Source organism: Lishizhenia tianjinensis (assembly GCF_900116425.1).
GTDB classification, from domain to species: domain Bacteria; phylum Bacteroidota; class Bacteroidia; order Flavobacteriales_D; family Crocinitomicaceae; genus Lishizhenia; species Lishizhenia tianjinensis.
This window is the reverse complement of the sequence record NZ_FPAS01000002.1, coordinates 253,551-311,221: the sequence shown is the minus strand read 5'-3', so window position 1 is coordinate 311,221 and position 57,671 is coordinate 253,551. Positions and strand designations below refer to the sequence as shown.

At 37.2% G+C, this 57,671-nt stretch carries 42 protein-coding genes and 1 riboswitch (2 of these 43 cut by a window edge); of the genes, 19 read left to right on the top strand and 23 right to left on the bottom strand.

Features of this window, described 5'->3' with window-relative positions; all coding sequences use genetic code 11:
• On the bottom strand, positions 1–473 hold the start of the coding sequence (gene lysS / locus BM327_RS08010; RefSeq protein WP_244526203.1) for a lysine--tRNA ligase. The gene continues 1,240 nt to the left of window position 1, outside the view; 473 of the gene's 1,713 nt are visible here — the first part of the coding sequence; its start codon is at positions 471–473; its stop codon lies beyond the left edge, outside the window.
• A gap of 254 nt (positions 474–727) precedes the next feature.
• On the opposite strand from lysS, the gene BM327_RS08005 reads away from it, so the two are divergent.
• Both BM327_RS08005 and asnB read left to right on the top strand, forming a co-directional pair.
• Positions 728–1,591 (top strand): hypothetical protein, encoded by an 864-nt coding sequence (locus BM327_RS08005; RefSeq protein WP_090248054.1) that lies wholly within the window; start codon positions 728–730, stop codon positions 1,589–1,591.
• Positions 1,592–1,657: 66 nt separating this feature from the next.
• Positions 1,658–3,568 carry an asparagine synthase (glutamine-hydrolyzing) gene (gene asnB / locus BM327_RS08000; protein WP_090248052.1) on the top strand — a complete coding sequence of 637 codons (1,911 nt, stop codon included), beginning with the start codon at positions 1,658–1,660 and terminating at the stop codon, positions 3,566–3,568.
• 155 nt (positions 3,569–3,723) lie between these two features.
• Here the strand turns inward: asnB and dusB are convergent, their stop codons facing one another.
• Positions 3,724–4,719: a tRNA dihydrouridine synthase DusB gene (dusB, locus tag BM327_RS07995; RefSeq protein WP_090248904.1), complete on the bottom strand. Its 996-nt coding sequence runs from the start codon at positions 4,717–4,719 to the stop codon at positions 3,724–3,726.
• 374 nt (positions 4,720–5,093) lie between these two features.
• Positions 5,094–5,199, top strand: a riboswitch (TPP riboswitch).
• A gap of 65 nt (positions 5,200–5,264) precedes the next feature.
• Between dusB and BM327_RS07990 the strand changes: the two genes are divergently transcribed.
• From BM327_RS07990 to BM327_RS07975, 4 genes are all read left to right on the top strand, one after another.
• Positions 5,265–5,954, top strand: a complete 690-nt coding sequence (locus BM327_RS07990) for a thiamine phosphate synthase (protein WP_090248050.1) — start codon at positions 5,265–5,267, stop codon at positions 5,952–5,954.
• A gap of 5 nt (positions 5,955–5,959) precedes the next feature.
• Positions 5,960–6,721, top strand: coding sequence for a thiazole synthase (locus tag BM327_RS07985; protein ID WP_090248047.1), 762 nt, complete (start codon positions 5,960–5,962; stop codon positions 6,719–6,721).
• Positions 6,722–6,739: 18 nt separating this feature from the next.
• Positions 6,740–7,846 (top strand): 2-iminoacetate synthase ThiH, encoded by a 1,107-nt coding sequence (gene thiH / locus BM327_RS07980; protein ID WP_090248045.1) that lies wholly within the window; start codon positions 6,740–6,742, stop codon positions 7,844–7,846.
• 682 nt (positions 7,847–8,528) lie between these two features.
• Positions 8,529–9,734 (top strand): TlpA family protein disulfide reductase, encoded by a 1,206-nt coding sequence (locus BM327_RS07975; RefSeq protein ID WP_139230306.1) that lies wholly within the window; start codon positions 8,529–8,531, stop codon positions 9,732–9,734.
• 56 nt (positions 9,735–9,790) lie between these two features.
• Here the strand turns inward: BM327_RS07975 and BM327_RS07970 are convergent, their stop codons facing one another.
• The 5 genes from BM327_RS07970 to leuS all read right to left on the bottom strand — a co-directional run bounded on the left by BM327_RS07970 (position 9,791) and on the right by leuS (position 22,420).
• On the bottom strand, positions 9,791–12,712 hold the full coding sequence (locus tag BM327_RS07970; RefSeq protein ID WP_139230305.1) for a T9SS type A sorting domain-containing protein: 2,922 nt from the start codon (positions 12,710–12,712) through the stop codon (positions 9,791–9,793).
• 8 nt (positions 12,713–12,720) lie between these two features.
• A complete protein-coding gene (locus BM327_RS07965) occupies positions 12,721–17,238 on the bottom strand; it encodes a hypothetical protein (protein ID WP_139230304.1) in 4,518 nt (1,505 codons plus the stop codon).
• A gap of 35 nt (positions 17,239–17,273) precedes the next feature.
• Positions 17,274–18,278 (bottom strand): IPT/TIG domain-containing protein, encoded by a 1,005-nt coding sequence (locus BM327_RS07960; RefSeq protein WP_090248034.1) that lies wholly within the window; start codon positions 18,276–18,278, stop codon positions 17,274–17,276.
• Positions 18,279–18,387: 109 nt separating this feature from the next.
• Positions 18,388–19,446 carry an AI-2E family transporter gene (locus BM327_RS07955; protein WP_090248032.1) on the bottom strand — a complete coding sequence of 353 codons (1,059 nt, stop codon included), beginning with the start codon at positions 19,444–19,446 and terminating at the stop codon, positions 18,388–18,390.
• A 160-nt stretch (positions 19,447–19,606) separates the two neighbouring features.
• Positions 19,607–22,420, bottom strand: a complete 2,814-nt coding sequence (gene leuS, locus BM327_RS07950; RefSeq protein ID WP_090248030.1) for a leucine--tRNA ligase — start codon at positions 22,418–22,420, stop codon at positions 19,607–19,609.
• Between the two features lie 607 nt (positions 22,421–23,027).
• Here leuS and BM327_RS07945 point away from each other — a divergent pair.
• Both BM327_RS07945 and BM327_RS07940 read left to right on the top strand, forming a co-directional pair.
• Positions 23,028–25,091 (top strand): DUF8202 domain-containing protein, encoded by a 2,064-nt coding sequence (locus tag BM327_RS07945; RefSeq protein WP_170853715.1) that lies wholly within the window; start codon positions 23,028–23,030, stop codon positions 25,089–25,091.
• Between the two features lie 6 nt (positions 25,092–25,097).
• The gene (locus tag BM327_RS07940) at positions 25,098–25,607 is read left to right on the top strand and encodes a PH domain-containing protein (protein ID WP_090248025.1); all 510 of its coding nucleotides are present in this window, start codon (positions 25,098–25,100) and stop codon (positions 25,605–25,607) included.
• Here BM327_RS07940 and BM327_RS07935 read toward each other — a convergent pair.
• Both BM327_RS07935 and BM327_RS07930 read right to left on the bottom strand, forming a co-directional pair.
• Positions 25,600–27,765, bottom strand: a complete 2,166-nt coding sequence (locus BM327_RS07935; RefSeq protein ID WP_139230303.1) for a PKD domain-containing protein — start codon at positions 27,763–27,765, stop codon at positions 25,600–25,602. The two genes, BM327_RS07940 and BM327_RS07935, sit on opposite strands and share 8 nt — an antisense overlap.
• 114 nt (positions 27,766–27,879) lie before the next feature.
• Positions 27,880–28,707 (bottom strand): Rossmann-fold NAD(P)-binding domain-containing protein, encoded by an 828-nt coding sequence (locus tag BM327_RS07930; protein ID WP_090248019.1) that lies wholly within the window; start codon positions 28,705–28,707, stop codon positions 27,880–27,882.
• A gap of 130 nt (positions 28,708–28,837) precedes the next feature.
• Here BM327_RS07930 and BM327_RS07925 point away from each other — a divergent pair, with 130 nt between their 5' ends.
• From BM327_RS07925 to BM327_RS07910, 4 genes are all read left to right on the top strand, one after another.
• Complete coding sequence (locus tag BM327_RS07925; protein WP_090248016.1) at positions 28,838–29,872, top strand: COX15/CtaA family protein; 1,035 nt, start codon at positions 28,838–28,840, stop codon at positions 29,870–29,872.
• A complete protein-coding gene (locus tag BM327_RS07920; protein WP_090248014.1) occupies positions 29,872–30,678 on the top strand; it encodes a sulfite exporter TauE/SafE family protein in 807 nt (268 codons plus the stop codon). The genes BM327_RS07925 and BM327_RS07920 overlap by 1 nt, the downstream gene beginning before the upstream one ends.
• Positions 30,679–30,686: 8 nt before the next feature.
• A complete protein-coding gene (locus BM327_RS07915) occupies positions 30,687–32,084 on the top strand; it encodes a type III PLP-dependent enzyme domain-containing protein (RefSeq protein WP_090248011.1) in 1,398 nt (465 codons plus the stop codon).
• A 114-nt stretch (positions 32,085–32,198) separates the two neighbouring features.
• Entirely contained in the window at positions 32,199–32,573 is a 375-nt protein-coding gene (locus BM327_RS07910) for a hypothetical protein (RefSeq protein WP_139230302.1), read from the top strand.
• On the opposite strand, the gene BM327_RS07905 is transcribed toward BM327_RS07910, so the two are convergent.
• From BM327_RS07905 to BM327_RS07890, 4 genes are all read right to left on the bottom strand, one after another.
• Positions 32,562–32,804: a hypothetical protein gene (locus BM327_RS07905; protein WP_090248007.1), complete on the bottom strand. Its 243-nt coding sequence runs from the start codon at positions 32,802–32,804 to the stop codon at positions 32,562–32,564. The two genes, BM327_RS07910 and BM327_RS07905, sit on opposite strands and share 12 nt — an antisense overlap.
• 9 nt (positions 32,805–32,813) lie before the next feature.
• Positions 32,814–33,224, bottom strand: coding sequence for a SufE family protein (locus tag BM327_RS07900; RefSeq protein ID WP_090248004.1), 411 nt, complete (start codon positions 33,222–33,224; stop codon positions 32,814–32,816).
• 153 nt (positions 33,225–33,377) lie between these two features.
• The gene (locus BM327_RS07895) at positions 33,378–34,616 is read right to left on the bottom strand and encodes an aminotransferase class V-fold PLP-dependent enzyme (RefSeq protein WP_090248001.1); all 1,239 of its coding nucleotides are present in this window, start codon (positions 34,614–34,616) and stop codon (positions 33,378–33,380) included.
• 151 nt (positions 34,617–34,767) lie between these two features.
• Positions 34,768–35,502 carry a TlyA family RNA methyltransferase gene (locus BM327_RS07890; protein WP_090248902.1) on the bottom strand — a complete coding sequence of 245 codons (735 nt, stop codon included), beginning with the start codon at positions 35,500–35,502 and terminating at the stop codon, positions 34,768–34,770.
• Positions 35,503–35,835: 333 nt separating this feature from the next.
• On the opposite strand from BM327_RS07890, the gene BM327_RS07885 reads away from it, so the two are divergent.
• Positions 35,836–36,618, top strand: a complete 783-nt coding sequence (locus BM327_RS07885) for a DUF3108 domain-containing protein (RefSeq protein ID WP_090247999.1) — start codon at positions 35,836–35,838, stop codon at positions 36,616–36,618.
• 249 nt (positions 36,619–36,867) lie between these two features.
• Here the strand turns inward: BM327_RS07885 and BM327_RS07880 are convergent, their stop codons facing one another.
• The 10 genes from BM327_RS07880 to BM327_RS07835 all read right to left on the bottom strand — a co-directional run bounded on the left by BM327_RS07880 (position 36,868) and on the right by BM327_RS07835 (position 50,846).
• On the bottom strand, positions 36,868–41,367 hold the full coding sequence (locus tag BM327_RS07880) for a VPS10 domain-containing protein (RefSeq protein WP_090247996.1): 4,500 nt from the start codon (positions 41,365–41,367) through the stop codon (positions 36,868–36,870).
• 112 nt (positions 41,368–41,479) lie between these two features.
• Positions 41,480–41,896: a lipocalin family protein gene (locus BM327_RS07875; protein ID WP_090247993.1), complete on the bottom strand. Its 417-nt coding sequence runs from the start codon at positions 41,894–41,896 to the stop codon at positions 41,480–41,482.
• A 163-nt stretch (positions 41,897–42,059) separates the two neighbouring features.
• Positions 42,060–45,527: an efflux RND transporter permease subunit gene (locus BM327_RS07870; protein ID WP_090247987.1), complete on the bottom strand. Its 3,468-nt coding sequence runs from the start codon at positions 45,525–45,527 to the stop codon at positions 42,060–42,062.
• A gap of 4 nt (positions 45,528–45,531) precedes the next feature.
• Positions 45,532–46,659, bottom strand: coding sequence for an efflux RND transporter periplasmic adaptor subunit (locus BM327_RS07865; protein WP_090247984.1), 1,128 nt, complete (start codon positions 46,657–46,659; stop codon positions 45,532–45,534).
• Positions 46,660–46,685: 26 nt separating this feature from the next.
• Positions 46,686–48,020 (bottom strand): TolC family protein, encoded by a 1,335-nt coding sequence (locus tag BM327_RS07860; RefSeq protein WP_090247982.1) that lies wholly within the window; start codon positions 48,018–48,020, stop codon positions 46,686–46,688.
• A complete protein-coding gene (locus tag BM327_RS07855) occupies positions 48,013–48,630 on the bottom strand; it encodes a TetR/AcrR family transcriptional regulator (protein ID WP_090247980.1) in 618 nt (205 codons plus the stop codon). The genes BM327_RS07860 and BM327_RS07855 overlap by 8 nt, the downstream gene beginning before the upstream one ends.
• A gap of 111 nt (positions 48,631–48,741) precedes the next feature.
• Positions 48,742–49,440 carry a CTP synthase gene (locus BM327_RS07850; protein WP_139230301.1) on the bottom strand — a complete coding sequence of 233 codons (699 nt, stop codon included), beginning with the start codon at positions 49,438–49,440 and terminating at the stop codon, positions 48,742–48,744.
• Positions 49,441–49,521: 81 nt separating this feature from the next.
• The gene (locus BM327_RS07845) at positions 49,522–50,157 is read right to left on the bottom strand and encodes a hypothetical protein (protein ID WP_139230300.1); all 636 of its coding nucleotides are present in this window, start codon (positions 50,155–50,157) and stop codon (positions 49,522–49,524) included.
• Between the two features lie 84 nt (positions 50,158–50,241).
• Positions 50,242–50,529 (bottom strand): hypothetical protein, encoded by a 288-nt coding sequence (locus BM327_RS07840; protein WP_090247974.1) that lies wholly within the window; start codon positions 50,527–50,529, stop codon positions 50,242–50,244.
• Complete coding sequence (locus tag BM327_RS07835; protein WP_090247971.1) at positions 50,529–50,846, bottom strand: hypothetical protein; 318 nt, start codon at positions 50,844–50,846, stop codon at positions 50,529–50,531. Before BM327_RS07835 ends, BM327_RS07840 begins: the two co-directional genes overlap by 1 nt.
• A 113-nt stretch (positions 50,847–50,959) precedes the next feature.
• Between BM327_RS07835 and BM327_RS07830 the strand changes: the two genes are divergently transcribed.
• The 6 genes from BM327_RS07830 to BM327_RS07805 all read left to right on the top strand — a co-directional run.
• The gene (locus tag BM327_RS07830) at positions 50,960–52,252 is read left to right on the top strand and encodes an aminopeptidase P family protein (RefSeq protein ID WP_090247969.1); all 1,293 of its coding nucleotides are present in this window, start codon (positions 50,960–50,962) and stop codon (positions 52,250–52,252) included.
• 2 nt (positions 52,253–52,254) lie between these two features.
• Positions 52,255–53,037, top strand: a complete 783-nt coding sequence (locus BM327_RS07825; protein WP_090247966.1) for an alpha/beta fold hydrolase — start codon at positions 52,255–52,257, stop codon at positions 53,035–53,037.
• Between the two features lie 278 nt (positions 53,038–53,315).
• Positions 53,316–54,098, top strand: a complete 783-nt coding sequence (locus BM327_RS07820; RefSeq protein ID WP_090247964.1) for a LytR/AlgR family response regulator transcription factor — start codon at positions 53,316–53,318, stop codon at positions 54,096–54,098.
• Complete coding sequence (locus BM327_RS07815) at positions 54,098–57,043, top strand: sensor histidine kinase (protein ID WP_090247961.1); 2,946 nt, start codon at positions 54,098–54,100, stop codon at positions 57,041–57,043. Before BM327_RS07820 ends, BM327_RS07815 begins: the two co-directional genes overlap by 1 nt.
• Before the next feature lie 80 nt (positions 57,044–57,123).
• Entirely contained in the window at positions 57,124–57,330 is a 207-nt protein-coding gene (locus BM327_RS07810; protein ID WP_139230299.1) for a hypothetical protein, read from the top strand.
• Positions 57,331–57,533: 203 nt separating this feature from the next.
• A protein-coding gene (locus BM327_RS07805) for a hypothetical protein (protein WP_090247956.1) crosses the window boundary here: on the top strand, positions 57,534–57,671 show its beginning. It continues 1,419 nt past the right edge of the window; 138 of the gene's 1,557 nt are visible here — the first part of the coding sequence; its start codon is at positions 57,534–57,536; its stop codon lies beyond the right edge, outside the window.

Sequence of the window (57,671 nt, the reverse complement as noted above, 5' to 3'; positions counted from 1 at the left end):
GTAAAAGCGTCGTGTACCTTACCTTCTGCATCCGTTTTTGGAAGTGGCAGTGGTTTCAAAGACTTACTTAACAAAGTAAAGTTTTTAACAGAAACTGTTGTCTCTCCCACTTGTGTTTTAAATACTTCTCCCTCAACACCAACGAAATCACCTAAATCCAACAACTTTTTAAAAACATCGTTGTACAAGCTTTTATCTTCTCCCGGACAAATTTCATCACGGTTAAAGTACACTTGAATTCTTCCGTCAGCATCTTGCAACTCACCAAAAGAGGCCTTACCTTGAACCTTTCGACGCATTAATCTACCCGCGATTACAACCTTTTCACCTTCCTTGTAATTGTTCTTTATCTCAGAAGATTTGTGCGTCACAGGGTACAGTGCTGCAGGATATGGGTCAATTCCCAAATCCCTCAATTTTTTCAACGTTTCTCTACGCTGAATCTCTTGGTCTGAAAGTTCAATAAGACTCATTTGATAACTCTTTTAAATACAATTATGTACTACTTGTTTTAACAATTTGCAAAGATAAGTCATAAAAATGAGGTGATGGTAGTGGAAGGGTTGATAAATGCGGAAAGAGAATGAATTTTAACGGAATGTGGAGTTGGAAGTCAAAGAAATTTCAAGATTGTAGGAATATTTACTGACTACCCGCAATTCTATCCCTTTTTTATATATGGCTAAAAAGTCGTAACTTTTATACTATCAACCTAACACTAAAAATCATGAATCAATCAGAATTTTACGGTCGCTATAACCGCGAAGAAAATGCAGTACTTTTTTTCAAAGAAATCTTTCAGTACAGAGTTAAATGTTGTCCAAAATGCAAGCACCATTCACTTAAATTCTACATGCACCTTAAATCATGGAGGTGTCCGAAGTGTAAGAAAATCATCAGTATAAAATCTGTTTCTTTCATGAGAGACAGTAACCTTCAATTAAGAGATTGGCTAGAAATTATCTACCTAATAACACAAGGAAAAAAGACAGATTCTGTATTGAACCTTCTACGAAAATCGAGACAAACTCGCTACGATACGCTTGCTTATGCTGTAAAAAAATTACGTCTTGAAATGGGACAGATAAACAAACAGTTATTAGACCAACCTAAAACACTTCTACACTTTGAAAAACGTGAAACAGAGAGCATAATTGATCTCCCGGGAATTCCACAAAATATTGATTTGCAAATCCTAAAACAACCCTTTAAAAATTATGACAGAATCCGGTTAACACTTTCGTCAAATGATGTCAAAGAAGTATTTAAATTGAAGTCCCATAGACTTCTCAATCCAAATTATAGGTATAAAAAACTTTTTGCTGAAAACGTTTCAAAACCCACTACTTTAAACAAGGAATTTATAGTTCTAAACGGAGCGAAAATTAAGAAAACATGGGAGCAAAAATTAAAAACCAACTTCATTAAAGAACTTAGGGGGATTTATCATAATGTCTCTATCGTTTTCATGCAAGGAGTCATGGATGAATATTGTTTCAAGTACAACAATAGGCACTCATTGACACCCAAATTCAAAGTTTTCGTTTATCAGTTATTAATGACAAAGGATAGAATTGCGGGTAGTCAGTAAATTTTGATCGAAAAAGTTTAATACCACCCATCAATTCTCCCCCTCATCCCCTATATTTACCCTCATATGTGTGGTATCGCTGCTTTTCTTGATTACACCAAAACTTCTTCCTTGAACACCCTTCAAGCCATGACCCGTACCCTCCACCACCGTGGACCAGACGGTGAAGGGTTTGAGTTAGTTCAAAAAGAAGCGTTTTGTTTGGGACTGGGTCATAAACGACTTTCCATTCTGGATCTCTCAGATGCAGGGAAACAACCTATGAAATTTGGTCATCTCACACTCATCTTTAACGGAGAAATCTACAATTTCGAGGAGATCAACAAAGAGTTAATAAGGCTGGGACATTTGTTCAACACTCATTCCGACACAGAAACTTTACTTCACGCCTACCAGCAATGGGGTGAAAAATGCTTGGATAAGTTCATTGGTATGTTTGCCTTCGTAATCTATGATGAAAACAAGCAACACATCTTTGCTGCTCGCGATAGAGCTGGAGTAAAACCATTTTTCATTTACCAAAAAGAAAACCTATTCCTCTTTGCTTCAGAGCTTAAAGTGTTTCACAAACACCCCGATTTTGAAAAGGAAATTGACCTGAACAGTTTGGCTGCTTATATGCAGTACGGAAACATTCCATCCCCACATTCTATCTTTAAAAATATTAGAAAACTAGGAGCCGGGGAGTATTTCATGCTCGATATTAATACAAAAAAACTGATTCAGAGAAAGTATTGGAACATTTACGATTACTACAACAAACCCAAGAAGAATATTTCTTTTGAACAAGCCAAAGAGGAGACGAAAAGTTTATTGACTTCTGCCTTTCATTATAGAATGCGCTCTGATGTTCCTGTAGGAATTTTCTTAAGTGGAGGTTATGACTCGGCGGCTGTCACTTCTATTTTACAAGCCAATAATACGCAGCAACTTAAGACTTTTACCATAGGCGTTCCCGATATAGGACTCAACGAAGCGCCTTTTGCAAACGAGGTAGCAAATTATTTAGGCACGGATCATCACGAATTTCAATGTACAGCGAATGAAGCCTTAGCTTTAATTCAAAAAATACCTTATCATTATGATGAACCTTTTGCGGATAGCAGTGCTTTACCAACAATGTTGGTCAGTAAAATGGCAAGTGAAAAAGTTACCGTAGCCCTGAGCGCAGACGGTGGCGACGAGATATTTGCGGGTTATAACCGTTACGACTATCTGCTCAAAATGCTGCCCAAATTGGAAAAACTTCCTCAAATAGCAGGTAAAGCTATGGCTGGTGTAATGGATCTCATCCCCTCCAACGCTCTCCCTTACTTCAAGCATAAATACAACTTCCACAATCGTTATGAGAAAATGAAGGGTATACTTCGCAATCCAAATGCCGAAGCTATCATGCTAAGTTTGAGTCAGCAGTTTACAGATGCTCAGGTAAGCAAATTGATGAAAACCCATATAAAACCTTTGGATACTTTGTACACGAGCAACGAGTTGTCAAAAATTCATTTTTCTCCTTTGGCCTACATGCAGGCTATCGATTTCCAAACCTATTTGGTTGACGACATCCTTACAAAAGTAGATAGAGCTACCATGTTTGCCAGCATAGAAGGCAGAGAACCGCTGTTAGATCATCGTATTGCGGAATATGCAGCCCAGTTACCAGACGAATTTAAATACCATAAGGGAACCAAAAAGCACATTTTAAAAGAAATTGTACACGACTATCTTCCAAAAGAAATGATGGAAAGACCCAAACAAGGTTTTGCTATTCCTATTGCCGAATGGATGTGGAAAGAGCTAAAAGAACACGTCAATCATTATATATCCGAAGAAAAAATTAGTCAGCAAGGCTACTTTAATTGGAAAGTAGTAGAGAAAATGAAACGCGACTTTTACGCAGGTAAAAAAGAACTCGATTTCAAGATGTGGTACCTTTTGATGTTTCAAATGTGGTACGAAGAGTGGATGGTGGCAAAATAAAAAACTCCGTTTTTCACCGGGCTTTCCGCTGTAGCTTTCAACCTAAAAAGCCATTCAACTAAAATACAAAAGGGCTACCTCTGGGCGCCCTTCTCTATTAAGTTTCATATGTCTTTCTACGTCAAAAACTGCCGCTCCTATCCCTTTTTGAGAAGCTAAACTAAAGTCTCTACACCAGAAAACTTCACTTCAACTTCTTCCAAAATGGCTCTAATTTCTTCCAAATTAAAAGAAGTCACCAACTTAGTTCTGTAATCTTTAAAGTGAGGTATACCTTTGAAATAATTCGTATAGTGACGTTTCATTTCTGCGATACCTAATGTTTCACCTTTCCATTTGATACTCATCTCTAAGTGCTCACGTGTAACAGCTACTCTTTCTTTAATCGTCGGTTTTGGCAAGTGTTGTCCGGTCTTCTGGTAGTGCTTAATTTCATTAAATATCCATGGATATCCTATACTTGCTCTACCTATCATTATACCATCAACACCAAACTTGTTTTTGTATTCTACAGCCTTTTCTGGTGAATCTATATCTCCGTTTCCGAAAACAGGAATGTGCATTCTTGAGTTATTTTTCACCTCTGCAATCAAACTCCAGTCTGCCTCACCCTTGTACATTTGCTTACGCGTTCTTCCGTGTATAGAAATTGCTTCTATTCCTACATCTTGCAAACGCTCAGCTACTTCAACAATGTGCTTAGAGTTGTCATCCCATCCCAAACGGGTTTTAACGGTTACAGGAAGTTTGGTTGTTTTCACAATTTCCTCCGTCATTCTAACCATCTTAGGAATGTCTTGCAAAATACCTGCTCCAGCTCCTTTACACGCCACCTTCTTTACCGGACATCCGTAGTTGATATCGATAATATCTGGGTTGGTTTGCTCTGTAATTTCTGTCGCACGCTTCATACTTTCTATGTCGTACCCAAAAATCTGTATCCCAACCGGACGTTCGTATTCAAAAATATCCAGTTTCTTTACACTTTTCACCGCATCACGAATCAATCCTTCAGAAGAAATAAATTCTGTGTACATCAAATCAGCCCCATTCTTTTTACATAAAGCTCTAAAGGGCGGATCACTCACGTCCTCCATGGGTGCCAATAACAAAGGAAAATCTCCTAAATCTATGTCGCGTATTTTTGCCAAAGTCTTTGTATTTGAGGGGGCAAAGTTACAGATTTTATTAGGAACCAAGAAAAAGAATTGAAAACGAGTTGTTTAAACGACAACTTTCTAAAAATCAAACTAATTTCATTGACTACCCGCAATTCTATCCCAGTGAGAATTCAAAGTTCAAAAAATAAAATTCAAAATTGGAGAATTCCAGCATTTATAGTTAACATATGAGTATCACTTAATTTCAAATCTCCAATTTCCAATATCAAATTTCTATTTGGGATAGAATTGCGGGTAGTCAGAAAAAGGCATGCCCCTTTCCGACAAAAATTCAATTTCTCAAATCTTTATTTTTTTGAATCCCTCAACCCTTTGCTATCTCCAAAACAACTCCTACCTTTGTATCAAACTTTTAGGGGTGTCTTTTACTAATTTTTAGTGAAATTCTGAGAAATACTCTTCGAACCTGAGGCAGTTAAGGCTGACGTAGGGAAAAAGTTCACAGTCACTTGGTACCCCAAGGTTTTCTGCGGCACTTTTTCTAGAAGAATCCCCCTTATTATTTGTAGGAAATTATGTTACCGCGCATTCAATACATTACACATCCCGATGAGAATTTCAGCGATTTAAGCTGGATAGACAGATTGGCTAAAGGCGGAATCAAATGGGTACAACTTCGCATTAAGAAAAATCATTTCGAAGCGCGTCATCCTGGATCAGATTATACTTCATTTTTTACAGAGACGTTAATTCGCATAGCCGAAAAATGTAAATCCCTTGGAGTTTTACTTACGGTTAATGATCACTACAGTTTTGCCATCAAAGCCAATGTAGATGGAGCCCATATAGGTAAAGAAGATGAAGCTCATGAGGTGGTGCGTAATTTCTTGGGGGATCAAAAAATAGTTGGCGCAACTGCCAATGCTTACGATGACATTTTAGCTTATAACACGGCTATTTTAGACTACATCGGTTTAGGTCCTTATACCTTTACGACTACCAAAGATAAAGACAAATTGAGTCCAGCTTTGGGACTACGAGGCTATGCTTCTTGCATCGAACGTTTAAAAACTCAACATATAGATACACCAATTTTCGCTATAGGTGGAATAGAAAAAGAAGATGTAAAAGGTATTATGCAAACAGGAGTGTACGGAATTGCTTTATCGGGACTCATACACAAGGCCAATTTTGACCTTGAATCTATAGAAGAAATTGTAGATCTTGTTGAACAAAATGCCAAAGAAACATCACCAATAATTTAAGGAATATGAAATTAGGAGATATAGAAATTCAGTCGCGCTTATTTACTGGAACAGGTAAATTCAGTAGTAACCAATTGATGGAAGAAGCACTTTTGGCAAGTGGTTCTGAATTGGTAACAGTTGCTTTAAAAAGAGTGGATGTTCAAAACGAAAACGACGGAATTTTACGTCATTTGAACCATAAACAATTTAATTTACTACCGAATACATCGGGAGTAAGAAATGCGAAAGAAGCAGTCTTTGCAGCAGAATTGGCCAGAGAAGCTTTGGAAACGAACTTGGTGAAATTGGAAATTCACCCTGATCCAAAATATTTAATGCCAGATCCTATTGAAACTTTAAAAGCTACAGAAGAATTGGCCAAAAAAGGTTTCATCGTTCTACCTTACATACATGCAGACCCAGTTTTGTGTAAGCATTTAGAAGATGCAGGTACTGCAGCTGTCATGCCTTTGGGAGCACCTATTGGTTCAAACAAAGGGGTGAGAACACGTGATTTCATTGAGATCATTGTGGATCAATCAAGGGTTCCCATTATTGTTGATGCAGGTTTGGGTGCACCGTCTCATGCAGCTGAGGCTATGGAACTTGGAGCTGACGCTGTTTTGGTGAATACGGCAATTGCTGTTGCAGGTGATCCTGTTAAAATGGCCATTGCTTTTAAACAAGCAGTAGAGGCAGGAAGAATGGCATACGAAGCAAAACTAGGTGGAATACAAAACACAGCTGTAGCAAGTAGTCCATTGACTAGTTTTTTAGCGGATTAATTAAAAAGAAAGGGAGCTATGTTCAAAGAAGAAGTTAACAAGATAGATTGGGACAGCACAAAGGCGAGTATTTATAACAAAACCGCACAGGATGTTGAACGTGCTTTAAGCAAACCAAAGCGTGATTTAGAAGATTTCAAAGCCTTGATTTCTCCTGCTGCCGCACCTTATCTAGAGCAAATGGCAGCTTTGAGTCAGAAGCTTACCCAAGAGCGTTTTGGGAAAACCATTCAAATGTACATCCCTATGTACCTTTCGAATGAATGCCAGAACATTTGTACCTACTGTGGGTTTAGTTTAGATGTAAAAATCGACAGAAAAACCTTAACAGATGAAGAGATTTTAGCTGAAGTTAAAATCATCAAATCCATGGGGTACGATCACATTCTTATTGTTACTGGTGAAGCCAACAAAACAGTGGGGGTGGATTATTTCTTAAATGCAATTGAACTGATCAAACCTTACTTTTCTCATATTGCCATGGAAGTGCAACCGCTCGACCAAGAAGATTATGAAAAGTTAATTGCTGCAGGTCTTAATACGGTATTGGTTTATCAAGAAACTTACCACAAGGACGATTATAAAATCCATCACCCTAAAGGGAAAAAGTCGAATTTTGATTACCGTGTGGATACCCACGATAGATTAGGAAAAGCAGGCATCCACAAAATGGGACTCGGAGTACTTTTCGGTTTAGAAGATTGGAGAACAGATACTTTCTATTGCGCCGCTCATTTAGATTACTTAGAACGTACTTATTGGAAAACTAAATATTCCATTTCCTTCCCGCGTTTAAGACCATGTGCAGGAGGAATTGAGTTGAAATCGGTTATGACAGATAGAGAATTAGTACAACTCATATGTGCCTACAGAATATTTAATCAAGAGGTAGAGTTAAGTATGTCAACCCGAGAGTCGGAAACCTTTAGAAACAATATTATAAAGTTGGGAATCACGAGTATCTCTGCCGATTCTAAAACAGACCCTGGAGGATATGCCAACCCAGAGGTAAACCTAGAACAATTCGAAATTGATGATAAACGTTCAACGGAAACCTTCATAGAAGTCATAAAACAACAAGGCTACGAACCGGTCTTTAAAGACTGGGACTTGAGTCTACAATAAAAATCTAAGAAAGTGATGCGCAAAGAAGTGTATCACTTTTTTTATTGAATTCACACCCTTTAAATTCGAAAACTTCGAGCGACCTTATATCTAAACTGGAATTTCAAATATCCAATTTCTAATTTCTAATCTACTTGGGATAGAATTGCGGGTAGTCAGTGAATTTGAAAGATTTGAGGGACCTTTACGTGACTTCTTGGTGAATTGCTACGAATTTTAGTAAGCTCTTTAGTTTTTGAATATTGACTTTTAATCTTTGAATCCTCGACGGGATAGAATAGCGGGTAGTCAGTAAAACTCTCTACTAACCATCTTTTATTTTGAATTTTGACTTAATAATTTTGAATTGTTTAGGATAGAATTGCGGGTAGTCAGTAAAATTCTCAAGCTTGGGTACCGAGCGACAAGCAAAATCCCTTATAAAATCTCCAATTTCCATTTTCCAATCTACACCCCAAACAGGGACAGCAATGGCTGCGCCCCTTAAAAAGTAACTAGCAAGAATTGGGCAAGGGAGTACGACCAGCGGAAGTGCTACCTGGCCTTAGTCTTGTTTGGTAATTTTTAGGGGGACTAAAATGGATGGCCCGGCCGTTTGCACCTTAATAGCTTTACAAGTCTTTCTGATTTTACGCCAGCTTCTCAAGCCTACAAAACTTACATTTTTCGCATCTTTGCGGCCATGAAAAAATTGCTAGGAATATTAGGTTTTTGCTTTGCATTGAGTGCAAATGCACAATTAGAAATAGGAGCAGTTGCCCCTGAGGTTCATGTAGATCACGTATTTAATAAAGCCGATAAGGTGAACCCAACATTAGAGAGTTTAAAGGGGAAATACGTAGTGCTTGACTTCTGGGCTACTTGGTGTTCTCCTTGTGTAGCTTCCTTTCCAAAAATGGACAAGTTATATACAGAATTCAAAGATCAAAACGTACAGTTTTTAGCAATCAGCACTGAGAAGTTGGTAAAGGTTGAAAATTTTGTAAAGCATACCAATTACAACTTTTGGATAGGTGTAAATGAAAGCAGAGAAGATTTTAAAAACTACAAAATAACTGCTATTCCTCAGGTCTACGTTATCAATCCTGAAGGAAAGGTAGTGCACCAAACCCACCACTTAACCAAAGAAGATTTGGTTGAAATTTTGGCCAAAGGAAAATTAGAACAAGCCCAAAAAGAAAACACCTCTGAAAAAGAAGCTTTACCCTACAGAGGTTATTTAGCGGGAGAAGATCCATTGTACAGAACGGCCTACTTTTTAGCGCATGGAGACAACAAAGACATGCCAACAGCTTTGCAACAACAAGTGTTAAGACCTTCTTTAGCGCCTGGGTACTACGGAAACAAAATGCTGTTTAAGGGAGATACAGCTAAAGTTACTTTTCACGGTGCAACCTTGAAGACCATCATATCTGAAATCTACAACTTACCGTCGGAGGTTTATGTAAACGATCTTTCGGGCGATACCACTGCCTATGATTTAGTTTTCAACGCTACTTCTACCAATCAGAAAGAGGCTACTGCAGCTATTATTTCTCAATTAGAAAAGAACTTAGGAGTACAAGTAAAATGGGAAAAGTACACTGCGGTACAAAACGAACTTTCCATTGATAGCTTACCGCATACAGCAATTCACAACGACAGTGTGATGGAAGGCACCTATTATTTATACACGCCTTTTAGCGTATTCTTAAAGCACTTAGAAAATAAAAGTGGAGAAGTGTATACCATGAAAGATGAATACTTGAATTACACACTTTTAAACAAAGGGATAGATAGAGGTAAACTCTATGATATGACAGCCAAGGAAATCGAAGATTATTTAATTGCCGCTGGATTTAAAGTAACGAGAGGGGAAACAAAGATCAAACGTGTTGCTATTCAATAGGAATGCAAATCAGAATAAAAAAGCCCCTCAAATTTAGTTTGAGGGGCTTTTTTTATTTATTCAAATTTAATAATCTTTCGTCGTACGACTTCGTCTTCCACATCAAGTACAAAGTTGTAAACACCCGGTGCTAACGATGTGAGATCTATAACTCTTTTATTCCCTGCTTCAATTACTAGACTGCCTCTACTATCATATACTTTTGTATTCAATTCGATATCATCCCTTCCTTCAATACGGACCATTCCTTGAGTTGGATTTGGAATTAATTGAAGAGAGGGGAAATCATCTTTATCAATACCCAAATCGCATAGAAGAGGATCAAGAACTGGACTAACACCTGTTGCTCCTCCTGCACATATATTACAACTGTCAACAAAGGCCGTTCCTCCCCATAGGCTATCACAATCTTTAATACAGGCAAGAATACCTGAGTTACCTCCCACACATATTCCACAAGAATCTAAATAGGCCGTACCCCCAACATCTCCAAAACAATCTAATTGGAGCAATTGATCAGAGGGAGAAATCTTATGGAGCACTCCATGTTTACCCAGTGTACTCGTATTTATTTTTCCCCCTACCCATATTTCGTCTTGATTCTGGATGGTAGCAACATTGGGTTTAGATTTTGCTCCAATTTCTGAACTCAGCACAGATGTCCATAAACTATCTCCCTGCACAGAATAAATTTGGTAAACTATATTTGAAGTCCATGTTGGATGAATATTATCGGTTCCAGCTACTAGAATCGCCGTTGAGTCTTTAAACAATTGTAGATCCCTGAGCTCACTTAACACTCCGTTATGTTTATACTTTTGATTCCAATAAACACTTCCATCCATTGCGGAAACAGCAATGACTGTCATACTATCGTTCACATCCCCACCTAGAATTAGGGTACTATCATTTGCAATGGATATTCGGGTAAGTTTTCCAACCCCATAGTTTGTTTCCCAGTTTAGGCTCAAAGTTGTTTTATCCACCTCATAGAAAACAGCTTGATTCTGATTATTCTCTCCCACCACCAAAAGATCATTGTTATTTAATACAATCTCATAATTACTCTTTAAACCAAAAGTATTTCCCTGTGTGAGAATAAGTGAATTTAAATCCAAGGAATAAATCTTATCGCTTCCCGCGTAATAGACATAGGAAGAATCACTACATATTAGATTCAAGCTTCCATCATAACTGAGATTACTTCCGGCCGACTCAATTAATATTTCATTTGAAAAGGAAGAGCTAGCGTTCCAAACAACGCAATTTACGACACTACCTTTTTGATAAAAAACATATACTGAATCTGCTTGAGCGTAACTATCTATTATTTTCACATCATTTTGACTCATTATTAGCTCATCAGTATTAAGAATTTGTCCCGTAGCACTATTCATATGAGCTATTTTTAATGCCGAATAACTCACTCCACCCTGAGCATTTGTAACCTCCTTTACATAGCTAACATAAAGACCAGAATTATCTTTACATAAACTTCCTTCACCCTTTTTTAAGGTATCTACTAAAGACTCTTGCCAAATTGATGTTCCGCTTGATAAATATCCCGATAACCCTAAAGAATCTCCGTAATCAACTAATGAAACCAATACACCTCCAAAATCAACAAGATCTAAAACCTCAACATCTTGGTTTCCTCCATCACCGATTTCTTTTTTTACAAGAAACTCTCCTGTAAGACTATCTAAAACAATCAAGTATCCCCTGGTCGAATTATATGACTGGTTATTAATTATTTCGAGTTCACCCAAAACATAAGGCACATTATTAATAACATGCATACCTACCCCTTTACTAAAGTCTTCTTCTGCCACAGAATCATTAATAACAGTAAACTCGTATTCAGTTAACCCTGTTGCTTTATTCACCTTGTACCCTCCCCATAGACCTAGAGACAAAACAGAGAAATCGTACTTACCGGTTACATAAATATTTCCACTACAATCTACATCCAAACTGAAGGCTTCTTGCTCTCCATTGCCCTGCGTTGATTGTGGATTAGTAAAATTTATATACTCATAATAAAAATTTGTAACCATCAAATTTTCCTTATCAACCTCATATACAATCATTGGACTGGTTCCTGAACCTGTTGATAAAGGCAAAGCTGACATATAAAAAAAATCTCCAATATCCACTCTATCTGACATTCGGTAGGAACCATAAGCATTCTGTGTAACATTTAAACTTCCGTCATCTTTATTTACTATGCCATAGTTCCCATTTGAAATTGCAAAAAATGATACTTCTCCCAACACCCATATTCTATCCTCCTCATCGCAAAACATGTGTCGTATTCGAACATTATTATTGATACTATACTCACGCTTCCATAAAAGCGTATTTAAATCATTTCCATTGAATTTATACAAGTGGTCAAGGGTAGAAACATAAATATTATTTTCATTATCTATAATGGCAATTCCATCTGTTGAATTAAAGTTCTTAGCTTGAACAACATTTCCAGATTGTTTATCAATAACACGTAAAACACTGGAATGATCCATAAACATAACTTCATCGTCACCAGCAGCTCTGAGCGTCATATCCGCGTCATAATAGGTGACAAATGTCTTAGTCCAATATAATTCTCCAGAATGTTTATTAATTCTTACCACGTGCGTTTTGTTGCCGTAATAATCATAAGCTGCTCCATATATGCAGGAGTCTAAAACGGAAAGATTCCATTTAATCCTGTCTTGAATAGTACTGGTATAATTCACCTCATTTGGAGTACACTTCCACACAATATCTCCATCTAACCCAATTTTAATAACTGGATAGGAATGTCCATTTTCCACAAGTTCCACTCCAGCAATAATTCCATCTTCAACTTCCAAATTTCCCGTAATGTGCTGAATTACGCTTCCATCTGTAGCGATATAATTTTTGGTCAATGATATTTGCCCATATCCAATGAAGGTAAATGCCGCAAATAGTTGAATCAATAGATTTTTCATGGTCAATATTAATTTAGGGTTTTGGTTGCAGTTTGTGTACAATTAAACAAGGTCATGGTACAATAGTATGTTCCTGGAACATTCGTATTAATCGCATTATCCGTACTACCTGTACTCCAAATATAACTGGCGTCCGGGTGCAAAGGTACAGCTAGCTTTACTCCTCCGTCACAATCTTCCAATGACTGCTCTTCTATTTCTAATTGGTTTAGGTAGTGAAACTCTACTTGCAAATCATCATTTGTTGAATTATGATCGTACATACCGTTAGGGAGACTTATATTTACATTGAAATCGTAATATGTATTGGTATTGAAATTAAACTTTTTAATTTTTAAAACATATTGTGCTTGCGTGGGTAAACTTTGGTATACCCAAAATGAGTCTATTAGTCGACCAAACAACCTTAATTCAACTTTAAATGAATCTATAGTAAATTGGGAATAATTCCTCAACAATACATGTATAGAATCGTTGTGCCAACAAGAATTAATTGAAGGAGAAATAACGGAATCTATCCCTAAATCTCTGTAGGTAGAATAATTTACATCAAACTCATCTGCCCCTATATCCGGAAATAATGGATTTCTGAGGTCTCCATCAATGTCAGTTAAAACAAAATCAACCAATTCAGCAGCACTGTCTGCTTGAGCTAAATTATCAACATGTAAATCAATAAGAGAACTATAATTAGGGTTCACAAAATAAGAATTTTGATCTAGCCCAAGTGCCTTCCATTCATCATAGGTTTTGTATATCTCTTGCCCCACATTGTATTCCTCAGAAAAAGAATCGGTTACATGATGATAAATATTTTTATCTATCTCCCAGTTCAATCCTTGAATATTAAAAAGAACTCCTTGGTAGACAAAACCTCCTGAGTCTACTTTGAAAATATTATTAACAATTTTCACATTAGGGAATTGAGTAGTCATACTATTACCACCTAACCATACTATTCCTTCTAAAGACGTGCCCGTTTTTCTAAAATTATTATGACTCACCCATTTTAATCCATTCCCACTTAAGCTCAACTGTCTTTCATCAGAAGAGAAGAAGTTATTATAGATTAACGCTGTATCTTGCTGATTCAACACAGAGATAGCACTGTAGAAATGATTGTTCCAAACCCCTAGTTTTCTAAAGTTTTTAAATGTAGTTGAATAGTTTTTTAATTGAGAATTATAAAATACTAATGAATCAATTTTTTCCAATTGAATAGTACCTCCCGTAAATCTAGAATTAGAAACTTTAAAAAAGCCGCTAGGCTCAGCTGAAATCGTTATTCCAACCCTTAAGCTGGTAGCATTATTAAATGCACAAGAATCAAAAAACACACTGTCCAATTTACTATAGATGGAGTTATCTGTATACATATATAGTCTATAAAACCCAGAAAAAGTACATTGAGTAAAACTTAAATGTTGGACGTTTCTTACCATCAACGCACCTAATGTGAAATTTGGACCATTCTGATTATAACTAGGGTCAAAGAAGGTAAGATACTTAAAATGTACATTTTTTAATCTGTAAAAATCGAACATCCCAAATTCCCCAAATAAAGTTACAGCTGATGAATCTTGAGCCAAGGATTGGATGATTAAGGAATCTGAACCCATTCCAAGGAAAGGTGAAAGTTCTATAGGTGAATTGGTTTGGTTGGAATGAATCCCATCAATAAGGTTCAAGACAACTTTACCACAAACACCGTAGTCTTGAATGTAAGTCAATGCTTCCAAAAGGTGGTCAAAATCAGAACTAACATCCCCCACGGTATACGCACCAGACAATCTTGAATGAACCACTATTTCTCCTGTGTTATTGGAGCCATCTTGATCTATTTGACCATTCGGTGAAACTAAAGTGATGGTTAATGAACTCAATATCCCACTTTGCACGGGTATTAAACCTAAATTAACCACGCTCGATGTACCGGGAGTAAGAGTTTGTTGAATTTGTAGCGTATCATAAAATGCATTTTCATAATTGATATACACAAAAAAACTATCTACTATTTGTGAACCAAAATTGGTGACCGGTATCGAAAAATTATAATTAGAACCAACGCATAAAGATGTATCTAATAGGGTCGAATTATTTACGCCTAAATTATAGTTAAATACATCAAACTCTAATGCTCCTAAGTCGGGGTTAAGTGTATCCCTAACTACTCCGTTAAAATCAAGCGAAACATTTGGTAAATAATTCGCCACTCCATTTATCAAAACATTTGTTGGTTTAAACAAAACCGAATCGCTAAACATGGGGTTTAAAGCAATTGAATTGGTATCATAACCAGAATTAGTTAGATAATCAGAGACATCAGCAAAACTATTGAAGTTAATACTTCCGAAAGAATACCCTGAATTTGTGGGAGTAAAAAACAAATTGTCTTCAGACGAAAGGGAAGACTGATAGGCGTTTATAAATTTCTTATTAAAGGTGAAAATATTATTTTTCACTTCGAAAGAATCGATATTAGAAAGATCAAAAACCAAGTTTGACGAAGAATAGCTAGGATCATAATTTTGATAAACGACCGTATTATGAAGAAAGTGAAGATATTCAGAGTTATCCAGCTCAAAGGCCTTGTTAAAATTGTCCGACCTTGCATCAAAAATATTGTTGGTCATCCAAATCCCGGTAGAATCTGTCCCTTCACAATCTACAATTTTCAAGCAATTAAACTCTCCATCAATTTTGAACTTATTGGCATTTAAATTTAAATCATCAACATTTTCCAAATTCACAAGGGGCTGATCAAAAAAATCGAAATCAGTGGCATAGAATTCATTGTTACCAATTTGAATCTGCGATCCATAATCAATTTTTATAGCTGATCGTTTTTGATTGAAGAATTTGGAATTCTTAATAACTAAATTTAACGGTGCTTGATTTATAAAAGTATTGGCCGTATTCTCTACATAAATTCCATAACCAAAATTGGTAAACGTACACTCATCAACTAAAATATTTCTACAGTCACCATTATAACTCGAAGTATTTGCACCCCCGTACAGGTAAACCCCATAGGTAAAGTAAGATTGATTTAGAACATCTGTAGTTTTAAAATCTATGTTTTTCAAATGGACAAATTCTACACTATCCCTCAATAGAACTAACTTTTTAAAAGCATCAGTTTGAATGTATTCAAAAGTTAAATCTTTAATTGTCAGATGCCGCGTTAAATTTACATCCACTAATGCTGGTGAGGATAATCCAGCATTATTATACGTTGGTAGACTATAGTGTATTAGCACACTGTCTTTATTCCCAGCTAATGACTGAATAGTTATACTATGACTTGTATCGATTACTGGAACCTTATCCAATATAATACCATCTAGGTAAACTCCAGACTTCACATTAAAAGTAACATCACTGCAAGACCCGTAAGTAGAAAGTTGTTTTGTTGCTTCTATCAAACTAACAAAATCACTCAATGAATCGCCCACTGTGTACACACCACTTAATCGCTCACCTTTGTAGAAGTACTCTGTTGTATCATTCAGAGTATAGGTATCTAGCACGCCGTTTGGCATGGCTGACCAAATTTTAAAATTCTGAATCCCAATAAAATCTGAATGTGAACCTAATACAATATTGGAAACACTTTCCCCTGGTAAAAGGGTACCCGTCCAGAACACACTATCTACAAAAAGATCATTAACACTATAGTATATCCAACAATTACTAATCGTATTTGGCCCCATGTTGTACAGCTCAACTTCTACATCCTCTTGAAAGTAACAAAGACTGGAATCGAAATACATGATATTATTAACACCTATGTTATTAGGTGTACACGGAACTGTAGTAAACTGATGAATAATAGTATCCAATTGTCCATTGAACAAATTTCCACCATTTACTTGATCTATCCATATCATATAATGGTTTGTATCTGCAGAAAAATCGTAATGACCCAGATAAAAATTTAATAGTGTATCAAAAGGTAATAGGCTTCCTGACCATGATTGACTCTGAATCGCACCACCATTTACTTGCCATTTCAAATCAATGGAATTAACGGTATCATTTCCAAAACTTAATATATCAAGGTATAAATCAGACGAGTCAGCACAAGCACCATTGGAATGTAAGCTGCTGTTGGACAATAATAAAACATCCACTAGTGTATCATTGGCACAATAAGCAGAAGAATCCATTACCATATTTGTATACAAACAAGTTCCGTTCGAAAAACTTTCGGCCATAATGAGGTTTCCAGCAAGTTCATTGTTATAACTAATAGCCCTATTGTACTCTCCTAAATCAAAGTCTCCCGTCATTATATCCTGACCATTATCTACCCAGTACAAACAATGTCCATGACCAAAAGCTGACAAGGCATATGTTTCAAAATCATACTTGTTATTTAAAGGTATACCTCCTGTATAAGTGAATAAAGTAGTGGATGAAAAAGTTATATCACAATCTAACAACTGGCCGCAATTATTATATCTAATTGTAGCATTATAAAGCACACCAAACCCTAATTGAGTAGAACGGGTAAGTAAGTTCACCCCATCATAGGGTGTTGACGAGCTTGCGGATGAACTTATAAATTATTGTTCCAGTTTATCCCTGTTGCACACTTCCATTTATTTCGTGCACTCGTCAAACGGCTATTCGCATAGAAATCTAAATTACTATTCAAACTCCAGCTCATTCCACCACTTCCATTTTGATTGCCCAAACCAATTATTTCGCCATTCCAATTCACAACGGAATAAGGAACATACAAACTATCAGTGGAGAAGTAATCCACATCATTTAAAGTAAGTCGTATAAGCCCTGTACTCGCTTTAGTTGGGACATATGCTTTTATCAAGGTGTCCGTCCAAACTAAATAATCAGTTACAGAATCTAAAGGTTCATAAACAGTAACATGGTATTCGGGATCTTCAAAAGAGATATAATTAACAGAGTCTACTCCTTGGGTACCAAAACCAGACCCCGTAATTGTAATAAGTGAATTCGTTCCTGCGGTAATTGCATTCGGGTAAAAGGAGAAATTATTCCCTTGACCTAAAGACTTTGGGGTCATGTTTAAATTAATAACGGTAGGTTGACCAAGAAACGAACGTATATCATTTTCTAGATCTGTAACACTAGAGAGGTTAAAGACATCAAAAGCAACTCCCTTTTCATACTTGTAAAAGCCTTGTTTTTCCGAAAAAACATGATAATAACTTCCTGAAATATTATTCAAGAAAAACAATCCTTGTTCACCTTCTTTTAACTGAAGATTTGCAGTATGAATTATCTTTTCATTTCCAATAGTTCCACCTTTGGTAATAATGGTAATCAAATTTGTATCACAATCTCCCTTAAATTGAGTTGTAAGTTCTACCAAATTATGGGTTTCGATATTGGTATTATTTTTCACCCATAAAGAAGTCTGATCTATAACTCGTCCTTTAACAATATGATTTGCGTTAAGAACCTTAGTGTTTAAATCAACGGGAATCAATCCTTTTTGAGCAATAGAATATCGAGTATAACCAATAATACTAAAAACAAGAAAGAGGACCTTTAGGAGTTTGAAAACTGAATATGACATTAGTAGTTAAATCGTTAATTATCAAAACCAAAGATAATCACAATTCAATCAAATCATAAATTCTCCTAGAGAAGATTAGGGCAACAATAGGCAGGACTACCTCAGTAATCTATTTCTTCAACTTAATCGGCGCCTTTAATTCTGGTCCGGAAAGTAAGCTTCCGATTTTCTTGGTATTGGGAAACTCATCCAAGATAATTTTAATAAATACGGTAATAGGAATGGACATAATCATACCTGGGATTCCCCAAATGAAGCCCCAGAACATTAACATAACCAAAATGGCAATAACGTTAATGGAGAATGATTTCCCCATCATAACAGGTTCTACTATTCCTCCGAATACTGCTTGAACTCCTGTAATTACCAGAACAAAAAATAGTAAAGTTCCTGTAGGATCTAATTCTACTAGAGCAAAAATGGCCAAACAAACCACAGATATAATAGACCCAATCATTTGTACGAAATTGATCAAGAAAGCAAACAATCCCCAGAAAATTGGGAAACTTACATCGAAGGCCAAACAAGCCAAACTAAATCCTATTCCTGTAAACAAACTCACCCAAAATTTCACCTTTACGAAAGTGATGAGCTCGCTTTCTATTTTCATAAAGGTTTTAATAGAAGTAAACTCATTTCTAATCACGAAATCTTGTAGGAGCTTTTGTACGTTGATAGATTCTGCCAACCACAAAACCGTAAAGAATATGGTAGTTAAAGTCATGGACAATAAGTTAGATACAGCTCCAAAAGCACCACCTAATTTATCCATGATTTTAAATTGATCTGCCACATCTTTCAATGCTGCCTCTTTGGAACTCACTTCCATACCCAACATTTCTTGACCTGAAGTTATCAAATAAGCTATTTTCTCTTTGGCTTTTACAAAGAACTCTGGGTCTGCATTTCTAATTTCACGCGAAGCCAGTGCGAATATTTCCACACCGAGATAAATAACTCCGGCAAATACGATAAGGGAAATTACTATGGATAAAATTCTTGGAATTCCTTTGTTTCTTAACCACCTCATTAATGGTAAAAACAACAAAGCAATGAACATAGAAAATACTAAGGGAACAAAAATGAAAGACAACACTTTCAATAAATAAAAACATAAAGCGATCACCATTACTAAAAGCAGGCGATTGGTCATTTTTAAATCTTTCATTTGAGTTGAGTTTTAATTCTTAGTATCGGTTCGCAAAAGTATACCTTTTTCGGTACTTTTTAATGATAACTGTCAGTTTTAAAACGAAAAAACCTCCTGTGTCTCTCTAAAGAATAAACTTCAAATCATCACAGGAGGTAATTCAAATATAATTTGTGTTTTATACCACGATGTTTACAATTCTTCCTGGTACAACGATCACTTTTTTCGGTGCTTTTCCTTCTAAATATTTTTGAGATTGCTCCATAGCTAACACTTCCTTTTCAACGTCTTCTTTCGACATTGAAGTTGGTAATTCAGCTTTAAACCTCATCTTACCATTGAAACTAACGGGGTATGCAAAAGCATCTTCAACTAAGTACTCTTCCTTGAATTCTGGGAAAGTTGCATAACTGATTGTTCCTGCTTCGTGACCTAATTTCGTCCAAAGTTCTTCGGCAATGTGAGGTGCGTATGGAGATAATAAAATAGTCAAGCTTTCTAAAATCTCTTTGTTATTACACTTTAACTCTGTTAATTCATTTACAGCAATCATAAATGCAGAAACTCCTGTATTGAAAGAGAAACGCTCTAAATCTTCGTGTATTTTCTTGATCGTTTTGTGCAAAGTCTTCAAGGCTTTTTTGTCCGCCTCTCCTTCAGAAATAACAACATTGTTCTCTGCATCGTGGAACAAACGCCATAATTTTCTCAAGAAGTTATGTACCCCATTGATACCTTTTGTATCCCAAGGTTTTGCTTGATCGATAGGACCTAAGAACATTTCGTACATACGCAAAGTATCTGCTCCGTACTTCTCTACCAAGTCGTCTGGGTTTTGAACGTTGAATTTAGATTTTGACATCTTTTCAACTTCATGACCACAAACATAAGTCCCATCGTCTTCTAAAATAAACTCAGCATTCGCAAATTCTGGTCGCCAGTTTTTAAAAGCTTCAACATCCAACTTATCGTTATCAACTATATTGATGTCTACGTGAATTCTTGTTGTTTGGTAATCCTTACGTTTTCCAAAACTCACAAAAGTGTTGGTATCCTTTACACGGTAAACAAAGCTACTTCTTCCCAAGATCATTCCTTGGTTAATCATTTTTTTGAAAGGCTCATCGAAAGGAACAAATCCTAAATCGTATAAGAATTTACACCAGAAACGAGCATATAACAAGTGACCTGTAGCGTGCTCAGCACCACCGATGTATAAATCAACATTTTGCCAGTAATCCACTTTGTCTTTAGCAACAAACTCATTTTCGTTGCTAGGATCCATGTAACGCAAGAAATACCAAGAACTACCTGCCCAACCTGGCATGGTATTCAATTCCATAGGCCATGTACATGTTCCGTTCTGCTTTTCGTTATCCTTCAAGATCTTCTTGTTGATACACCAGCTCCACGTTTTGGCATTTCCTAAAGGTGGCTCACCATCCTCTGTAGGTAAATACTTGTCAACCTCAGGTAAAGTAATCGGCAAGAACTCATCTTCTATCATTTTCGGAATACCGTTCTCATAGTACACAGGGAAAGGTTCACCCCAGTAACGTTGTCTTGAGAATACTGCATCTCTCAACCTGTAGTTCACTTTTGCTTTCCCTAATCCTTTTTCTTCAATAGCTGCAATTGCTTTGGCCATCGCTTCTTTTACCTCTAAACCTGATAAGAAGTCAGAATTGGCTATTGTACCTGATTTTTCTGCATAAGCCGCTTCAGAAATATCTACATCTTCAAAGATGTTTTTGATTGCTATATCGAAGTGCTTTGCAAAATCGTAATCTCTTTGATCTCCACAAGGAACGGCCATAACAGCACCTGTTCCGTAAGAAGCCAACACGTAATCTCCTATCCAAACTGGAATTTTTTCTCCAGAGAAAGGATGAATAGCATAAGCTCCAGTGAACTGACCGCTAATATTTTTCGTTTCAGACATTCTATCACGCTCTGATTTTAAACCTGCCGCTTTTTGGTATGCCTCAACTTGTTCTTTGTATTCTTCCGTTGTGATTTGAGCTACTAATTCGTGCTCTGGAGCCAACACCATGAATGACACTCCGTAAATAGTATCTGGACGCGTAGTAAATACCTCGATATTTCCAGCTCCATTTTCTAAAGCGAAACGCACAGAAGCACCTGTACTCTTCCCTATCCAGTTACGTTGTATATCTTTGATTGAATCTGTCCAATCTACTTTTTCTAATCCTGTTAACAAGCGCTCTGCATACGCTTTAATACGCATAGACCATTGACGCATTAATTTTTGCTCAACTGGGTGTCCACCTCTTTCTGAAACTCCATTTACGATTTCATCATTGGCCAATACAGTACCTAATGCTGGACACCAGTTTACCCAGCTATCAGCCAAGTAAGTCAAACGGTAATCCATCAAGATGTCACTCTGTTTCTTTGCATCAAAAGCTTTCCACTCTTCAGCAGTGAATTCAATTTCGCAATTGTGTTCAGCGTTAACAGATGTGTTTCCTTCTGTTTCAAACTTTGCTATCAACTCATCAATAACAACCGCCTTGTTGGCATCGTAATCGTAGTAAGCGTTAAACAACTGCTTAAAAATCCACTGCGTCCATTTGTAGTAAGATGGATCTGAGGTTCTTACCTCTCTATCCCAATCAAATGAAAAACCGATTTTATCCAGCTGCTCACGGTAACGTTTTAAGTTAGCCTCTGTAGTTATTGCCGGATGTTGTCCAGTTTGAATGGCATATTGCTCTGCGGGTAAACCAAAAGAATCATACCCCATAGGGTGCAAAACATTGTATCCTTGTAAACGCTTGTATCTAGAAAAAATATCAGAAGCAATGTATCCCAGAGGGTGACCAACGTGTAACCCAGCCCCAGAAGGGTAAGGGAACATGTCTAAACCGTAAAACTTCTTTTTATCTTTGTTTTCCTCTGTCTTGAAAGTTTTGTTTTCTGCCCAAAACTTTCTCCATTTTTGTTCTATCTCCTGAAAATTATATTCCATCTCTATGCGTCTGAATTTTAAGGCTACAAAAATAAAGATTAAAATGAAGATGTACTAAAATATGAGCATTTGTGATATAATGCTTTACTTAAAATTTCACACACGTGATAAAAACTACATCACTGAATCAAACAAGTTCGAATTAACCTGAAAATCATCGGTCACCCCCTCTTACTTAATAGGTCATTCATCCCTAAACAATTCCATTCTACCCCTTCAAAAAATTGTAAAACGTTTTAAATACGTTTTGAAAATACTTAAAAATTCATTCGTCGAAAAAAATGAAAATTTGGACAGATTTTTTTTGCCACTACTTGTAATTGACGTATACTTACAGTGACGAATAACACAATAACAGTGATGAAAAACATTTCAAGTGTGCAATTTGAGGTGATTCACCCTCACTTATTTACAGTAATACCCCCTCAATTAAACGATAGGTATTTCAAGTGGTTTACAAGAACTACTCGCCAAGTAAACGATAGTTGTACGGAGTGAAATTCATGACTGTGACAAATAAACAAAATTTATAAACACTAAGAACTACTGCGCTTTACAACACGCCTCATTTTATTTAGACTATATAATTAGTTAAATGAAAACAATTATGGAAAAACTAATTACACTTCTAGCATTTTTCATGAGTACGTTTTGTATGTCGCAGAACTATATGCCTGTTAGTCAAACTTGGTTTAAATCCAACGATGATGTATACGGCAGTTTCTTTGGCTTGTTTTCCTATCCAGCTTATAACAATACTAATGTTGTCTATTGGGGAGACAACTCTTCTAATAATTGGACTGCAATTGGAAATCCCTTCCTTTCATCAACCTCACCTAAATATTATTCTTCAGCAAATACTGATGTAAATTTCAACCCGTGTATTTATTTCGATGGTATAGATGACAAGCTAGATTTAGGGGATAATAAACCCTTCAGTCAAACAACTGGCTTAACCTACTTCGTGGTGGTTCAACCTGACCAAACGATAAAGCCGGAAGCTTTTGTATTTGATTTTGGAAGTTTTGCCAACAAAGGTTACGGTCTTACCCACTCTTCCGATACTTCGGTTTTTTACTCGGCTACCGCTGGTTCTAATGGAGGAGCAGTGAAATATCACAAGCATAATCATGCTACAAGACCCGTTATAATCCGTTACGAAATAGAATTTGGTGTGGAACAAAGACTTTTCTATCAAGGCGAATATATACCAAGTGCAACTTCTACTATTACTTTACCAAACATCAACGCCAATGCAGTTGCCTTTAATAATATAAACGGTCCCTCTAAAGGTCCATTCACCATAGGTAGACAGAGTAAAGACAATGGATTAAACGGAATTGTAAATGGTAACGGGAACGGAAATGGAAATGGAAATGGTAACGGAAACGGGAATAACACCATTCGTGCTTTTCAAGGAAAAATAATGGAAATTATGGGGATTGAGAATCTTTTGAATCCCCAAGAAGCTAGAACTATTGAGAGCTATCTTGCGTTAAAATATTCAATTACTCTGGACAATACAGGCTACAATACAGGTCTGCCTTTATTAAATTATATTGCATCTGATGGAAGCAATTTATACAGTGTTTACAGTGACCCTAGTTACTACAATGACATTATAGGAATAGGTGAAGATGAAAATACAGGTTTATCACAAAAGCAATCCCACACCCAACAAGATGACTTTAGAATCTACATTGGAAATTTAGCAAATGATAACTTCAGCAATACAGGTAATTTTAGCTCGAATGGATCTACCTTACAATTTTTAGTTGCGGGAAATAATTTAGGAGCCACTTATGCCACAACAGCTTCCATGATAGAAAAACCTGCTTCACTTTTCAGCAGAGTAGAACGCGAATGGAAAATTGAAAACACTAATTTCACAGGAAGTTTTAGCATAGATGTTGAGTTAGCAAACTATGCCTTGAACAGTGGTATTACGCTGGCTGATTTAAGATTATTAATTGATGACGATGGTGACTTCACAGATGCGCAAAGCTTTTCTACCGCGAGTGGAATAAGCTTTTCGCTCAATGGAAACATGTTAACTATAGCCAACATACACGACAGTATCTTCCCAAGTAATTCTACAAAATTTATCACTTTAGGATCTGTAGGAGTAGGAACTCCTCTGGCCGTTGAATTAAATTATTTTGAAGCGACTTACCAGGCATCTGACAACCACGTTTTATTAAACTGGGAAACGTTAACTGAAGTAAACAATGAATCATTCATCATTGAAAAATCTACCGATTCTGAAAACTGGGAAGTATTAACTCAAATACCAAGTGCCGGAAACAGCTACGCACCACAACAGTACAATGTTGAAGATAGGAATGTACTCTCAGGAATTTACTACTACAAATTGCTTCAAAACTCCTTAGATGGTGAACAGATCGTCTTGGAAACCGTTTCTGCAGAAATTACAACTGAACAAGAAACTATACATCTTTACCCAAACCCAGCAGATAATTTTATCAACTTAAATGCGCCGAACATTTCAAAAAAATCTATTCAAATATTAAATGCACAAGGTGTTGTAGAACAGCAACTACCGATCGTGGTGAAAAACATAGACACCCTTTTTATTGACATTTCATCTTTACAGCGGGGACTGTACTTCATGGTTATTGACGGGAAAAGTTATAAATTTAACCGACTTTAACCCCTCATGGAAAAAAGAGAACGTATACATTTCGCCAATCGCATTGCCCACTTTCAACCCGATAAGAAACAACTCTTTTTCACAAACAACACCTTTCACTTTCTGTTGCTCTCCAACGGTATTGCTATACTTGGGGCTCTTCCTTTTCTAAGTTTCATTGGTACAACATGGGAAGAATTAAGTATAATACATATCCTGATAGTAAGCTTATTTTTCCTGATTACCTCGGTTGTTTCCATAGGTTATCACAAGAGTGCGAAAAACAAAAATCTTTTAATTTTTGATGGGAATAAGAAATTTATACTTCGAGGAAAGGAAGGAATAGCTTTTGATAAAATCAAAGCTGTTGGAGTGAAAAGACATGTGCATTATGATGAATACGACAACTATACCTACAGCTACGAACTTCTTCTTCAACTAAAAAATGGGAAGCATTTAAGTATCATGAATGATGAAAATAAATATGACATAGACATCTTGAAAAGTTGGGTTAAAAAAATACTTCAAACTACTTAAGTACATTAACATGACCTAGTTGTTCTTCACGTACACCTTCTGAATTGGTGAATTTTATTTTCCATATATAGGTGCCATCCTTTACCATTTCACCTTGTAAATTTTTACCATCCCAACCCACATTCTTGTCAAAGGATTCATGAATCAATTCTCCCCAACGATTATAAATTTCAAGAGAGAATTCAGAAATATCATAAATCACAATTTTAAACACATCATTTACTCCGCTACCGTTCGGTGTAAAAGCATTCGGAGCATATATCGTTGTTAAGGGATAGATGTAAACTGAGATATAACTTGAATCTCTACATCCCCATTCATTGATTAACAATTGATACGGCCTATGGTATCCGCCCTCCTGATAAATATGGGTAGTGAATCTATCGCTGGTGAACACACTGTCATTAAAATAATAGTAATGTTCAACTCCTTCGTGACTCAAATCTTCAAAGGTAAATGTGTTATGAAAAATATCCGTAACTGTTGGTGTAACAAAGAAAGCAGAATTGGGAGAAGGTTTTACATCAATAAAAGCAGGCTTGGTGAGGGTGGTATCCACCATACAACCTTCAGTAACCTTAATATTTAAACTTACGTCATAGAGTCCAGGGTTATCATACACGTGAATGGGATTTTGGTGCGTAGAGCTTTGTCCATCACCAAAAGTCCATAAATAAGTTATGGGTGCATCAGCATCGGAACTGTCTTGAAACAAAACTTGAGCGGGAGCACAATGCAGGGCAGGGTCTATATAAAAATTAATGGTTGGCTCCATAAAAATGAATACAGAGTCGATGTAACTTGATGTACAACCATTTTCTTCAATATGAAAGGTAATAGGTATAAATCCACTTGTATCAAAAACAACACCCGTCACATCCTCTGTTTGTACAGAATCTACATTGGCATGACCATCAAAGGTCCATAAATACTGCGTTCCCATACCAGAGTATTGACCTTCTCCTTCAAAATCATATAAATTCCCGGTAATACACATTGAGTCGGGTTGATCGAAAGTATTGGTTATTTCCTCATAGAAATAGAAGGTTTCTACCGTTGTATCAGAACATGCCCAACCTGGATTTACGATAAGTGTAACTTGATACATACCTTCTGCGGGGAAGGTAAACGTAGGTTCAAAATTTGTGCTTTGGTCTGAAGTAGTACCTGCCACACCAAAATCCCATTCGTAATTAGACCCACCGTAACTTTGATTGTCAAAAGTAAAGGTTAACCCATCACAAAAAGACACAAAACCAGGGGTATTGACTTGTTCAGTGATAATGGACTCCAAACTGATATCACAATTAATCACCTTAAATAAAAAATCTCTTCTAGTTACGCCTATTTGTACCCCGTTTCTATATTCATACACACATACTCCCACGGCATACAACCCAAGGTTTTGCGGACTAGCTGTAAGCAATCCTGTTACTGGGTCTAAATTTATTGGACTATTTCCTCCAAAAGGTTGAGTTGCAGAAAATCCACCAGACCAATTTACAGGTGTGTATGGTGGAGCGCTGGCAGGATTCACTACAGGCATAGCACTTGTTCCACCATGAAAAGGCGTACACAATTCATACACTAAACTGTCACCATCTGGATCCGTTGCAGCGTGATCGAAAATCAATTCATCGTTGTTACATACCACTAAAGGCGGGAAATTATTAAATCGAGGTGAACTATTTACTAAAGCTCCGAGCGGCGGTGCTGGAATTTCAGTGGTTAGGGTCAATCCTGTATCATCAGGAACCAATAAGTTGACAACATTCGGCCCCCTACAACACCTTTGATAACTCAAAGTAAAGCCATTGATATTGGTGGGAAGCGTAATCACCTTTTGATAAATTGCTTCTTCTACACAAACGTTGGTTGGAGGATTAATACAGGGATTCGAAAACTGTAAGGGCAACACTTGAGAGCCAGGAAAAGGTACATCCACGTTTAAAACCATGGTTCCATTCCCATCAAAAATGGTCAAAGGCAACGGGTTGTCAAATTGTGCACCTGTAGAAAAACAATCTCTGTACAATTTGATTGTGACTCTGTACTGGTTCCCTCCCAAATTATCATAGTAAATTTCACCTCCCACAATGTGCGATGCAAAACTCAAACTCGAAATGAGTAGCCATGATAGTATTAGGATAGTCTTCACAATAAAATGAACGTTTAAAAACTAATTTTAGTTGTCCTTATTTAATATAAAAATAACGAAAGTTAAACAGTGTAACACCACTTAGAATCAGAAACTAAACTTACTTATACACTTCTAAACTTCATCCTCGTATTTATTACTCAATAAAAGCTCAGGAAACTGCATAGGATTTTCATATTTATACCACATCCCTAACTGTAAACTTTTATAATTCGAAACAATTTTCGCCGTGCTTTTGTCGCTTTCATCGAAAGTGACCCCAGGCTTACCTAACATCTCTAGCGCATAGGGGTAATAATCTCTTTTTAATACATGACTACTGCAAACACCATTAATAATTTCTCCATATAATTCATACATGATTACATGAAAAATCAGGTGCACAGCATCTTCTTTATGTATAAAGTTGGTTGGGTGCCATCCCCCCTTTACGTCTGTTTTTCCTGCGAAATATTTGGCGGGCTGTCTATCTCCACCTACTAATCCTCCCATACGCAAGATGCTTAAACGCTTGCCCAATTTTTTATACAAGACCGTTTCGGCATCAATTAAAACACTACCAGAGCGTTTAGAGGGACTGGTTGGACTAGTTTCGTCTACCACCTTTAAGCTGTCATCATAAACGGAAGTAGAACTGATAAAAACCATTTTCTGCTGAGGACTTAACATAGCGGCAATATTGGCTAATACCTCCACATAGTTATCCAACTTACTCGGAGATACGGCAAAAACAATTACGTCCTTATCCTCTAGCCAATCAAACAACTCGGCAGAATATTCTGTATTTAAATCTATGTGAGCCGCAGCTATGCCTAAGGCTTCGATTTCATTCAAACGACTAGCCGATGAAGTAATAGCCGACACCTTTTCATTCATTATCCTAAGTCTCACCCCAGTTGGTTTTCCCAACCATCCAAATCCTATAATTCCTATACTCTGCATTTCATCATCAACTTTCGCTTATGCTAAAAATAAGATCCCTTTGAAAATATTGATCAATATCAGTCACAAATTAACAGTAATCTCCCCTAAAAAACACTTTTAACTCAACTTTGTAACTTATTTTTGCAGCATGAAAAATTCTTTCAGCAAGGCATTTATTCGCTTCAATTGGTTAACCCTCGTATTAATTTATTTAGTTGTAATTGCAGGAAGTTTTGTGCGCATTACAGGATCTGGAATGGGATGTCCGGATTGGCCCAAATGTTTTGGACAATGGGTTCCCCCTACAACGGATGAAAATCTACCCGACAATTACAAGGATATTTACTCTGAAAAACGAGCAAAAAAAGTGGCTAAGTTTTCTAATTTCTTAGAAACACTGGGAATGGAAGAAACAGCCAACAAACTAAGAAACGATAAATCTCTGTTGATAGAACAAGACTTTAACGGTAGAAAAACTTGGACGGAGTATGCTAACCGACTTTTTGGTTTTTTAGCAGGAAATGGAGTACTGATTGTTTTTCTTTGGATCATCTTAAAATACAGGAAGGAAAAACTTTTCTTTTTGAGTTTTATTAACCTTATTATACTGGCTGTACAAGCGTGGTTCGGTTCTATTGTGGTTGCAACTAATTTAGTACCATGGACCATAACTGTTCACATGTTCTTGGCATTGGTCATCATTTGTTTACAGTTGCTCATCATTCGAAAAATAAGTGAACCAACTGGCAGAGCTTTACAAGTGTCTAAATCAATCAAAGGAATTATTGTCTTGAGTTTCGCCATCACTTTTATACAAATGTTCCTAGGAACGCAAGTGAGAGAATTTATAGATGAGTTAACCAAGCAAGGTATAGGTAGAGAAGCCTGGAACGATGAAATGGGGATGACCTTTTACATACACAGAAGCTTTAGTTGGCTCGTATTGGTCATGTTAGCCGTATTGGCGTATTTAAATTTCAAATCTGCAAAATCGAAACTTTTGTACAGCGCTTTTATCATTCTGGCAATAGAATTACTCTCAGGTGTATTGTTGGCTCACTTCAACATGCCTGGTTTGGTACAAGTTGCTCACCTCTTGTTTGCTACCATCATCTTTGGTATTTTATTTATTGCCTTAACCAGAAGTTTGTTCCCTCGTACAAATATTTCTACTTTTAGTTGATGGATTTAATTGTAATTATTGGGTATTTCTGCTCCATCCTAATTGGTATTGTTTTAGGTTTAGTTGGAGGCGGTGGAAGTATCTTAAGCATGCCTGTTCTTATTTACCTTTTTAGCGTAAATGAAGAAGTTTCTACCTCTTACTCTTTATTCATTGTGGGAATGTCCTCTTTAGTAGGAGTGTTACAGCGCTTAAAATTCAATTTATTGGCAATACGAGAAGGAATTATCTTCGCCATACCGAGTACCATTACTGCATTTTTCATGCGCAGTTTAATCATGCCCAACATTCCACAAGAATTACATTTTTTCGAATCTACGGTGCTGAAAGATACCGTTATCGTAATTCTCTTGGGTGTTTTAATGATGTTTACCTCTTTAAAGATGCTTTTGGGTAAAGATGCTACGGAGAACGATAAAAAAACACCCCTATCTTTGGTTATCGCATTGGGTATTGCCGTTGGCGTGTTAGCCGGTTTTGTTGGAGCTGGGGGTGGATTCTTGATCGTACCCGCACTTATCTTTATGGGACTACCCATCAAAAAAGCGATCAGTACATCCATGTTGGTAGTTACCATACAGTCTTGCGTGGCTTTTATGGGAGATTTTAACAACCCAAAAATTATGGGCGAAGGCGGTTTGGACTGGAGCTTACTCCTTGTTTTAACAGCACTTACAGTAGGTGGTGTTATCCTTGGTGGAATTTTTTCAAAAAAAATAGACGGAAGTGTACTCAAAAAGGGCTTCGGTGTATTAATTTTACTTGTTGGTGGATTCTTAGTAATGGATAAACTCCACCTTTTTTAGAACTTAGAATGAGAACAAAATACATAGATTTAATTGAACAAACTTTCGATTTTCCGCAAGATGAATTTGCGTTAGAAGACGATGTTTTACAGTTCCACGGTATAGACCTTATGGCACTTATTGCTAAATATGGTACACCTTTAAAGTTCAATTATCTGCCCCAGATATCTAACAATATTCAAAGATGTAAGGGATGGTTTAGTGAAACGATGAATACGATTCGTTACACAGGATCTTACAATTATTCTTATTGTACCAAAAGTTCGCATTTTTCTTTCGTACTGGATGAAGTATTGAAGAATGATGTACACTTGGAAACATCAAGTTCTTACGATATAGATATTATTAACCACTTGTTGGATAAAGGGAAAATCACCAACGATCCGCAAGTTATTTGTAATGGTTACAAGCCAGACAAGTACATAGATAATATTGCAGGTTTAATCAACGACAACCGCATCAAAGTGTTGCCCGTGATGGACAATGCCGATGAGTTGGATAGATTGGTAGGAAAAGTAAACCGAACTATAGATATAGGTATACGTATCGCCTCTGAGGAAGACCCGAAATTCGAGTTCTACACCTCGCGTTTAGGAATGCGTTACCGCGATATTTTACCGTATTACTTAGACAACATTAAAGACAATGAGAAAGTGAACCTTAAAATGCTTCACTTCTTTATTAACACAGGGATAGACGACAACGCCTACTACTGGAACGAATTAACCAAAAGTTTACGCGTTTACTGTGAGTTGAAAAAAGTTTGTCCTTCTTTAGATAGCTTAAACATAGGTGGAGGATTTCCAATCAAGAAATCTCTAGCTTTTGATTACGATTATCCTTACATGGTAAAGGAAATACTATTACAGATACAGAGTGTTTGTAAGGAGTACGATATTCCAGAACCCAACATCTTTACAGAATTTGGATCTTTTACAGTAGGTGAAAGTGGTGGAGCTATCTTTAAAATCATTGCACAAAAACAACAAAACGATAGAGAGAAGTGGAACATGATAGACAGTTCGTTTATGACGAATTTACCAGATACATGGGCCATTAATCAGCGTTTCGTAATGCTACCTATCAATGGATGGAACGAAAAATACGAACGCGTACTTTTAGGTGGATTAACGTGTGATAGTGACGATTACTACAACTCTGAACAGCACGTTAATGCGATATACTTACCAAAATTTACAAAGGATAAAGATTTATACATAGGATTCTTTAACACAGGAGCTTACCAAGAAACCATTGGTGGTTTTGGAGGATTAAAGCACTGTTTGATCCCTGAACCGAAACACATTTTGATCAGTAGAGACAAAATGGGAGTCGTGCAAACGGAAGTTTTTTCTGAGCAACAAAACGCCTCTGATTATTTGGCCATATTAGGTTATCAAAAATAGAATCTTAAAAGTTTATTAAAAATAATCCCCAAATAATAGAAGAATATTGAGTATTCTCAGTATTTTTGCGCCCCGCTTAAGAGCTAATTGGTTGCAATTAACAAATTTACGGAGATGAAAATAGAGACGTTTTATATAACAAGTGAGAATGAATTTTCCAACACATTTAGAGAGTGGTCAGACAAACTAGACCTCCCTGTAAATCTATTGGATGGAAAAAACGATGAACTTCACGAAGTTGTTGATGGTATACTTTTATTCCACGAAAATCATGACATCTCTAAAGATTCTGAAGAGATCATTTCTACCCTAGATAAAAGCAACATTCCTGCTCACAAAGTGGATATTAACGGTACGCTTACAGCTACGGTTACGAATTTCCAAATGTGGATAGAGCGCAACAACTGTAAAAATGTGGTTGTGTTAGGTAACCCAGAAGTTAGTAAAAACGAAAATCTTTACCGTTTCTTAGAAAAGTTAGAAGCTTAATTGACAGTCTTCTGTCTCTTCCACAATTTGATTTAATACTCTAGGCTGATTGGCAAATGCGTCTTGCAAACTGTCCATCATATCTATACATACCATGCGTCCAGCAGGGTTGTTTACATTTTCACTTAAACAATTACAGTAACGTTCTACAGCATCACTCGCTGCTTGGTTTTTACATGAAAAGAGGGACGTGAGTCCCCCTAATGCTATAATCAATACCTTTTTATTCATTCTATTTCTTTAGGCGTTTTGAATGGCTTCCATTTTCATTTTCTTCACCATACTAACCAATCCATTGGCACGTGTAGGCGATAAATGTTCTTGTAAACCTATTTCTTGCAAAAAGGCCAAATCAGCTTTGGCAACATCTGCCGGAGATTCATTGTTTAACACACGAATTAATAGCGCAATAATACCTTTCGTAATGATGGCATCAGAATCGGCTGTAAACTTCATTACATCGCCTTCTTTCTCTGCATGCAACCATACTTGAGACTGACAACCTTTGATTAACTTCTCCTCTACTTTGTACTTTTCATCAATTAAAGGAAGATCCTTCCCTAATTCTATGATGTATTCGTATTTCTCCATCCAATCAGAGTAAATCGCGAATTCGTCTACTATCTCTTCTTCTTTCTCTTTTATTGACATATTACAAAATTAATGAAGATTTAAAATTTTCCTACCTCAGACTACATTCTTATCCTAAGCGTTTCTCGAGCGAGCGCTGTGGTGAGCGAAGCCGAACTATCGAGTTAAAAATGCTTGAATTATTGAATTCTTGAATCTTTGAATTAATTCACCCTAGCTCAACATGGTAATTACACGCTTCAACCCAGTAATTAGAATATCCACTTCCTCTTTGGTATTGTAGAAAGCAAAAGATGCTCTTATGGTACCCGGAATGCTGTAGAAATCCATTACAGGTTGTGCACAGTGGTGTCCTGTTCTTACGGCTATTCCTAATTTGTCTAACAAAGAACCCACATCATAAGGGTGTTGACCTTTCACCAAGAAAGAAATCACACTCACCTTGTTCTCTGCTTCTCCATAGAATTCTATCTCTGGAATTTTTTTCAATTCTGCTGTGGCGTAATCTAAAAGTTCCTTTTCGTATGCTTCAACCGCCTCAAAATCAAAAGTCGATAAATATTCGAAAGCAGTACCTAAAGCTATTCCTCCAACGATGTTTGGCGTACCTGCTTCAAACTTATGCGGTAATTCGTTGTAAGTCGTTTTTTCGAAAGTCACGGTTTTGATCATGTCACCTCCACCCTGGTAAGGTGGCATAGCATTCAAAACATCCTCTTTTCCATACAACACTCCCACTCCTGTTGGGCCAAATACTTTATGACCAGAAAATGCGAAGAAATCACAATCTAAATCCTGCACATCCACCGTAGTGTGTTGCATACTCTGCGCTCCATCTACCAAGAATTTAGCTCCTACAGCATGCGCTTGGGCTATCATTTCTTTCACTGGATTTACTGTACCCAAAGCGTTAGAAATATGCGTAACACTTACCAACTTTGTTTTCTCGTTTAACATGTTTTGGTAGGCGTCTAAATCTAACTCACCTTTGGTTGACATAGGAATCACTTTCAAGACAGCACCTTTGCGTTCACACAACATTTGCCACGGAACAATATTCGAGTGGTGCTCCATTGCAGATATGATGATTTCATCCCCCTCCTTTACCAATTCTCCAAAAGAGAAGGCAACAAGGTTAATACTATCCGTTGTTCCTTTCGTAAATAAAACTTGGTAACTGTTTTCAGCATTGATGTAACGCTGAATGGTGTTTCTAGCTTCTTCGTACAATCCTGTAGAGTGTTGACTCAAAAAGTGAACTCCACGGTGGATATTCGCATTTTCTTTTGCGTAAAAGGTATCTATCGCATCGATAACAACTTGAGGCTTTTGCGCCGTTGCACCGTTGTCTAAATAGATCAAGTTTCTATCGTAAACTTTCGTATGTAAAATCGGGAAATCCTTACGAACTTCTTCTACATTAAATCCTTTCTGTACAGCCAGTTTTTCCATGGTACAAAGATAAACAAGCTTTCTTATTTGAAATGATTCTAAAGAGAAAAGTTCGGGAAATGATGTTGGTCGACAATTTGGGCTGAGGATAGTCTATGCTTTATACATCGGCATATCGATAGTCGACTCCGCTCACTACGACCTCGCCTTCTTACTTGCGCTTCAAATGCATCAGAAACTCGCGGTTACCATTCCCTCCAAGAATTGGACTTTCTGTATGATCTTGATAGATAAAATTACTCAAGGCTGCTGCCTGTTTTACTTTTTCTATGACTTGTGGGTAAAGTTTCATATCCTTCACTATTCCACCTTTGGAGATATTGTCTTTCCCTACTTCGAATTGAGGTTTTACCAAAGCCACCAAATCAGCACCTGAAGGCATGAAAGCATGTAAAAAAGGCAACACTTTTTCTAAAGAAATGAAAGAAACATCAATCACACACAGCTGGCACTCTTCTGTAATGATTTTGTTGTTCAACTCGCGAACGTGGGTCTTCTCCAAGTTTAAAACACGTGCATCGTCTTTTAACTTTTGGGCCAATTGATCTGTACCTACATCAACCGCAAATACTAAATCTGCACCGCGTTCCAAAACCAACTCTGTAAAACCACCGGTACTCGCTCCTATGTCCATCACTTTTTTCCCTTTCGGGTTGATGTCCCACAAGTCTAAGGCTTTCTCCAATTTCAAAGCTCCACGAGAAACGTATTGTAATTCTTGTCCGAGCAACTCTAGTTTCACATCCACTGGAAATTTCTTACCCGGTTTGGTGAGCAATTTACCTTCCACAAGCACTCCTGTTTCTTTGATTAATTCCTCCGCTCTTACGCGTGTACTTACCAAACCTCTGTTGATCAAAATTTTATCCAGTCTCTCTAATTCCACTTTGTTGCTTTTAGACTGCAAAGGTAACACAAAGGAGTGAAAGGTGGGTGGTGGTTTGAAAAGTTAAAATTTGAGGGATTCGAGAGATTTGAATGATTTGAATGATTTGAGGGATTTAAAAATTTAAGCACGAGCCTGCGGCTCTTATTTAAAGATTTAAAGAAGGTGAAAATAATACGTCCCCTGTGCACTCTGTGAAAAGCATTGTGTCCTTTGTGGTTAAATTCATCATATCCCACACACAACAATCTTTTTGAATTTTGATTTTTAAATTTTGAATTAATAATGGCAAAGATTTTGCGTTATAGTCCTTGAACACAAAAACTTGAAAATATGAAATGGACATTGGGTGCAGCTATCGTTTTGAGTTTAGGCTTGGGCTTGGTAAGTGCCACTACCGTTAAATATCCCACAGCAAAGAGCAAAAGTTTTGAAGCAGGAGAACGATTAAGATATAGAGTAAGTTATGGTTTTGTTGATGCAGGTGAAGCCATCTTGACGGTAAACGAAACCTCAAAAAAATCTCCAACGGGTAGGAAACTCTACCATATGAAAGGAGAAGGTAGATCTTTAGGAGCATTTACAGCATTTTACAAAGTAGAAGACCTTTACCAAAGTTACATGGACCAAGAAGGAGCTTTTCCTTGGGAGTTTATAAGAGATGTTAACGAAGGTGGATATACGATTAACCAGAAGTACGATTTTAGACAAGACAAGCAAACGGTAAATACGGGTGAGAAAACTGTAAAAGTCCCGCTGGGCGTACAAGATATGATTTCTGCTTTCTACCACGCCAGAACCTTGGATTTTGAAAACATGAAAGTGAACCAAGTAACTACTTTCGATTGTTTTATGGACGGTGAACTTTGGCCTTTGAAAATGAAATACAAGGGGGTAGAAACCATAAAAATTAGAAAAGGAGAATTTGAATGTATGAAGTTCGTACCCGTAGTACAAGAAGGACGTTACTTTAAAAACGAAGAAGACGTAGAGTTCTGGGTAACTAATGACGGCAACAGAATTCCAGTTTTAGTAAAGGCGAAAATAGCAGTAGGTAGCATAAAGATGCACCTTGTAGAATGGGAAGGCTTGAAACACGAGCTTGCCAAAAAATAAAACCAAATATGTTAACGCGTATGGAAAGGGAGATTACTTCGGTGGTCTCCCTTTTTTTGCTTAGAATTTTTCTGCAAGCAACAGCAGCGGTACCCTGCAGGAGGGAAAGTACATAAAAAAAACGCTACACGGGCGACCAGAGGAAGCCAGATGTAGCGTTATCTTTTTATTACTTTACCGCCGAAGCGTTTAGCGTATGGTGCGGTTCCGATGGCTTTTGAAAAGCCAATCGGAAGGCAGCCAAAACTTTTACTGTTTAATTATCTTCTCAGAAACTACTTTTCCGTCTACTTGTAATTCTAAGGTGTAAACTCCTTTTGCGTAAGGAAAGAGCATTTCTATTTTTTGTCCGTTCTCAAAGTTGAAACTTTCTACCAGCGCTCCTTTGGCATCGAACAAGCGTGCAGTTACCGGACCTTGCTCTGTTGGAAGGGTAATGAACAATTTATCACTCACTGGATTCGGGTAAATGTTAAATTCAAATGCATCTACCTCATCTGTAGCTATGGTTGAAATTACAAAACACTCAGAAGTATCTGAACAGTTTTGTCCGGTTGCAATTAGGGCATAACTACCATTGGCCGTTGCCACAAAAGTAGACCCAGTTTCTCCAGCAATAGGTGCGTAATTGTTGTTACAGTCTACCCATTGGTATTGTAAACTTCCGCCTGCAAAGGTGTTCAAGGTTATATCGTTTGATTGGGTAACCACGGCGTCTACATCTTCTATAAATAGATCCAGCGTTCTTACAGAATCACAACCAAACACAGAAGTGTAAGTTGTGGTATATACACCTGTTGCGCTATAGGTATTTCCATCTTCTACCCATGTATAGTCTCCGCAGTAATTCACCGTTTCTGTAAAGTTATAGGCTGGATTTACTTGCAAATCTAGTGTTACTAAAGAATCACAACCATTCACGGTTTGTAAAGATGCCGTGTAAAGACCAGAGCTCGTGTAAGACTGGTTATTTGCCGCCCATACATAAGACCCACAGGCCATTTCTGTTTGTGTGGTGGTAGCCGCTGGGTTTATGGTTAACTGTAAAGTTATGGTGCTATCACATCCTGCAGCATTTGGAATTACTGCTGTATAATTACCTGAAGTGTTATAGGTTTGTCCGTTTACCGGCCATACATACGCATCACAATTGGTAATTTGTTGGGTAGCCGTTGTAGGTTGCGCCACTGTTAGGTTTAAAGTAACGGTTGAATCACAACCCGAAATACTTGTTACCGTAACCGAATGCGTTCCACTTGTGGTATAGGTTAAACCATTTAATGGCCACGTGTACGACGAACATACATTTTCATTCTGCGTACTAGATGCCGCGGTACTTATGGTTAAATTGAGGTTCGCAACGCTATCACATCCATTTACATTGGTAAGGGTGGTAGAATAACTTCCATCACTCGTGTACATTTGTCCGTTTGCAGGCCAAATGTAATTACCACAAGAAGTGATGTTTTCTGTTGTATTATCCGCTCCTAAAACGGTTAAATCTATCGCCACCAAACTATCACAACCTCCGGCTCCTGTTATAGTATCTGTGTAAATCCCAGTTGTATTCCACACGTAATTTCCACTAGGAGAGGTGTAGGTATCACAAGCTGTTGCCAAAGTTGGTGTTCCAAGTATTGGGGTAAACATGATGTCATCTATGGCAATATCTGATTCAAAATCCCAACCTGTTCTTCCTCTAATTCTTAGCTTCACCGTTTCTCCTTGATGTGCTGATAAATCTACGGTTTGTGTCAACCATTGGTCACCTTGATTTCCTGTAAGTTCTGGAACATAATCTTCATGCCATTCGTTGTTGTAGAACAAATCGACATGAATTTTTCCCATATGAGTCCCAAACATGTGGTAGGCAAAACTAAAGTTATAGGCCTGTGTTAATTTGATACAACTTGATTCTAGAATTGCTGTGTTTTGGAAACAACCGTTCGAAGCTTCCAAGTAAACATATTTACCCGTTGCTGTACCTGTAGTATTATCCACGCTTGGTCCAGTTCCTGCAGAAGGCGTACCTCCAGCATCTACTCTCCAATCTATATCGTCTTCAGATCCATTGGTTAAATTGACCCAATTCGAAGCTAAACCACAAACGGTAACTCCACAATTGGTGGTCGTTGCACATGCAGTTTCAGCCTCAAAATCTTCGTTGTAGGCACACGGATAATCTGCCGTCCCTACTGTGAGGTAAGCCGTTTTTGTTTCTACATCTGTACCTTGTGCATTGGTTACTGTTAAACTCACGGTATAGGTTCCAGCACCAAAAATCACTTCTGGATGTTGCGAGCTTGCAGTTGTTCCATTGGTATATTGATGTGTTGCTGGCGAAATACTCCACGACCAACTCGTAGGGGTAAAGTTGGATAAATCTGTAAATTGAACTACTGTTCCTTCACAAGCTGTTGCTGATGTTGACGTAAAACAAGCTACGGGAGCCAAGTTTCCAGGATCTTTCAAATCACTTTTCCACAAACCTTGTCCGTAAGTACCTGCCAAAAGCTGCCCACCACAGTTTACATTATCGTATTGAATTTCCAATTCTGTTACCTCACAACTTGGTAAATTGGTTTGGTAAGAAACCCAGTCTGTTAGATTATCATCTATGTAATACACCCCCACATCCATTCCAACGTACATGGCGTTTACAGAACTTGCATGATCAATAACTATCGTATTCAAAGCGATGTTAGGCAAAGTTCCAGAAATGTCTACCCAAGAAGCTCCACCGTTGTTCGACTCGTAAATGTTATTGTTGAGCGCAATAAAAACGTGGTTGGGATCTGTTGGGTCTATTTCTATGTCGGCCGGTTCATTGTTAATCGGCAAACTCGCTAAATCTGTCCAAGTAGGTGAAGCAGATGTTGCATTGGTAGATTTCCAAAGTTTATTATCTCTTCTTGAAACATAGACCACATCACTATTAGAAGGAGCAATGGCTATATCTCTAATTTTTTGAGTTCCTGAAAAAGTACTGATTTGGGTAAAGCTTGCAGTAGTTTTCACATTGGTGCTTCTCCACATGTTTTCCATCCCCACCAACATCGTGTTCGAATTGTTGGGATCTAACTTATAAGGCGTAACCCAGGCACCATCTTCAGAAATGGCGTTAGAAATGTTTGAAAAGTTGTTTCCACCGTTGGTAGATCTACGAATATTACCGTAGTACAAAGCTCCATACATAAAATTATCGTCGGTTGGATCTATGATACACTCCATACCATCTCCTCCGATAACTGTATAAAAAGCATTTGCCCCTGTAGCGTAACCTGTTCCATTGTCTTGAAAACCTGTTATGGCCAAATCTTTGGTTTGTTGCGACACCCCAATTTTATAGATTTGAGCAATGGCGAGTCCGCTCGAAATATCAGTCCAATTTACCCCATCATCTTGGGTAAAATAAATACCTCCATCATTCCCATTGTATAGGATGTTGTTGTGCGGAGAAAATTCCAAAACGTGTTGATCGGCGTGTACACCATCTATACTTCCTTGTGTACCTACCCAGTAAGAAGCACAATTTAAGGTCATCCCTCCATCGGTTGACTTCCAAATATTTATTCCTCCTGTATAAATTTCATCTGCGTCCAAAGGGTTTGCTGCCAAAACCAAATCATACCATGCTTGCGAACGCGTATCAGAACCATCCGTTGGGTAACCTAAGATATTTGGAGAAGTACTTCTAACCGCGAAGGAAACTCCAGAATTTGAAGATCTATATATCCCCATCAATCCACTTCCATCTCCAGCTAACAGATAGACCCAGTTGGGCTCATCCGCAGAAACAGCAACAGCTATCCTTGAAGCACCTGTAGGCACTCCACTTGTAATTTGTGTAAAATTCGCACCACCATTGGTAGATTTATGGAATTGTGAACCCGCGGCATAAACGATGTTTGGATTGCTTGGATGTATGGCAATGTCTTTTGGATTCATCCCCAAAGTAGTTGATGCCGTCCAAGTGGCTCCACCATTTGTGGTTCTATAAATTTTCTGATTTGAAGCCGCCGCGTACATACTATCTGCATGGTTGGGGTTCATGATGATTTCATTGACGGTAACATTCCCCATTCCTGTGTTGTGGGCTGCCCATGTTACTCCACCATCCGTAGAGCGCCATACACCATATCCTGGTGCATCCCCGGCATCTCTATCTCCAGTTCCTATATAAATGGTATCGGGCTGGGTAGGGTGAACTACTATACTCGACACTCCCAAACGCGTTAATCCACCAGAATACTCTGTCCATGTTGCTCCATGGTCTGTTGTTTTCCAAAAACCTCCAGCTGGAGCTCCAACGTAAATGATATTTGTATCCGTAGGATGAAAGGCAATGGCGGTTAATCTACCATTCCCATTTAACTGTCCGGTTAAATTTGTAGGCAAAGATTTTGGCCCTACCAAACTCCATGTTCCACTTCCCGCTACATATGATTTTGGTTGTGGATGTGCCGCTCTGTACATGAGCATTTCATTGAGCACATGTCCTGGACTTGGAAAAGTACCGTCAGGGTTTACACGACTTTCCCAATAATATTCCCACCTGCGGAATTGTTTTATTCCCTTGCCTGGTATATAGGGTTGGCCTCCAAATTCATCTTCGAAGGACTCTTGTAGATCGAAAAAATTTTGATGAGCTTGTGAATTGTAGGTTCTCCAATCTGTTGTTTGACCAAAGGCCAAAGCAGAGAGAACACCACAAGCAATTGCGAGCGTTAAGCGTTTAATAAGTTTCATGTTTTAGTTTTAGCACCATAACAAATTTAAAATTAAATGCTTAAGCTAAAAATTAAAGCAAAAAAAAGTGCGCCGATTTCTCGCCGCACTTCATCTACTGTATATGCACCAATTACTTTATGTAATATAGCCTCGTGTAGCCTTCATCCTCTGCTTGATAAACGACTAATTCTTTATTTTTTAATTCTTCGATCGTCGCCACGTCGTAAGAATTGTCTTCAGCATCTTCTCTAAATTGAATTTCATCGTCTTGGACTCTGTATTCTCCAGCATCAGAAAATTCAAAAGTATTCCCGTTAAACTCGTATGAAATGGTAGATGAATAAGTACAAAATTCATCCTTTGCTAATTTACATTTGTTAAAAGTTACTTCTCCATTTGGATCATTATCCGTAACAGTTACAGAACCATCATTTTCTTCAATTTTGTCTAAAGTCCAAGTACCTTCTAACTTGTTTACTGATCTTTGTTCTTTCGTACAAGAAACGGCTACCAAGGTGATAGCAGCTAGCATGATTATTTTTTTCATAACACTAATTGTTTTTGGTTTACTTCAAACTTAAGCATTTAAGATGAAGTTTAAATAAATTCATTGTGAACTTATTGCAGCTTAAATTTTCCGTGTGCAACTGTAAATTATTCGTAAAAAAAGCCCCTACCTAAGGGCAGGGGCTTGATATCTTTTGATTGCTTTAGATATTACTTCTCATTTTCCATTTGAAGATTTTGTAAATCCACAACTTGAATTTGTAGAATACCAAGTACATGGCAGGTACAATAATCAAGGTTAAGAAAGTAGCGAAGGTCAATCCAAAAATAATCGTCCAACTCATTGGAGCAAACATAATGTTGTTATCACCTCCAATAAAGATATTCGGATCGTAATTGTTAATCAACCCAACGAAATCTATATTTAAACCAATAGCTAAAGGAACCAAACCTAAAACGGTTGTGATTGCCGTTAACAATACAGGTCTCAACCTTGTTTCACCACCACGAACGGTTGCTTTTACAACTTCACTGTAAGGCAATTGTTCGTATTCTGTCAATCCTAATTCTTCACGTCTTTCCACACGAAGCAAGTTGGTGTAGTCTATCAATACAATGGCATTATTTACTACAACTCCTGCTAGCGCAATAATACCAATCATGGTCATGATAATTACGAAGTCCATACCACTAATTACCAATCCAAGGAATACCCCAATTAATGAAAGTACTACCGCAAACAAGATAATTGCTGGCGTTGAGAAAGAGTTAAACTGCGTTACGATAATCAATAAGATTAAGAATACAGCAATTAACAAGGCTTTCGACAAGAAGGCTAATTCTTCTGCTTGCTCATCTTGCTGACCTGTAAATTTGAATTCAACACCTGAGGCCAACATACCTTCCTCTAAGTATTCACCCATGTGTCCTTTCAACTCTTCTACTACCTCGTTACCATTGTAACCTTCGGCCGCGTTCGAAGAAATAACAACCATAGGAACTTGATCTTTACGAACCACAGCCGTGTAAGAAATATTTTCCTCTGGATCTTCAATTAGGCTTCGAATAGGAATTCTAAGTATTTGTCCTTTGTTGTTTCTAAAAATTAATTTCTGATCCAACAAGGCATCTAAATTGTCTCTGTCTTCCTTCTTGAAACGAACAACGATATCGTAGGTCTCTTCATCCTTGGTATAGGTTGAGATATCCTGACCTAACAAGGCTTTACGTATAGCCATACCTACTGCCGTTGTTGAAGAGTTTAGTTTTCTCACCTTATCTCTATCCACAACAATAGGAATCTCTGGTCGCGTAGCATCTACATTCAACTTCAATTTATCCACACCCTCTACCGCTTTACGGTCTAGGAAGTTTTTAATTTTCGTTGCTTCGATGATAACATCTTTGTAATCTCCTTTACCTGTAACTTCAATGTTAATCGGTGGAGCCATTGGCGGACCATCTTGGTTTTTATCTACACTGATTTCAATTTCAGCCGTAAACTGTCCCTTCATTCCTTCTTGAATTAATTTCAAGATGTTAGATGTAGCCACTGTATCTCTATATTGGAATTCCGCGAAACTCACAGTAACTTTTCCTTTGTGCGGCGTAGCTCCCATACTTGACATATCACGAGGGTTGGTAGCCCCTTCTCCTACCTGAGTAATGATTGACTGAATAATTTGCTCATCTTTTGGAACACCAGCCGTATCTGCAAAGTAAGGTTGTAATAAAGTATTTACGCGCGCTTCCACCTCTCTTACCGTGCTGTTGGTTACTTTAATATCCGTACCAATTGGGTGACTCACATACACGTGCACCATACTCGGTTGGTTTTCTGGGAAGAATACCACTTTTGGTTGAAAAGCTTGAACTAAACCTAATGAAACTACTAAAAGCATAATGGTACCAGCAATAAACCAAATCGGATTTTTTCCTCGTAAGGCAAACTCCAAAAATCGTTTATACATTCTTTCTAAACGCGGTAAAAATTTCTCTTGGAAGGTTTTCGTTCCTGGAACAAAAAAGAACATATTTACCAAGATAACTATACCTACCAAGGCTAATATATTACCAAAGGCAATTGCTCCTCCAAAAATAGAAAGCATACCTAACACAATGAATATTGCAGCAGTAATCAATGCTTTTTTACGGTTTGGTTTTTCTTCTTCCACTTTCATATAAAGTGCGGTAAGCACAGGGTTAATCACTAAGGCTACGAATAAAGAAGAACCTAATACGATCATTAAAGTAATCGGTAAGTACTTCATAAATTCTCCCATGATACCTGGCCAAATTGCCAAAGGAATAAAGGCTGCCAAAGTGGTTGCTGTTGATGCAATAATAGGCCAAGCTACCTCACCTACACCGTAAATAGCAGCTTTGAAAGGATCCATTTTTTCTTCATCGATGAAACGGTAAACGTTTTCTACAACCACAATACCGTTATCAACCAACATACCCAGTGCAAGCACTAAAGAGAATAACACCATTACGTTCAGGGTAACCCCCATGGCAGAAAGTATAAGGAAGGACATGAACATAGAAAGTGGAATAGCCACCCCTACGAACATTGCATTTCTACCACCTAAGAAGAATAACAATACGATAACTACCAACAAGATACCGAAGATGATAGAGTTTTCTAGGTTAGAAACCATATCTCTTGTTTTATCCGATTGGTCGTTAGCAATTGAAACAGCAATACTTGGAGATATTGTTTTATCTGCTTTACAGTCTGCTAAGATTTTTTCAATTTTCTCAGATGCATCTAACAAGTTTTCTCCCGCCTGTTTTTTAACATCCAACATTACTACAGGCACACCAAATTCTCTTGCATAAGAGGTTGTATCTGCATTACCAAAGTAAACTTCAGCAACATCCCTCAGGTGCACAGGCATTAACTCATCTTGTTTCACAATGATGTCGGCCAACTGTTCTGCATTATCAAATTCTCCGTCTATACGCAATGTTTTTCTCCATCCATCCATCAAGATTTCACCACCTGATATAATTTGGTGTTCAGAAGAAACCGCTCTTTCAATATCGTCTAGCGTTACGTTTACCGCTTCGGCCTTTAAACGATCCACTTCTATACGCATTTCTTGCTCTTGAACCCCACGAATATCTACCTCATTGATTTCTGGAAGATCTTCTATCATATCTTCCAAAATCTCCGCTGTTTCTTTCAACAACACAGGATTGTCTCCACGTAAGTTGATGTTCATAATTGGCATCTGAGCCGGGTCTAATTCAAAGACATTTGGCTCTACTGGCAATTCTGGGAAATCGGTTTTAGATCTGGCTTTATCAATGGCATCCTTCACTTTTGTAAGGGCATCTGAAGCTTCCATTTTGAAGTCGAACTTTATACTCAAGGTGGTATACCCATGTATAGAGTTGGAGTTCATTTCATCTAAATACTTAATACCAGCCACTTCTTTTTCTATGGCTTCAGCAATTTTTTCTGACATATATGCCGGAGAAGAACCAGGTTTGGCTATTCCCACATAAATCTCAGGTATCTGTAATTCTGGAAAGTTTTCTTTGGGCATAGATGTGTACGCTCCCATTCCCCCGATGATGATGATCATCATAATAAGGAAAACGGTTTTACGGTTGTTTACCGCCCAAGAAGACAATCCAAAAACTTTAAATTTTTTATCTTCCATTTTCCTATTTCTTTTCTTTTACCAAGTCTTTTTCAGTAATTCCTCTTGCTCCTTTAGCCACAACAACATCACCGTCTTTTAATTCACCTGAAAGTATGCGAATAGCACTTTCTCCTTGGAAAGCACTGATTACTTCTAAATAAACACGTCTTACATTGTAGGTTTCACTTCCTTCATGGTTGGCCACGTACAAGAATGATTCGTTTTGTTGTGTTTTCAAGATAGACTGTGTAGGTACCACCATTACAGAGTCAAGAATCATATCTGTAATGTGTAATTCAGCTACCATATTCGGTAATAACTGTTTGTTACCCTTTAAAGATGATTGAATTCTAAAGGTTCTGTTTGTAGGTTCGATGTAATTTGCTTTTGCCGTTACTTCCATATTGAAGGTATCCTTTAAGGTAGGAACATAAACTTCTATAGGAGTTCCGATGTTCACAGCAGTTAAGTGACTTTCAGAAATATCTGCTGTAATGCGAACTTCACTATTGTTCACCAATCGAACTAAAGGTGATTGTGGTCCTGCAATCTCACCTTCTTTCGGGAAAATTCTATCCACAACACCACTAAACGGAGCCGTTACACTTGCTTGTTTACGTTGCGCACTCAAGGTTTCTAATTTAGAACGAAGTGAGTTTACTTGATTTTCCGCTTGCTTCAATTCGAATTCACTTCCAACTCCTCTTTCCATCAATTGCTTCTGCTTGTCTAACATGTACTCTGCAAAAGACAAAGATGTTTTTACTTCGTTGATAGAGCTACTTAGGATCTCAGCATCCAAGGTTACCAAAGTTTGACCTTTTGACACTCTTTGTCCCTCTTTCACTAAAATTCTTTGGATAACACCTCCAGTTTCAGCATTAATCAAGGCATCTTTATCTGTTTCTACAGCTCCTTGTACTGAAATTTTATGAACGTATTTATCTGTACGTGCTGCACCAAATTCAACCAAAGGATAAACATATTCTTTAACCGTATCTAGGGCTGCAATCTTATCGTCTAGCTCTTTAATTTTATCTTTTAATTCTGCCTTTTCTTTCTTTAACTTATCTAAAGAACCCATAGGTGAATTACAAGCAGCAACCGCCACTCCCAATACAGCTACTACTAAAAAATTGAACTTTTTCATTTCTATATCTTACTTATGTAATTTTCTTATTTAACTATTTTGTGGTAAAGTTTGTCTATCTCCAAACGTGCGTTTAGAACGTTCACCAAAGCCGAAACATATTGTGTTTGTGCGTTGATTAACTGACTGTATTTTTGTGAAACGATGATGCTATTACCTTCACCTATCTCCTTTTTTGCCAAGGCGTTTTCGTAAATACTTTTTGCCAACTGTACATTTTTCTCTTGCAATTCCAACATGCGTTTAGCGTTGTAAAAATCATTGCGCAACTTCATTTCTTGGAATTCCAATTGGCGTTTTAATTGGTCGATTTCATTTTCAGCCTTTTTTACTTCTATAATGGCTTGTTTTGTTTTTGCCGAACGCGACCCACTTGAGAAAACAGGAATGGTTAATTTTAATCCCCATACTGTTTGTCCGTAATAAGGTTGATCACTAGCAAAAAGATCGAACTCATTGGTATAAGCATTGTATTGTTGGTTGAAAAACGCTCCAAAACTTGGCAAGTTAGCGGCCTTCATGTTTTTCACATTGTACTCATTCAATGTTTTCTGGCGCTCCAACATTTGTAAGTTCAAGTTGTTTTCTATACTTCCCAAATCTGCCGACAAAGCGAAACTTTGATTTACCAAAACGCTTAAATCATCGGTTAATTCAATGTTCTGATCCAAAGGAAAAGCCATAGTCATTTTTAACAAATCCATAGACGTTTTCATTTGATTTTGCGCATTTTCAAAACTTGTTTTTGCATTCAATAAAGAAAACTCTAACTGATCCAAATCTTCCTTTTGCATCATGCCCAGCTCGTAGTAATTCTTCTGTTGGTCAAACAACTTCTGGGTTGCATCAACCAAAGAATCTACGAATCCTAAGTTTTTCTGCGCTATCAAGGCCATTTGGTAGGCATTGGTAACATTGTACAACACTTCTTCTTCAGAAACTTCAGCAGCTGCAACGGAAAAATCCTTGTACAACCTACTCACTTGTAAACCTACGATATAGCTACCGTCAAATATTAACTGATTCACAGAGAGTCCAGCCGAAGCATTATACTCCGTACCAGCCCTAAAAGAAACTGTAGTTCCGGGTTGACCAATGAATGCTCCATCCACTACCTGTACGGGTAAATTCAAAAAATTCTGGAAGCCAGCTTCCATGTTCACTTGCGGTAACCCAATAGCTCGTGTTTCAACCACTTTTTGGTTGGCTGCTTCAATGTCCAATTGAGCATTTTTAACTGCTTCTGCGTGCTCCAATGCATAGCTCTGTGCTTCGTACAAACTAAAGCTCGACTTTTCTTCTTGAGCTTGTAAGAAACCAGCGATAAACAAAAGGGCAACAGATGTTACTTGTTTAATCATTTACTTCTTTATTTAATCGTTCTTGTAAATATTTAAGTCCTTTTTCGTTTGCTAAACCACGCAGGTGGAAAATGAGCATTTCATTAAAAACCTCCTCGAAACTAAATTCAGTTGGGGGAAAAGTTTTGGGGTCAAAAGCTCTATCGAACCTACCAATAAACAAACGCGGCATAATCTCTAGGTTCAGATCATCCCGATAAATACCTTCTTTCATTCCTCTCACCATATTATCTTTCAATAATTGTTGAATGAAAACCACCCTGTGTTCTTCCAATATTTGCCAAGCATCGTTATGATACTTCTGCATATCAAAAAACACAGAAGGGTGTACTTCTCTAATTTTCTTTAATACGTATGAGGTAATGGTAAGGAAGGCCGCAATTGCATTTTCAGACTCTTCTTTAGCTGTCATACAAAACGCGGCGTCTCGCTGAGTTTTCGCAATAACCATTTGTCGCACCATGTCCTTTTTATCTTTAAAATGAACATAGAGTGTTTTCTTAGAGATACCCAACCGGTTGGCCAAGTCATCCATGGTTACACTTTTGATACCGTAATGCATGAAAACCTTAGAAATCTGTTCTATCAATTCTAATTTTTTCTCTTCCATGCTGCAAATGTACACACATAAATTACACTAGAAACTTTTTACACGAAAAAAGTTTCCTTTGCATGCATATTTTTCTACTAACGGTAAAATGTTCGGTTTAACGGACTTATACTATCCGATTTTTGGCTGAACTTTTTCGTTTAACTGGTGGGAGATATTAAAGAAGGCGGTAATGAGTGGGTGGGGCATTTCTCGTGTACTACATATTTGCGGACAAAACATAGAGGCTACACAGAAGTTATGATTCTTCAAAGAAATGATTTCAGGTTCTTCAAATTGATTGAGGGCTTCTATATCAATAACTTCATCTTTGAGGTAATTAATAAGACTAGGATAAAGGCTATAACGTGATGAACTTAATTCTTGACGGGTATGGGCGGCATATAACTTTTGAAGTTGAGGAGAAACGGGATAGACTTCTATGGGTTCAAACTTATCACCATCTACTAAGTTTTCAGAAATCAACTTTTCTTTGTTCGGGTTGAGGTTGTAACTGGCTATGAGTAAATCTATAAATGACTTAAATGCCTCTCCAGTTATTAATACGGGAATTTCTAGTTGAACCACAGTATGTAAGATATTGGTTACATAAAAAATGGATTCGCTATCCCCAGGTGCAAACCAGATTCCATCAAAATCGTAAAAAGCGTTCTTTTTCATTTCAGAAGCTTCTTTGATTCTAATCCAGTAATAACTTACCTCTAACTCTAACAAGCGCTCAGAATGCTCTATGGCCATATTCGTCGCATGATGTGAATTAAACGTAAAGTTAAAATCACCTATGATTGCTATTTTTAGTTGCCTGCTCATACGTCTAATTTCAATGTAATTTAAAAAAAAAACGACTGATTCGAAAGAAACAGTCGTTTTTAATATAAACTTATAATCATCTTAACGTTTAAAGACTCCCTCGTAGACAGCGTCTTGTATCGTTATACTTGATGGATTTCCATTGGCATCATAGAAATAGAGCTGACAAGTGAAGTTCGCTGTGAAGATTAAATAATCTCCAGTATCATCAGAAACTTGTTCCATTTCTACTATTTCGAAAGTCTCTCCAGCACCTCCGTCACCAGAAGTCCAAACTTTCCCTGTCTCATCTATATACACCACTTGTGCACCCTCTTCTGCCAAAGTCACAAAATCATAAGTTGAACTTTCTTCAAAAAATTCTTTGAATTGATTTAATGCTGGCGTTGAAGTAATCGTTGGGTTAAACTCTAACCATCCTAAACCTATACCTATACTTTGTTTTATAGTTTGTTGCTCAGATTTGATTTGAGAGTAGTAAATACAGAAAGAGCTGTCACTATTCGGTATACCTGGAATGGTATCCACATATTTTTCAGTTTCACAAAAGAAATCCTCCACGTGCTCTGTAAATTCAACTTCAGCTCCGTTTACCAAACCTTTAAAGTGAGCTCTATACTCAATGTCATTGCTCGGTGCAGGAATAATTTCTGGCTTTGCACAAGAAGTAATTATCATTAAAGCAGATAGGGATAGAATAAGTGATGCGTATTTCATTTTTCTTAATTTTCTAAATATCGATTTACTAAAAGTACGGATAAATATAAGAAAGGTTGCTTAAGATGAAACAAAACCCATCACTTAGCATTCATTATAACTCAATTCTATATCTAAGCCTTGAATAGGTAAAAATTTTTTCTTGGTGAAATGACTCACTTTTGCCTTCAATTTTTTAAGTTGCTGTTCCATTAAATTCAAGCTAGAAGGCAATAATACATACCCTAAATTAAAGCCTTTATACATCACTAGGAACTTCGAAGGATTATTTTCAACTTCTATTAAATCCAAACTCTTTCCCACACTAATACGGTGGTAAATGTAAATCATCTCAGACCTACTTAAATCTTCTACTTTCGTTATTATTTTCATTATGCGCGTATTTGTCTTATGCTGTGATCAAAACTTAATTCCTCCACACAAACGTCTTCCCAACCGTATTTTTTCATGTCAAGTGTGTACAAAAAGCCATTATCTGTTTCGTAAGCTTGGAAATTTTCGCTCAAAGAAATTTCTACTCCCAATGTTTGAAACTTATTGAACATTACATTTAAATCAGATAGACTCATAAAGAATTTAGTTTCCACCTCTTCCCCATTTTGCAGGATGATAGCGTCAACTGTTGCTTCCTTATCACCGTCTTCAATTAAAATGTAGTTTACTTTTACATGTTGAAATACTGCTCTCATTTTGTGCCGTTTTTAAGTTTATGATACAAATATGAAATAGTAGATCGTAAAGTATTTACGGACACAAATTCTCCTACAATTTATTATCTTCGAGCTTTCTTAAAAACACAACAATGAAGTACGATAGAATTGACAAAGAACTTTTCATTTCAAACAGAAAAAGATTTATACAACATATGGAAGGAAATGCTTTAGCGGTATTTACTTCTAATGATGTATTTCCTACAGGAGCAGACAGCACATTACCATTTAAACAATCGGGAGATATTTTCCACCTTTCAGGGGTAGACCAAGAGGATAGTATCCTTGTAATTTTCCCAAATGCAAAGACAGAAAAATTTAGAGAAGTATTATTCTTAACTGAAACCAACGACCACATCGCCGTTTGGGAGGGAGAGAAATTGACGAAAGAAGCTGCTTTCGAAACCTCTGGAATTACAACGGTTTACTGGCGTCATGAGTTTGAAACTATCTTCAAGCAAATGATGGCTGAGGCAGATACAATTTACTTAAACACCAACGAACACACCAGAGCAAAAACAGAAGTTGAGACACATGAAAAGCGTTTCAATAAAAAAGTTGTGGCTCAATTCCCTGCTCACCAAGTAAGAAAAAGTGCACCTATCATGCACAGAATTAGAAGTGTGAAGCACCCTATAGAATTGGATTTGATGCAAAGAGCGTGTGACATCACTAAAGCTGGTGTTCATAGAGTTTTAAAAGCATTGAAGCCAGGTGTAATGGAATACGAATTGGAAGCAGAAATCATGCACGAGTTCTTAAGAAGTCGTTCGAAAGGTTTTGCCTACACACCAATTATTGCTTCTGGAAAAAGCGCTTGCGTTTTACACTACATTGAAAACAACAAAGAGTGTAAAGACGGTGATTTGATTTTGATGGACTTCGGTGCTGAATACGCCAACTACTGTTCAGATCTCACGCGTACTTTCCCAGTTAACGGAAGGTTTACAGACAGACAAAAAGATGTGTACAATGCAGTTTTACGTGTGAAGAAAGCTTCAGAGCAATTGTTAGTTCCTGGAACCATGTTAGGAGAATACCACCAAGAAGTTGGTAAATTAATGACATCTGAATTGTTAGGTCTTGGATTGTTAGATCAAACAGATGTGAAAAACGAAAACCCAGATTGGCCAGCCTACAAGAAATACTTCATGCACGGTACTTCTCACTTCATTGGTTTAGATACGCACGATTTAGGTTTGTGGACTGAGCCTATTCAAGAAAATATGGTCTTTACTTGTGAGCCTGGTATTTACATTCCGAATGAGAATATTGGTATTCGTTTAGAAGATGACCTAGTAGTGAGAGAAGGTCAAGCTCCATTGAACTTAATGGGAGACATTCCAATTGAGATTGAAGAAATAGAATCTATAATGAACGACTAATTATGTTAGCACATAACGGTTTATATTACAGGATAACTGGCAACGGTTATCCTGTTCTTTTGTTGCACGGTTTCCTAGAAGACGAAACCATGTGGAAGGAAATCAGGCAGAGTTTTGAGGGCTTCCAATTTATTAGTATCGATTTGCCCGGACATGGAAAGTCGGCCGAGCATCCATTAACAGATGACATGCAATCTATTGCTCAACCGGTTGCTAAGCTAATTCAAAGTTTAGGCCTAACAAAATATGCTGTGCTTGGTCACAGTTTGGGCGGCTACATAGGTTTAGAGCTTTTAAAGAGTTCAATTCCACCCGCTTCAATTTGTTTGTTGAACAGTCACCCGTTTGAAGACACACCCTTTAGAAAAGAAAACAGGTTGCGTTTGGTAGAATTGCTCAACACAAAAAAACGCAGCTTTCTACAACAGGCTATACCTGGATTGTTTATGTACCCTTCGAATCATGATATTGAAATTCGTAGCCTAATAGACGATGCAGAGAAATTGCCAACGGAAGCCATACAGCATACTACTTTGGCCATGCGCAACAGAGAAAACTATGCAACAACCTTGTTAGAGGAAGCTAAAAAAGCGAACATTTATTGTGTTGATGGAGAAGACGATGTTTTGATTCAACACCGTGCTTTACAGGATTGGTGTAAGGAGGTAAATGGAATGTACCTAAGTATCCCTGATACAGCCCACATGCCTTTCATAGAAACTCCAGATGAAGTTTTAGAATGTTTGGAGACAGTATTTTTAGACATAAAAAAACGGGAAGATTAATTCCCGTTGTCGTTAAATATCCAGATCTTAATAGGGTTAGAGCGTAATGTTGTCTTCATAATTTTAAGTTTTAACAGCGTTTATAGTTTTTGTAAGCGTATCGCTAACACTGTGCAAATTAAGGAATAAGGCAGGTTTAATTTTGTGGAAACTTGTTAGCAGATGAATCGGTTGATTTAAAAGTGAAGATTTTCATGTAAACGGTAAATCCTCAGTATTAGTGGTGAAAATGAAGCTTTTTAGGAAAAAAAATTATCTTTAGTACATAAAATCAAACTATGACAAAACTCAAAGCTTTAATTGTAGACGACGAAGATATGGCCAGAAAAAACCTCGTAATGTTACTCGAGGAATTTTGTCCGGAAATAGAAGTTTTAGGCGAAGCTGCCAACAAAGCAGAAGCCAAAGAAAAAATAGAAGAGCTTAAACCCGATGTACTTTTCTTAGACATTAGAATGCCTAGCGGTTCTGAGGGCTTTGAACTTCTGGAAGAAATAGAAAATAGAGACTTCTTAGTTGTTTTCGTTACTGCCTTTAAAGATTTCGCGATACGCGCTTTCCAAGCCAATGCTATTCATTATTTGTTAAAGCCTATAGATATTGACGATTTACGTAGCGCCGTTGAAAAAGTAGCTGAGTCTGCAAAACTTTATAAGTCGACTCCAGAGGGTATGGACACTTACTACGACACGATTAAAAATCTATCCAATCAAATACACTCAAATCAATTCAATAACAGACTGGCTATTAGTCATACCAAAGGCTTAAAAATAGTAGAAGACGATACCATTTCTTACTTAGAAGCGAGTGGAAACTGTACAACCATTTACTTCACCAACGGGAAAAGATATTTAGACACACGTACATTAAAGATTTACGAGGAGATCTTGAATCCAGACAAATTCTACAGGGTACATAAGTCTTACATCATCAATTTAAATGAGTTGGTAGAATATTTAAATGAAGACGGTCATACAGCAGTATTAAAAGACGGTAAACATTTACCCGTGGCCCGAAACAGAGTCTCAGCTTTCTTAAAATTATTGAAAGGGAAACATTAATGAAATACCTCTGTTTTCTTCTTCTCTGTTGTAGTTTCACCTTAACCACCCTTGCACAGAACTACAGTTACTTAAAGTACAGTGCTTCTGAGGGACTACCTCAATCCCAGGTTTTTGACATCACCCAAGATAAAGATGGATATATTTGGGTAGGAACCTTTGGTGGATTGGCAAAATTCAACGGTATTAAGTTCGAGACCTATACCTCAGACAATGGTTTATTTAACAACAGAATCTCTTTTATAGAGTTCATAGATGATAAACTCTATGTTGGTCATGAAGGAGGTATAAGCATAGGAGTAAACAGAAAATTCATACAACTCTCCCTACCCCAGGATGCAAAAACATCCAAGGTTACTTCCATACAGAAATTCAACCAACAAATTTATGTAGCCACAAATGGTGGAGGTCTATTTAAGATTGTAGATTTTCAAATTCAAAAAATAGACAAAGGTCCACAGTATATTAGAGACCTTATTGTTTTAGAAGATGAATTGTATTTAGCGGCTCGTAGAGGACTTTTTTCACTCCAAAAGGATGAAAATCTAGATACGCTTATCTACGATACAAAAATTTCTTTTACAGGAATTTCTAAGAGTCAAAACACGCTGTATCTATCGGCCTACAACGGTCACATTTACCAATACAAGAATTCCGATTTAAAAAGCATTTACAGCTCCAACATCAAATTTAGGGGTGTACTTTTTAAAAACAATAAGTTGTGGTGCTACTCACCTTCGGGGGTAACACAAATCAATTTAACTACGGAGCAAAGTATAAAATTCACGGAAAAAAACGGACTCGAAACACCTGATATTAATGCCGTATACATAGACAGGGAAGACAACCTTTGGCTGGGAAGCAGTGGGAAGGGATTGCTCCGATTCTCGGGTGAGGCCTTTACCTATTTTAAAAAGAACGAGCGCCTCTCCTCCGACTTAATACTCTCTATTTTAGAAACAAAAAGTGGTGAATATTTCTTCTCCACCTTTGACGCCGAGCTCACCCATTGGATAGACGATACCACAACATCCTTTCTTCCCATAGGTGATGGATTTGTTTGGTCATCTGTTGAACGTGAGAACGGTGATATCTTCTTCGGCACAAATAAAGGTGTTTATTGGCACGATAAATCGGAAGATTTTTGGAAGCGATACTACGGCAACAATCAATTGCCCAGTGCTAAGATTACTGCTCTGTATTTACTGGCCGATAACTCTACCGTTTTAGCGGGTGGTAAGGATGGTTTTTCTAGGATTGTAAACGACAGTGTATATATTGATTCATCCCTGATTGAAAACAACCTGAATGTAAAAGGATTTACCCAAATTGGAGATGATATCTATGTCTTAGGAAAAAAGAGCCTTTACAATATTCAGGGAAAGGTGGCCCATGAAATTTTGCGCAAAGAGGATTATTCCTTCACCTCCATACGCAAAGACGACAACAACGATATTTGGCTAGGTGCAGAACAAGGCTTGTTCCTACTTCAAGGCGACTCCTTATTGGAAATAGAACTCGATAAGAACAAAGGAGCCAGTTTCACTTTCTTCATCGAAGCTTACAAACACTACATTTACATAGGTACAAACAACGGGTTATACAGGTACAACATCTACTCACATGAAATCAAGCACTATGGCTTAAACGAAGGACTTATTGATTTGGAAGCCAACATTAATGCGGTTTATGTGGACAGTAAAAAGCAACTCTGGTTTGGAACTGCAAGTGGTTTAATGAAACTCGATTTAAACAAGGAGGATGCTGTTTTCACTCAAGCGCGCCCTGTGGTACAAATCAGTGAAATTAAATTGACAAAAACAGACAAGGACATTACGCAATATTGTGATTCTCTTACCCCTTTAGGCCTACCTGTTAATTTAGAGTTACCGTACAAACTCAATGGCATTAATATTAAACTAGACGGGCTGTTTTACTCCAACCCAAAGGGCGTAGAATTTGCTTATCAATTAGTATCGGAAGACTCTTTAAAATGGACGCCTTTGGATGCCGCATCAACCATTACTTTTCCCAACTTAAATTTTGGAGAATACACCTTACTGATCAAAGCTAAAAGCATCAATGGACAAGAAAGCGAGGTAAAATCTTTTCAATTTAAAATTTTAAAACCCTACTATTTCACAACGTGGTTCATTACTACCATCATTTTGATACTCATTTCTATAGTGCTTGCCATATTGTACGCCAACAATGTGCGCATTAAGAAAAAAATTGCACGAAAACAATATGAGGAACAATTAGAATCACGAACAAAATTGGCGCGTTTAGAGCAACAATCTCTTAACGCAAGTATGAACCGCCATTTCATTTTCAACTCCTTAAACTCTATACAGTACTACATCAATGCCAACGATAAACTAAGTGCCAATAGGTTTCTTACCAGGTTTGCAAAATTGATTCGTAAAAACTTAGATAGTTCGCATGAAAAGAACGGTTTAGTAAAGCTTGCTGATGAAATGGAAAGGCTAAAGCTATACATGGATTTAGAGCGCATGCGTTTCACCGATAAATTTGATTACAGCATAGAAATTGAAGAAGGAATTGATTTAGAATCTATAGATGTTCCGGCCATGCTGCTACAACCCTTTGTTGAAAACAGTATTATTCATGGAGTATTGCCCAGACACGATGATCAAGGACATATACACGTAAGTATAAAAAAACAGGAAACTAGTTTTGTGGTAGAAATTTTCGATAATGGTGTTGGTATAGATGTTAGCAAAGTAAATAAAGTGAGTTTTGATGGAGATCATAATTCTCATGGAATGGAGATAACCTCTAAGCGAATTGAAATCCTTAAAAAGTTGACGGAAAGAAATATAGAATTAAAAGGACCACAGCAAATCAACGAAAATGACGGTACAATCAAAGGAACTAGCGTTTGGATAAGAATTGATAACAATAATTTGTCGGTTCCGGATTAAGATTGTATATTTGATTCAAGTTTTCTTATCAAAGGACTGTAAAAATGAAAAAATTAATATTCATATTCGCACTTTTATTAATGGCTGCTACGGCATGTCAGAAAGAAGTTATCCTACCTAATGATAGTCAAGAAGTAATGATGTCTACACGTGGTGCAGCTGATGAGGATGCAATTCCAGGAGCATCAAATAATGATGAAGACAACATTACAGATCCAGACAACGATGAAGATGAAACTGATGTAGAATCAGAAGAAGATTTAGAAGCTTTGAATTCTAAAAATTAGAATTTTAAAATATAGTAAAAGTCCCGATTCCTCAGAGTCGGGATTTTTTTTGCTCCACACTTTAATCAATAATATCTACCACTTAAAAATTCACAAAGCTACACAAGGCTAATTTCCTATAAATTAGAGGTTAATCAGAGAAAAGAACCGGTAAACCTAGGTTCTGGACCGCGTTAAAACTTATAATACCTCAATTAGTTAATATGTCTAAAACTGCTTCAAATAGTATACATGAGCTTATTAAGAGCTTGACTAAATCAGAGAAAAGATATTTTAAAATAATATCAAGCCGCCACACCATAGGAGATCAAAACAACTATATCACTTTATTTGATTATATA

Bases quoted from the DNA above. Each gene is read 5' to 3' on its own strand.
- BM327_RS07985 (WP_090248047.1), top strand. From the start codon at position 5,960: ATGAAATTAGGAGATATAGAAATTCAGTCGCGCTTATTTACTGGAACA.
- BM327_RS07820 (WP_090247964.1), top strand. From the start codon at position 53,316: ATGACAAAACTCAAAGCTTTAATTGTAGACGACGAAGATATGGCCAGA.
- BM327_RS07895 (WP_090248001.1), bottom strand. From the start codon at position 34,616: ATGGAAAAACTGGCTGTACAGAAAGGATTTAATGTAGAAGAAGTTCGT.
- BM327_RS07920 (WP_090248014.1), top strand. From the start codon at position 29,872: ATGGATTTAATTGTAATTATTGGGTATTTCTGCTCCATCCTAATTGGT.
- BM327_RS07940 (WP_090248025.1), top strand. From the start codon at position 25,098: ATGGAAAAAAGAGAACGTATACATTTCGCCAATCGCATTGCCCACTTT.
- BM327_RS07860 (WP_090247982.1), bottom strand. From the start codon at position 48,020: ATGATTAAACAAGTAACATCTGTTGCCCTTTTGTTTATCGCTGGTTTC.
- BM327_RS07990 (WP_090248050.1), top strand. From the start codon at position 5,265: ATGTTACCGCGCATTCAATACATTACACATCCCGATGAGAATTTCAGC.
- BM327_RS07870 (WP_090247987.1), bottom strand. From the start codon at position 45,527: ATGGAAGATAAAAAATTTAAAGTTTTTGGATTGTCTTCTTGGGCGGTA.
- asnB (WP_090248052.1), top strand. From the start codon at position 1,658: ATGTGTGGTATCGCTGCTTTTCTTGATTACACCAAAACTTCTTCCTTG.
- thiH (WP_090248045.1), top strand. From the start codon at position 6,740: ATGTTCAAAGAAGAAGTTAACAAGATAGATTGGGACAGCACAAAGGCG.
- BM327_RS07915 (WP_090248011.1), top strand. From the start codon at position 30,687: ATGAGAACAAAATACATAGATTTAATTGAACAAACTTTCGATTTTCCG.
- BM327_RS07875 (WP_090247993.1), bottom strand. From the start codon at position 41,896: ATGAAAAAAATAATCATGCTAGCTGCTATCACCTTGGTAGCCGTTTCT.
- BM327_RS07900 (WP_090248004.1), bottom strand. From the start codon at position 33,224: ATGTCAATAAAAGAGAAAGAAGAAGAGATAGTAGACGAATTCGCGATT.
- BM327_RS07905 (WP_090248007.1), bottom strand. From the start codon at position 32,804: ATGAATAAAAAGGTATTGATTATAGCATTAGGGGGACTCACGTCCCTC.
- BM327_RS07910 (WP_139230302.1), top strand. From the start codon at position 32,199: ATGAAAATAGAGACGTTTTATATAACAAGTGAGAATGAATTTTCCAAC.
- BM327_RS07810 (WP_139230299.1), top strand. From the start codon at position 57,124: ATGGCTGCTACGGCATGTCAGAAAGAAGTTATCCTACCTAATGATAGT.
- BM327_RS07960 (WP_090248034.1), bottom strand. From the start codon at position 18,278: ATGTCATATTCAGTTTTCAAACTCCTAAAGGTCCTCTTTCTTGTTTTT.
- BM327_RS07925 (WP_090248016.1), top strand. From the start codon at position 28,838: ATGAAAAATTCTTTCAGCAAGGCATTTATTCGCTTCAATTGGTTAACC.
- leuS (WP_090248030.1), bottom strand. From the start codon at position 22,420: ATGGAATATAATTTTCAGGAGATAGAACAAAAATGGAGAAAGTTTTGG.
- BM327_RS07955 (WP_090248032.1), bottom strand. From the start codon at position 19,446: ATGAAAGATTTAAAAATGACCAATCGCCTGCTTTTAGTAATGGTGATC.
- BM327_RS07830 (WP_090247969.1), top strand. From the start codon at position 50,960: ATGAAGTACGATAGAATTGACAAAGAACTTTTCATTTCAAACAGAAAA.
- BM327_RS07970 (WP_139230305.1), bottom strand. From the start codon at position 12,712: ATGAAAAATCTATTGATTCAACTATTTGCGGCATTTACCTTCATTGGA.
- BM327_RS07815 (WP_090247961.1), top strand. From the start codon at position 54,098: ATGAAATACCTCTGTTTTCTTCTTCTCTGTTGTAGTTTCACCTTAACC.
- BM327_RS07845 (WP_139230300.1), bottom strand. From the start codon at position 50,157: ATGAAATACGCATCACTTATTCTATCCCTATCTGCTTTAATGATAATT.
- BM327_RS07930 (WP_090248019.1), bottom strand. From the start codon at position 28,707: ATGCAGAGTATAGGAATTATAGGATTTGGATGGTTGGGAAAACCAACT.
- BM327_RS07945 (WP_170853715.1), top strand. From the start codon at position 23,028: ATGGAAAAACTAATTACACTTCTAGCATTTTTCATGAGTACGTTTTGT.
- BM327_RS07865 (WP_090247984.1), bottom strand. From the start codon at position 46,659: ATGAAAAAGTTCAATTTTTTAGTAGTAGCTGTATTGGGAGTGGCGGTT.
- BM327_RS07855 (WP_090247980.1), bottom strand. From the start codon at position 48,630: ATGGAAGAGAAAAAATTAGAATTGATAGAACAGATTTCTAAGGTTTTC.
- BM327_RS07835 (WP_090247971.1), bottom strand. From the start codon at position 50,846: ATGAGAGCAGTATTTCAACATGTAAAAGTAAACTACATTTTAATTGAA.
- BM327_RS08005 (WP_090248054.1), top strand. From the start codon at position 728: ATGAATCAATCAGAATTTTACGGTCGCTATAACCGCGAAGAAAATGCA.
- BM327_RS07885 (WP_090247999.1), top strand. From the start codon at position 35,836: ATGAAATGGACATTGGGTGCAGCTATCGTTTTGAGTTTAGGCTTGGGC.
- BM327_RS07840 (WP_090247974.1), bottom strand. From the start codon at position 50,529: ATGAAAATAATAACGAAAGTAGAAGATTTAAGTAGGTCTGAGATGATT.
- BM327_RS07975 (WP_139230306.1), top strand. From the start codon at position 8,529: ATGAAAAAATTGCTAGGAATATTAGGTTTTTGCTTTGCATTGAGTGCA.
- BM327_RS07880 (WP_090247996.1), bottom strand. From the start codon at position 41,367: ATGAAACTTATTAAACGCTTAACGCTCGCAATTGCTTGTGGTGTTCTC.
- BM327_RS07850 (WP_139230301.1), bottom strand. From the start codon at position 49,440: ATGAGCAGGCAACTAAAAATAGCAATCATAGGTGATTTTAACTTTACG.
- BM327_RS07825 (WP_090247966.1), top strand. From the start codon at position 52,255: ATGTTAGCACATAACGGTTTATATTACAGGATAACTGGCAACGGTTAT.